General features: G+C 67.4%; 43 protein-coding genes. 18 read left to right on the forward strand and 25 right to left on the reverse strand.

Annotated elements, in window-relative coordinates:
- Positions 1 to 311: 311 nt before the first annotated feature.
- The 3 genes from AC07WJ_RS19625 to AC07WJ_RS19635 form a co-directional block, all read right to left on the reverse strand.
- On the reverse strand, positions 312 to 3,314 hold the full coding sequence (locus AC07WJ_RS19625; RefSeq protein ID WP_494936322.1) for an autotransporter outer membrane beta-barrel domain-containing protein: 3,003 nt from the start codon (positions 3,312 to 3,314) through the stop codon (positions 312 to 314).
- A gap of 310 nt (positions 3,315 to 3,624) precedes the next feature.
- A complete protein-coding gene (locus AC07WJ_RS19630; protein ID WP_494936818.1) occupies positions 3,625 to 4,737 on the reverse strand; it encodes a pyridoxal-phosphate dependent enzyme in 1,113 nt (370 codons plus the stop codon).
- A gap of 436 nt (positions 4,738 to 5,173) precedes the next feature.
- Positions 5,174 to 6,088 carry a LysR substrate-binding domain-containing protein gene (locus AC07WJ_RS19635; protein ID WP_494936323.1) on the reverse strand — a complete coding sequence of 305 codons (915 nt, stop codon included), beginning with the start codon at positions 6,086 to 6,088 and terminating at the stop codon, positions 5,174 to 5,176.
- Between the two features lie 147 nt (positions 6,089 to 6,235).
- Here AC07WJ_RS19635 and AC07WJ_RS19640 point away from each other — a divergent pair, with 147 nt between their 5' ends.
- The 3 genes from AC07WJ_RS19640 to AC07WJ_RS19650 all read left to right on the forward strand — a co-directional run bounded on the left by AC07WJ_RS19640 (position 6,236) and on the right by AC07WJ_RS19650 (position 9,915).
- Complete coding sequence (locus AC07WJ_RS19640; RefSeq protein WP_494936324.1) at positions 6,236 to 7,519, forward strand: dicarboxylate/amino acid:cation symporter; 1,284 nt, start codon at positions 6,236 to 6,238, stop codon at positions 7,517 to 7,519.
- A 73-nt stretch (positions 7,520 to 7,592) separates the two neighbouring features.
- A complete protein-coding gene (locus AC07WJ_RS19645) occupies positions 7,593 to 8,561 on the forward strand; it encodes an AraC family transcriptional regulator (protein ID WP_494936325.1) in 969 nt (322 codons plus the stop codon).
- A 379-nt stretch (positions 8,562 to 8,940) separates the two neighbouring features.
- Positions 8,941 to 9,915: a tripartite tricarboxylate transporter substrate binding protein gene (locus AC07WJ_RS19650; RefSeq protein ID WP_494936326.1), complete on the forward strand. Its 975-nt coding sequence runs from the start codon at positions 8,941 to 8,943 to the stop codon at positions 9,913 to 9,915.
- Between the two features lie 40 nt (positions 9,916 to 9,955).
- Here the strand turns inward: AC07WJ_RS19650 and AC07WJ_RS19655 are convergent, their stop codons facing one another.
- The gene (locus AC07WJ_RS19655) at positions 9,956 to 10,801 is read right to left on the reverse strand and encodes a helix-turn-helix transcriptional regulator (protein ID WP_494936327.1); all 846 of its coding nucleotides are present in this window, start codon (positions 10,799 to 10,801) and stop codon (positions 9,956 to 9,958) included.
- A gap of 172 nt (positions 10,802 to 10,973) precedes the next feature.
- Between AC07WJ_RS19655 and AC07WJ_RS19660 the strand changes: the two genes are divergently transcribed.
- The 10 genes from AC07WJ_RS19660 (at position 10,974) to AC07WJ_RS19705 (ending at position 19,939) form a co-directional block, all read left to right on the forward strand.
- Positions 10,974 to 11,270: a hypothetical protein gene (locus AC07WJ_RS19660; RefSeq protein WP_494936328.1), complete on the forward strand. Its 297-nt coding sequence runs from the start codon at positions 10,974 to 10,976 to the stop codon at positions 11,268 to 11,270.
- A 477-nt stretch (positions 11,271 to 11,747) separates the two neighbouring features.
- Positions 11,748 to 12,551, forward strand: coding sequence for an ABC transporter permease (locus AC07WJ_RS19665; protein WP_494936819.1), 804 nt, complete (start codon positions 11,748 to 11,750; stop codon positions 12,549 to 12,551).
- A gap of 17 nt (positions 12,552 to 12,568) precedes the next feature.
- On the forward strand, positions 12,569 to 13,657 hold the full coding sequence (locus AC07WJ_RS19670; protein WP_494936329.1) for an ABC transporter ATP-binding protein: 1,089 nt from the start codon (positions 12,569 to 12,571) through the stop codon (positions 13,655 to 13,657).
- A 2-nt stretch (positions 13,658 to 13,659) separates the two neighbouring features.
- On the forward strand, positions 13,660 to 14,697 hold the full coding sequence (locus AC07WJ_RS19675; protein WP_494936330.1) for an extracellular solute-binding protein: 1,038 nt from the start codon (positions 13,660 to 13,662) through the stop codon (positions 14,695 to 14,697).
- 154 nt (positions 14,698 to 14,851) lie between these two features.
- On the forward strand, positions 14,852 to 15,679 hold the full coding sequence (locus tag AC07WJ_RS19680; protein WP_494936331.1) for an ABC transporter permease: 828 nt from the start codon (positions 14,852 to 14,854) through the stop codon (positions 15,677 to 15,679).
- A 319-nt stretch (positions 15,680 to 15,998) separates the two neighbouring features.
- Complete coding sequence (locus AC07WJ_RS19685; protein ID WP_494936332.1) at positions 15,999 to 17,189, forward strand: M24 family metallopeptidase; 1,191 nt, start codon at positions 15,999 to 16,001, stop codon at positions 17,187 to 17,189.
- Between the two features lie 109 nt (positions 17,190 to 17,298).
- The gene (locus AC07WJ_RS19690) at positions 17,299 to 17,904 is read left to right on the forward strand and encodes a GAF domain-containing protein (protein WP_494936333.1); all 606 of its coding nucleotides are present in this window, start codon (positions 17,299 to 17,301) and stop codon (positions 17,902 to 17,904) included.
- 22 nt (positions 17,905 to 17,926) lie between these two features.
- Positions 17,927 to 18,700 carry a TetR/AcrR family transcriptional regulator gene (locus AC07WJ_RS19695; protein WP_494936334.1) on the forward strand — a complete coding sequence of 258 codons (774 nt, stop codon included), beginning with the start codon at positions 17,927 to 17,929 and terminating at the stop codon, positions 18,698 to 18,700.
- Between the two features lie 5 nt (positions 18,701 to 18,705).
- Positions 18,706 to 19,269, forward strand: a complete 564-nt coding sequence (locus AC07WJ_RS19700) for an AAA family ATPase (RefSeq protein ID WP_494936335.1) — start codon at positions 18,706 to 18,708, stop codon at positions 19,267 to 19,269.
- Between the two features lie 166 nt (positions 19,270 to 19,435).
- Positions 19,436 to 19,939: a hypothetical protein gene (locus AC07WJ_RS19705; protein WP_494936336.1), complete on the forward strand. Its 504-nt coding sequence runs from the start codon at positions 19,436 to 19,438 to the stop codon at positions 19,937 to 19,939.
- A gap of 24 nt (positions 19,940 to 19,963) precedes the next feature.
- Here AC07WJ_RS19705 and AC07WJ_RS19710 read toward each other — a convergent pair whose 3' ends face one another.
- The 9 genes from AC07WJ_RS19710 to AC07WJ_RS19750 all read right to left on the reverse strand — a co-directional run bounded on the left by AC07WJ_RS19710 (position 19,964) and on the right by AC07WJ_RS19750 (position 32,100).
- On the reverse strand, positions 19,964 to 22,384 hold the full coding sequence (locus AC07WJ_RS19710) for a bifunctional diguanylate cyclase/phosphodiesterase (RefSeq protein ID WP_494936337.1): 2,421 nt from the start codon (positions 22,382 to 22,384) through the stop codon (positions 19,964 to 19,966).
- A 205-nt stretch (positions 22,385 to 22,589) separates the two neighbouring features.
- Positions 22,590 to 24,191, reverse strand: a complete 1,602-nt coding sequence (locus AC07WJ_RS19715) for a copper resistance CopC/CopD family protein (RefSeq protein ID WP_494936338.1) — start codon at positions 24,189 to 24,191, stop codon at positions 22,590 to 22,592.
- Between the two features lie 32 nt (positions 24,192 to 24,223).
- A complete protein-coding gene (locus AC07WJ_RS19720; RefSeq protein WP_494936339.1) occupies positions 24,224 to 25,069 on the reverse strand; it encodes a DJ-1/PfpI family protein in 846 nt (281 codons plus the stop codon).
- Between the two features lie 134 nt (positions 25,070 to 25,203).
- Positions 25,204 to 25,662: a hypothetical protein gene (locus tag AC07WJ_RS19725; RefSeq protein ID WP_494936340.1), complete on the reverse strand. Its 459-nt coding sequence runs from the start codon at positions 25,660 to 25,662 to the stop codon at positions 25,204 to 25,206.
- Between the two features lie 42 nt (positions 25,663 to 25,704).
- On the reverse strand, positions 25,705 to 27,342 hold the full coding sequence (locus tag AC07WJ_RS19730; protein ID WP_494936341.1) for a class I adenylate-forming enzyme family protein: 1,638 nt from the start codon (positions 27,340 to 27,342) through the stop codon (positions 25,705 to 25,707).
- Positions 27,339 to 28,145, reverse strand: a complete 807-nt coding sequence (locus AC07WJ_RS19735) for an enoyl-CoA hydratase/isomerase family protein (RefSeq protein ID WP_494936342.1) — start codon at positions 28,143 to 28,145, stop codon at positions 27,339 to 27,341. The genes AC07WJ_RS19730 and AC07WJ_RS19735 overlap by 4 nt, the downstream gene beginning before the upstream one ends.
- Positions 28,146 to 28,147: 2 nt before the next feature.
- Positions 28,148 to 29,902, reverse strand: a complete 1,755-nt coding sequence (locus tag AC07WJ_RS19740; protein WP_494936343.1) for an ABC transporter permease subunit — start codon at positions 29,900 to 29,902, stop codon at positions 28,148 to 28,150.
- The gene (locus tag AC07WJ_RS19745) at positions 29,899 to 30,993 is read right to left on the reverse strand and encodes an ABC transporter ATP-binding protein (protein WP_494936344.1); all 1,095 of its coding nucleotides are present in this window, start codon (positions 30,991 to 30,993) and stop codon (positions 29,899 to 29,901) included. The genes AC07WJ_RS19740 and AC07WJ_RS19745 overlap by 4 nt, the downstream gene beginning before the upstream one ends.
- A 54-nt stretch (positions 30,994 to 31,047) precedes the next feature.
- Positions 31,048 to 32,100 (reverse strand): ABC transporter substrate-binding protein, encoded by a 1,053-nt coding sequence (locus AC07WJ_RS19750; protein WP_494936345.1) that lies wholly within the window; start codon positions 32,098 to 32,100, stop codon positions 31,048 to 31,050.
- 178 nt (positions 32,101 to 32,278) lie between these two features.
- Here AC07WJ_RS19750 and AC07WJ_RS19755 point away from each other — a divergent pair, with 178 nt between their 5' ends.
- The 3 genes from AC07WJ_RS19755 to AC07WJ_RS19765 all read left to right on the forward strand — a co-directional run bounded on the left by AC07WJ_RS19755 (position 32,279) and on the right by AC07WJ_RS19765 (position 34,435).
- A complete protein-coding gene (locus tag AC07WJ_RS19755) occupies positions 32,279 to 32,974 on the forward strand; it encodes a TetR/AcrR family transcriptional regulator (RefSeq protein WP_494936346.1) in 696 nt (231 codons plus the stop codon).
- Positions 32,975 to 33,077: 103 nt separating this feature from the next.
- The gene (locus AC07WJ_RS19760) at positions 33,078 to 33,458 is read left to right on the forward strand and encodes a hypothetical protein (RefSeq protein ID WP_494936347.1); all 381 of its coding nucleotides are present in this window, start codon (positions 33,078 to 33,080) and stop codon (positions 33,456 to 33,458) included.
- A 41-nt stretch (positions 33,459 to 33,499) separates the two neighbouring features.
- Positions 33,500 to 34,435 carry a hypothetical protein gene (locus AC07WJ_RS19765; protein ID WP_494936348.1) on the forward strand — a complete coding sequence of 312 codons (936 nt, stop codon included), beginning with the start codon at positions 33,500 to 33,502 and terminating at the stop codon, positions 34,433 to 34,435.
- Positions 34,436 to 34,462: 27 nt separating this feature from the next.
- Here AC07WJ_RS19765 and AC07WJ_RS19770 read toward each other — a convergent pair whose 3' ends face one another.
- From AC07WJ_RS19770 to AC07WJ_RS19800, 7 genes are all read right to left on the reverse strand, one after another.
- Complete coding sequence (locus tag AC07WJ_RS19770) at positions 34,463 to 36,349, reverse strand: bifunctional sugar phosphate isomerase/epimerase/4-hydroxyphenylpyruvate dioxygenase family protein (RefSeq protein ID WP_494936349.1); 1,887 nt, start codon at positions 36,347 to 36,349, stop codon at positions 34,463 to 34,465.
- 304 nt (positions 36,350 to 36,653) lie between these two features.
- Positions 36,654 to 37,391: an ABC transporter ATP-binding protein gene (locus AC07WJ_RS19775; protein ID WP_494936350.1), complete on the reverse strand. Its 738-nt coding sequence runs from the start codon at positions 37,389 to 37,391 to the stop codon at positions 36,654 to 36,656.
- A 1-nt stretch (position 37,392) separates the two neighbouring features.
- On the reverse strand, positions 37,393 to 38,136 hold the full coding sequence (locus tag AC07WJ_RS19780) for an ABC transporter ATP-binding protein (protein ID WP_494936351.1): 744 nt from the start codon (positions 38,134 to 38,136) through the stop codon (positions 37,393 to 37,395).
- On the reverse strand, positions 38,133 to 39,062 hold the full coding sequence (locus AC07WJ_RS19785) for a branched-chain amino acid ABC transporter permease (RefSeq protein WP_494936820.1): 930 nt from the start codon (positions 39,060 to 39,062) through the stop codon (positions 38,133 to 38,135). Before AC07WJ_RS19785 ends, AC07WJ_RS19780 begins: the two co-directional genes overlap by 4 nt.
- 62 nt (positions 39,063 to 39,124) lie before the next feature.
- Positions 39,125 to 40,003, reverse strand: a complete 879-nt coding sequence (locus tag AC07WJ_RS19790) for a branched-chain amino acid ABC transporter permease (protein ID WP_494936352.1) — start codon at positions 40,001 to 40,003, stop codon at positions 39,125 to 39,127.
- A gap of 366 nt (positions 40,004 to 40,369) precedes the next feature.
- Positions 40,370 to 41,536: an ABC transporter substrate-binding protein gene (locus AC07WJ_RS19795; protein WP_494936353.1), complete on the reverse strand. Its 1,167-nt coding sequence runs from the start codon at positions 41,534 to 41,536 to the stop codon at positions 40,370 to 40,372.
- Between the two features lie 63 nt (positions 41,537 to 41,599).
- Positions 41,600 to 42,523 (reverse strand): shikimate dehydrogenase, encoded by a 924-nt coding sequence (locus AC07WJ_RS19800; RefSeq protein WP_494936354.1) that lies wholly within the window; start codon positions 42,521 to 42,523, stop codon positions 41,600 to 41,602.
- 311 nt (positions 42,524 to 42,834) lie between these two features.
- Here AC07WJ_RS19800 and AC07WJ_RS19805 point away from each other — a divergent pair, with 311 nt between their 5' ends.
- Entirely contained in the window at positions 42,835 to 43,944 is a 1,110-nt protein-coding gene (locus AC07WJ_RS19805) for a Fic family protein (RefSeq protein WP_494936355.1), read from the forward strand.
- A 79-nt stretch (positions 43,945 to 44,023) separates the two neighbouring features.
- On the opposite strand, the gene AC07WJ_RS19810 is transcribed toward AC07WJ_RS19805, so the two are convergent.
- Genes AC07WJ_RS19810 through rutA form a run of 5 tightly spaced genes read right to left on the reverse strand, consistent with a single transcriptional unit; the run spans position 44,024 to position 47,699 of the window.
- Positions 44,024 to 44,629: a malonic semialdehyde reductase gene (locus AC07WJ_RS19810; protein ID WP_494936356.1), complete on the reverse strand. Its 606-nt coding sequence runs from the start codon at positions 44,627 to 44,629 to the stop codon at positions 44,024 to 44,026.
- The gene (gene rutD, locus AC07WJ_RS19815) at positions 44,626 to 45,411 is read right to left on the reverse strand and encodes a pyrimidine utilization protein D (protein ID WP_494936357.1); all 786 of its coding nucleotides are present in this window, start codon (positions 45,409 to 45,411) and stop codon (positions 44,626 to 44,628) included. The genes AC07WJ_RS19810 and rutD overlap by 4 nt, the downstream gene beginning before the upstream one ends.
- Before the next feature lie 2 nt (positions 45,412 to 45,413).
- A complete protein-coding gene (gene rutC, locus AC07WJ_RS19820) occupies positions 45,414 to 45,821 on the reverse strand; it encodes a pyrimidine utilization protein C (RefSeq protein WP_494936358.1) in 408 nt (135 codons plus the stop codon).
- A 49-nt stretch (positions 45,822 to 45,870) separates the two neighbouring features.
- Positions 45,871 to 46,611 (reverse strand): pyrimidine utilization protein B, encoded by a 741-nt coding sequence (gene rutB / locus AC07WJ_RS19825; RefSeq protein ID WP_494936359.1) that lies wholly within the window; start codon positions 46,609 to 46,611, stop codon positions 45,871 to 45,873.
- Positions 46,611 to 47,699, reverse strand: a complete 1,089-nt coding sequence (rutA, locus tag AC07WJ_RS19830; RefSeq protein ID WP_494936360.1) for a pyrimidine utilization protein A — start codon at positions 47,697 to 47,699, stop codon at positions 46,611 to 46,613. The genes rutB and rutA overlap by 1 nt, the downstream gene beginning before the upstream one ends.
- A 341-nt stretch (positions 47,700 to 48,040) precedes the next feature.
- Between rutA and rutR the strand changes: the two genes are divergently transcribed.
- On the forward strand, positions 48,041 to 48,751 hold the full coding sequence (gene rutR, locus AC07WJ_RS19835; protein WP_494936361.1) for an HTH-type transcriptional regulator RutR: 711 nt from the start codon (positions 48,041 to 48,043) through the stop codon (positions 48,749 to 48,751).
- The last annotated feature ends 68 nt before the right edge of the window (positions 48,752 to 48,819 follow it).

Below are 48,819 nucleotides of genomic sequence, written 5' to 3' on the forward strand. Positions count from 1 at the left end.
GAGTGGCGAATGGGGCATGATGCGAAACATGCAGCGCCCCGCCGCTCTCCGATGAGGCACTCGTAACCCCGCCGACGAAGCGCTCGTAACCCTCGCCCGCTTGCGGGAGAGGGTGGCGCCGTCAGGCGCCGGGCGAGGGTCTGCGGAGGGCTGGGCCATCAATTCGAGCGGGAATGAACCGATAGCGCCGGCGCAGCCGCCCTCACCCCGCCGCTGCCGCGGCCACCCTCTCCCACGTGGGCGTGGGCGAGGGTTCGCCCGATGCTTCTCGCATCACGCCCTATTCGCTATTCGCCACTCGCTATTCGCCCTTACCACTCGTACCGCAGCCCGGCATTGCCCCGGATCGCGTGGTGGCGCTCGCCGACCTCGCCCTCGATCGAGGTCGACAGCCTCATCCCTCCGGCGAGCCGGAGTTCAGCGCCGACCGAAGCGAGCGCGGTGTTCATCGACGGCCGGGCACCGAAGACGGTGAAGGCGGAATTGGCCAGCGTCTGGAACTGCGCGTCGATCGAGCGGTCGGTGCGCGCCTGATAGGCCCAGGCGAGCCGGCCATAGGTGATGAGATCCGCGGTCTCCGACACCCGGGTCTGGCCGTCCAGCCGGATGCCGAGTTCGCCGCGCAGCGAGGCCGTGCTCTTGCTCGCGAAAGTCAGCCCGAAGGCGCCGCCGGCCGGGCTCGACGTCTCGCTATAGCCCGGCGCCGAATAGCCGATCGCCTCGAGCGCGGCGTAGGGTGTCCAGCCGAAGCCGCGCTGGCCGAAGCGCCAGCCGGCTTCGAGCCGGCCGCCATAGGTCTGCGCGGTGACGCGCGACGAATAGACCTCGGGCCCGGCGATATTGACGTTACGCTTGATGTCGAAGCCGTTCCAGCCATAGGCGGCCGCGGCAGAGACATAGCCATTGCCGAAGCGGGTGGAGCCGTAGAGGCCGATCTGGAACAGGTCGCCTGTGCCGCCGCCCCGGCCGCCCAACCCGTAGGACGTGCCGCCGCCGGCGAGGGCGAAACCGACCAGCGTATCGGCCGACAGGCGCTTGTCGGCGCCGGCGGCCACGCCGTAGAGCCCGCCCGAGGTCGCCGCCGAACCGGTCGCCGCGTCGCCCTGGACCCGACCGGACTGGCCGAAGGCCTTGGTCCACAGGCTCCAGCCCTGCTCGACGCGCGCCGCCGGCGTCGCCCGGCCGGCATTGAGATCGGCCATCTGGATCAGCGACGGCCCGGCGCCCGAGGCCTGGGCCCCGCGCGCGCCGGCCATCGGATCGAGCATCAGGTTGAGGAACAGGCTCGCGGCATTCAGCGCCGCGCCCTGGGTGCCGGTGGCCGCCTCGCCCGACAGCGTATTAAAGCTCGCCACCATGCCGGCCGGCGATTGCAGATAGATCGGCAGGAAAGCCGAGACATTGGCGCCACCGGTCACAGCCCGGTCGAGCGCGCCGGCGACATTGGCCGGATTGGTGCCGCTGCCCGCCGGCAGCAGGGGCCGCAGCATATTGGGATCGAGCGTCAGGATCGCGTCGGTGCCGGTATAGCTCATGGTCGTCCGGATGCCCGGGCTCAAAGTGCCCGACACGGCGACCGTGCTGAACGTGCCGGTGAGGCTCGCCGCCGACACGATGGTGTACTGGGTGCCGAACGAGAAGCCGGAGCCGATGCCGACCAGGCTCAGGCCCCCGGCGAGATTGGCGGTGCCGCCGACATTGACACGGTCGGCGGTGGCGCTGGTCAGCTCGATGACCGTGGTGCTGCCGGCATTGAAGGCGGCATTGCCGGTCACCGTGAAGGTGCCGATGCCGGCATTGCCCGGCGCCAGCGTGCCGTTGAGCGCCAGGCTACCGACGGAACCCGTGCCGCCCATCGACGCGCCGGACTGCACGGTGGCGAGGCCGCCGATCGTGCCGTTGACGACCAGGCCGCCGGCTTCCACCGTCGCCGGCCCGGCGATGCTGCCGGTGGCGCCCAGGGTCATCGTGCCGGTGCCCTGCTTGACGAAGCTGCCGGTGCCGGTGATCTGGCCGTCGAACGTGGTCGAGCTGTTGTCGGCGCCGGCCTTCAGCGTCGCCGTGCCGAGCGTCACCTGGCCGGCGCCCGTGAGCGAGCCGATCACCTGGTTGAAGCCGCCGAGATCCAGCGTCGCGCCGGACGAAACCGTATAGGCGCTGGACGCCGAAAAGGCGTTGGTGACGCCGGCCTGCAGCGTGCCGGCCGTGACCAGGGTCGCTCCGGTATAGGTGCTGTGGCCGGTGAGCGTCAGCGTTCCCGCGCCTGACTTCGTCAGCGCCCCCGCCGGAGGCGGCAGATCGATGATGTCGCCCGCGATGGTCAGGTTGAAACCATTGGTGTCGATGGTGCCGCCGGCCGCGCCGATGACGATGAGATTGTTTGCCAGTGTGCCGCTGAGGCCTGCCTGCAGCGTGCCGCCGTTGATGGTCAGCTGGTTGGTGCCGAGCGCTCTTTCATTGTCGACCCGCACAATGCCGGCGCGGATCTCGCTCTGGCCGCCGAAGGTATTGGTGCCGCTGAGCACGAGCGTACCCGCACCGGTTTTGACCAGGCCGAAGGGATCGTCGACGTCGGCGATAACGCCCGAGACGGTGCCGGTGGCGCCGCCCGCGACATTGATGGTGAGCGGCCCCCACAAAAAGATGGAATTGCCGATGTTCACGCCGTTCTGGATATCCAGCGTGCTGCCGGACGACGCATAGAGCGGCCCGCTGCTCAGTGCATTGCTATTGCCGACGCTCAGGGTCGTGCTGGCATAGAGATAGGTCGTGCCGACATAAGTGTTGCTGCCATTGAGCGTGATCGTGCCACCGCCCTGCAGGGTCAGGTCGCCGGCGCCGGTAATCGTGCCGTCAACGACGAAATTCGAATTGGCGCCGACGGTGACGACCGTGCTCGCGTTCAGCTGCAGCGTCGCCGTGGACGTGAAATGCGGTGCGAAATTATTGCTGTTCGGGTCGAGATTGATGGCGGCCGAGCCGAAATTCGCCTCCAGGATCAAGGTGCCGTTGGCGAATGAATAGCCGCCATTGGTCTGCGCGCCGAGCAGGTTCAGCGTGCCGACGGTGTAGGACGCGCCGCCCAGGCCGATGCTGCCGGAACTGTTGGTATGGCTGATGTTGAAGGTCGCCACCGCATCCACCGCGTTGGGCACGGTGCCGCCGCTCCAGAACGCGGCATTGCTCCAGTCGGATCCGCCGGAACTGGTCCAGGTTTCCGCCCGTGCGGCCGCCGCAGACAGCGCCAGCGCGGAGACCGTGACGAACAGCAGGCCGTGGTGTGGCCGGCCGCCGGACCGTTTGGATGAAAACATGATTGGTCGCCCCCACCGGCAACCGGCGCAATGTCCGTCACGGGAATCCGTGAGCATTGCAACCGAATGCGGAAATCCAGGCGTAGCAAGGCCGCGCGCGCGCCGCAACCGCGAGGCCAGGGGTATTCACGTAGCGTCAGGAAGTGTGGCGCAGGGGCAACGGTCATGGGGCGAGTGGGGAATGGCGAAAGGGGATGCGTTCGCACTCGTTATGCGCAGCCACCGTCCCCCACGAAGTCGTGGGCGAGGGTTCGCGCAAAACTCTTCGCATCATGCCCTATCCGCTATTCACCACTCGCCACTCGCCCCTTCACATTTCCACGCCCATCAGCCCAGCCACCCTTTGGGTCGCCTTCAGCCCGGAACCGGTCAGCACCAGCACCGTGGTCTCGTCGCGCCGGATCGCGCCGGCCGCCAGCAATTGCCTGTAGGCGGCGAAGGTGCCGGCCGAGGTCGGTTCGACATAGAGCCCTGATCGCGCCGACTGCCAGAGCGCGGCCTCGATCGCCGCTTCCGAGACCGCAACGGTGGCCCCGCCCGAGCGGCGCAGCGCCGCGATCACCTCCCTCAGCCGCTCGGGCCTCGCGATCGCCGTGCCCTCGGCAATGGTCGGGCCGGTCTCGACCGGCACGGGCGTGTCGACGCCGGCAACGAAGCTTGCATGAATGGGCGCGCAGCGTTCCGGCTGGACGCCGAACAGCCTGGGCAGCCGGTCGATCCCGCCGGATCGTTTCAGCTCGCCAAAACCGATGTCACAGCCGAGCACATTGCTGCCGGCGCCGAGGGGAATGATCACATTGTCCGGCGCGCGAAAGCCCAGATCCTCCCAGAGCTCGTAGGCGAGCGTCTTGGTGCCCTGCAGGAAGAACGGCTGCCAGTTGTGGCTGGCGTAGAAGATCGTGTCGGACTGGCTGACGGCGGCGTCCGCTGTCGCCTGGCGCGGCCCCTCGATCAGCTCGACCGCGGCGCCATAGGCGCGCATCTGCACGGTCTTGCCGGGTTGGGTCGAGGCCGGCACCAGGATCCTGGCGACCATGCCGCCGGCCGCGGCATAACCGGCGATCGCCGCGCCGCCATTGCCGGAACTGTCCTCCAGCACGGCGAGAATGCCCTGCTGGCGCAGCACGGAGAGCATGACGGAGGCGCCGCGGTCCTTGAAACTGCCCGTCGGCATCACCCATTCGAGCTTGCACAGCACGGTGGCGCCGTCGACCTCGCGCTCGACCAGCGGCGTGCAGCCCTCGCCCAGGCTGATCGGATCGGCCACAGCGAGCGGCAGGCTCTTGGCGTAACGCCAGAGCGAGCGGCGGGAGGTCTCGATGTCGGCGCGGCCGATGCCGGCCAGCGGCGTGATCATCAAGGGCCGGCCGGACGCCGAACGCCAGACCGGCGTGTCGAGCGGCAGATGGGCGCCGGTGTCCATGTCGAGATAGGCCGGTGCGGTGGTGCGATCACCCTGGCTGGTCACGTCGAGAACTCCCTCATGCTGATGTGCCGGTGTTTACGGCGGGAAGGACCAGGAGGCCCATGACGATTTCGCTCAACGTTATGCGATTTTGGAATAGCAAGCGTGTAGGGATGAAGCAGAAGGGAGAGCGAGCTACCTATCCGGCCAGGGCGCCCAAAACCCTCTCCCAAAGGGAGAGGCTGGCAGCGTCAGCTGCCGGGTGAGGGGCGTAGGCGTAGAGAACTCGAGCCGGCGCTCGCGCCGCATGCTGCCCTCGCGGGAGATGGACGACCCCTCACCCGGCGCCTGACGGCGCCACCCTCTCCCTTTGGGAGAGGGTTGATTACGTTGCGCTTTTCGGCTGACGGCGACGCTCGGCACATCATGCCCTATTCGCCACTCGCCTGCCCGGCTATTCGCCCCTCGCCTCCGCCGCCTTCACATGGTTCCACAACGCCTCGGCGCGCGGGGTCATGGCGCGGCCGGAGCGGAACAGCCGGATCTGCATCGGAACCAGCCAGTCGGCGTCGCCGGCCAGGCACAGCCGGCCGCTCGCCAGTTCACCACCGATCATGCTGCGTGGCAGCCAGGCCAGCCCGTGGCCGTGCAGCGCCATGCTCTTCACCGCCTCCGTCAGCGGGCTTTCGAACACGGTGTCGAGCACCGGCGCCGGTTCGCGCTCGGCGATCAGCACGCGCACGGCGCTGCCCATCCAGGAGCCCTGTGCCAGCGACAGATAGGCGGTGGGCCTGGCCGCGCGGCCGGGCAGCGGATGGGCCGGACGGCCGGCGGAATCGGGCGCGGAAACCGGCACGGCATCGTCCGCCGCAAGCAGCACCGAGGCGAAACGCGCAGCCCCCAGCCCCTCCATCGGCCGCAGCGGCACGTGGCACATGACGAGCTCCACCTTGCCGTCATCCAGCGCCTCGAAGCAGCGGTCGGCCCGGTGGCAATCGAGTTTCAGGGGAAAGCGGCCGAGATCGCGCTCAACCCGCTGCAGCCAGCCGGGAAAGAATGAAAAGGCGACCGCATGGGTGGCGGCGAAGGCCAGCGCGGCCTGGATCCGGCCGGCGGCCTGGCGGGCGCGGTTGCGCGAGGTCACCAGCCGCTCGGTCACGTCCTGGACGCCCGGCTCGAAGGCGCGGCCGGCATCGGTCAGCCGGATCGGCAGCGCCGAGCGATCGAACAGCTCGGCATCGACCCATTGCTCCAGCGCGCGGATGCGTTTGCTCAGGGTCGACTGCGTGGTGTTCCGGTGCAGCGCCGCCTTGGAGAAGCTGCCCGAACGCGCCAGCGCCAGGAAGTCCAGCAGCCAAGCATGGTCCATACGGCGCCCCTATTCCATTCGCGAATAATGTGCCGCGCATTCGTCATGCCGTCGAGCCCCGTGCCAAGGCTAGGTTCGCGACCGCAATCCGGCCAACCGGAAGCCGGGGCGAACCGCGGCCCGGACATGCCGATCACGAGGGGAACCATGGCTCACGCATCGCAAGCACCCGTCCGCCGAAAACTCCTGCCCTTGCCCATCCAGATGGGGCTTGGCCTGATCGCCGGGCTCGCCGTCGGGCTGATCTGGCCGAAGCTCGGCGCGGCGCTGCAGCCGGCCGGCACCGCCTTCATCGAGGCGATCAAGATGGTCGTCATCCCGCTGGTCTTCTCGGCGGTGACGCTGGGCGTCGCCCGCATGGGCAGCGAGCTCCACCGCTTCGGCCGGGTCGCGGCGATCGCGCTCGCCTGGTTCTTTTTCGCGACCCTCGTCAGCATCGTCATCGGCCTGGCGCTGAACGGCCTGTTCCATCCCGGCGCCGGCGCGAGCCTTGCCGGCACCGGCCGGCTGCCGGCCAATCTGGCGGCCTCGGTCGACTGGACCAAATATTTCCTCGACCTGATCCCGTCCAACGTGCTGGCCGCCATGGCCGGCCAGAAGGTGCTGCCGACCATCGTCTTCGCCGTGCTGTTCGGCATGGCGCTGGCCGCCATCGGGCCGCGTGCCCGGCCGATCACGGAGGCGCTCGACGCCCTGCTCGACGCCATGTTCAGGCTGACCCAGTGGATCGTCGGCTTCGCGCCGATCGCGGTCTTCGCCATCATGGCCTGGCTGTTCGCCACCCAGGGCCTCGCCACCATCGCCGCGCTCGCGAAGCTGATCGGCGTCATGTATCTCGGCATCGCGCTCGCCATCCTGCTGTCCTGGCTGGCGCTCTGGCTGATCGGCGAAAACCCGCTCGGCGTCACCGCCAAGGTGATGGAACCCCTGATCCTCGGCTTCACCACCCGCTCCTCGGAGGTGACGCTGCCGGTGCACATGGAAAAGCTGAAGGCCATGGGCGCGCCCGACAAGGTGGTCTCGGTGGTGCTGCCGCTCGGCTACAGCTTCAATCTCGACGGTTCCAGCCTCTATATCGCGCTGGCCGTAACCTTCCTCGCCGAGGCCTATGGGCTGCACCTCGACTGGGCCGGGCTCGCCACCATCCTGCTCACCACGCTGATCGCCTCCAAGGGCATCGCCAACGTGCCGTCGGGCGGCCTCGTCGCGCTCGCCACCGTCACATCGGCCATCGGCCTGCCGGTGGAGGCGATCGCCATCATCGCCGGCGTCGACGCCTTCATGGACATGGGCCGCACTATGGTGAACGTCTACGGCAATACGGTCGCGGTGCTGCTGGTCAAGCGGCTCGGCGGGGCGGCGCTCCAGGAGACAGAGGAGGTCGAAACCGGGCGCGCGGCGATGCCGCATCCCGCCCCCGCAAACTCCTGATTGCATTCGGCCGGCATCGGGTATCATGGCAAGGGCTTGAGTCCGCTTCCCGTTTCTCCGTCGCGCTGCCCCGATGATCCACTGGTCGACCGACCGCTTCGCCGAAACAGAGCGCTTCGATGCCTGGCGCGAACTGCGCGCCCGGCATATTTTCGGCGTCACCGCCGAGCTCGCGCCGGCGGAGCGCGCCGGCTTCCGGGCCGAGCTGCAGGCGATCCCGCTCGGCGGCGCCATGCTGGTGGACATGCAGGCCTCCGCCTACCGGGTCGAGCGCGGGCCGGCCGATATCGCGCGCGCGCCGGTCGACAGCCTGTGCGTCTACCAGCAGCTCGGCGGCCGCGGCTGGTTCGGCATCGACGGCCAGGACGACTTCGTGATCGGCACAGGCGCGCTCGCCACCAGCTATTCCGACCTGCCCTACCGGACCATTCCGGCCGATGGCGGCTTCCATCTCAGGATCGTCAAGATCCCCTTCGCGCTGTGCCGGCCGCTGCTGCGGCAGGACGGGCGCGGGCTGCTCGCCGCCCGGCCGGTCGACGGCGAGCCCGGCTCGGCCATGCTGTTCTCGGCCTATTTCACCGCCTTCGTGGCGCAGGCGCCCTACCTGACCGGCGCCGCCGCGGAGGCCGCGGTGAAGGTGCTCGCCCAGCTCGCGCTCGCCGCGCGCGGCTTGGCGCCGGCGGCCGAAGAGCAGAACCGTACCGCGTTGCGCGAGGGGCGCCTGACGGTGGCGCGCGAGATCATCCTGCGCAACCTGCGCCATCCGGCGCTCGACGCCGGCAAGGTGGCCGGCCTGATGGGCATTTCGACACGCCAGCTGCACATGATCTTCGAGCCCTCGGGCGTCAGCGTCGCCCGCATGATCAGGACCGCCAGGCTGGCCGAGGCGTTCCGCCTGATCACCACCGAGCCCGGGCGGCCCCTGACCGAAATCGCCTTCGCCTGCGGCTTCGACAGCCTGCCGACCTTCTACCGCTCGTTCCGCGCCGCCTATGACGCGACGCCGGGCGAGCTGCGGGCGGCCAGGGCCGGGGAGAGGTGAAACGGCGAATAGCGAATAGCGAATAGCGAATAGCGAATAGCGAATAGCGAATAGCGAATAGGGCATGATGCGAAAGGCGCAGTGAAATCAACCCTCTCCCAAAGGGAGAGGGTGGCGCCGTCAGGCGCCGGGTGAGGGGCGTAGGCGCCGAGAACGGATGCCGGCGCTCGCGCCGCCTGCCGATCTATCCGGATATGGACGTCCCCTCACCCGGGTCCTCCGGACCCCCCTCTCCCTCTGGGAGAGGGTCGATTGAATGCCCGCCCGCCACCGCGCATTGACTTGTCGCGCTTGCGCCCCAGAGTATTCCTCCAAGAACCTGCTCAATTCATTCCAAGAGCAGGCGCCAATCATAAAAACGAATACGGAGGAATCTCGCATGCCGATCCCTCATATTCTTTTGGGGCTTTTCCTCGCCGCGACCGCCTTGCTCTGGCCGACACGGCCACAGGCGCAGGCCTATCCGAACCAGACCATCAAGATCATCGTGCCGGCAACGCCGGGTGGTGCGATCGACGTCATCGCGCGGCGGGTCGCCGACAAGCTGCAGGTCTCCATGGGCCAGGCCGTGGTGGTGGAAAACCGGCCGGGCGCCTCCAACAATCTCGGCACCGATGTGGTCGCCAAGAGCTCGGCCGACGGCTATACGCTGGTGATCGTTGCCTCCAGCCACGCCACCAACAAGCACCTGTTCCGACAGCTGCCCTATGATCCCATCGCCGATTTCGAGCCGGTCGTGTTCACCCATGTGGTGCCGCTGGTGCTGGCGGTGCATCCATCGGTGCCGGCGATCACGGTTCCCGAACTGATCGCCTGGATCAAGGCCAATCCGGCCACCGCCACCTATGCCTCGTCGGGCAAGGGCAGCTCGCTGCACATGGCAGCCGAGCTGTTCATGGCGATGACCGGGACCCGCATGCTGCACGTGCCCTATCGCGGCAGTACGGCGGCCCATGCCGACCTGCTGGTCGGCCGCACCCAGGTCATCTTCGATACGATCACCGCCATCCTGCCGCATGTCCAGTCGGGCGGCGTCCGGGCGCTGGCGGTGACCACCACCAGCCGCTCGCCCTCGCTGCCGGCCATTCCGACGCTCGCCGAGACCGGCCTTGCCGGCTACGACGCCAATACCTGGGGCGGCATCCTGGCGCCGGCAGGCACGCCGCGCGACATCGTGCTGAGGCTGAACCGCGAGATCAACGCCGCGCTCGAAGCGCCCGACGTGCGGGCGGCCCTGACGACCCTCGGTATCGAGATCCAGGGCGGGCCGCCCGAGCGCTTCGCCACCTATATCCGCCAGGAGGTGGAGAAATGGGGCCAGGTGGTGAGTGCCGCGGGCATCACACCGGACTGAGGCGAGCGTCAGCTCCGGACGGTGGCCATGCCTGTCGGCGTCAATGCGGGCCGACCGGCGCGGAAGCACTCATCAGCAGGCGCAGCAATTCGCTCTGCTTGGCGGTGCCGGTCTTCTCGAAGACGTGCTGGAGATGGGTCTTGGCGGTGGTTTCGCCAATGCCCAGCGCCGCGGCGACCTCCTTGAGACCAAGGCCCGGCGCCAAAGCCAGCAGCACCTTGAGTTCGGCGCCGGTCAGGCCGTAGAGCCGCGCCAGCGCCGCGCATGGCAGGAGCCGCGGCGCGCCCGGCTGCTGCACGAAGACCACGGCGGCGGCCTCCGTCGGCGCATGCCGGCCCGGCCCTTCGCCCCGCCCCAGCGGCAGCACGGTCGCCACCAGCCCACCGCCCTGCCCGTCCGGCAAGCCGATGGTCCGCACGGGCGGGGCCTCAGCCTCGATGCCGGCAATGGCGGCGGCCAGTGCGCCGGCCGCCACCGCATCGGCCGGCGCCACGCGATGCTCGGCCACGCGCAGGGCTGTCCCGGACTGGATCAAGGCCTCGGCCGCCCGGTTCATGTGGGCAATGCGGCCATCGGCGCCGACCAGGAAGACGCCGAGCGCCAGGGCATCGAGTGTCGCTTCCAGCGAATGCGAGGCGAGCACCTGGCGCTCCAGCACGCCGGTGATCGCGAAGGCCTTGACGATATGTGGCGCCAGCAGCCTGGCCATGCCGGGATCGCCCCGATCCGAAGCCGATCCGGCACGATCGGGCGGGGCGGCCGCGGCACCGATGCCCGCTATCAGGCGCAGCGTCTCGGGCCACTTGCCGGGCGTCAGCGCGCAGTCGTAGATGGCGGCGACCACCTCCGAGAACTGCTCCGTCCTGGCCGCTGCGGCGTCCGGCATCGCTGTTCTCCCGTCGCCTTGCCAAGGCCACCGAAGCAGCCCTCGCCTTGCGCCCCGGCAACGGCAAATCGCCGGGCCCTCCTCCCAACGTATGACGCGCAAACCTTCGGGGTGGCGCAGCATAGGAGCCGGCCTTTGCCACGGGCAAGGCCTGGAAACGATGGAGCACCCAATGAGAACCATGGAGTCGCTGCACCTCGACCGTGCCCATGCGTTGCCGATCGCCGAGGCGATCCTGGGCGCCGCGTTCCTCGGCCTGCTCGGCTACGTCGCCTTCGTCGCCGGCCCCGCCTACCGGGCCTCGACCGACCAGGCTCATCTCGCCGAAATGGCTCGCGAGAATATCGCGCATTGCACCAGGCTCGGCAGCCCCCCGCCGGGCGAAGCCTTCACGCTGTGCAGTCAGACCCTGGAACAGGTGCGCAACGGCCAGGCGCAGCGCACCCAGGCGATCATGAGCGGATTCTGAGGCTGGCATGGCGCGAGGCCGTGCGCGCAACCCTCGCCTACGACTTCGTGGGAGAGGGTGGCCGCGTCCGCCCGCGCCGCGCATTCCCGCCGTCATTGGTGGGACGGCCCTTCTCAGACCCTCACCTGGCGCCCGACGGCGCCCCCTCTGCCTCAAAACGGGCGAGGGCTTGCGCGCACGGCGCGATCGCCACTTGCCATTCGCCCCTCCCCACCCCTGAAATTTTCTTCTCCACCGCCTTCCGACCCCGCTTGACTCGCACTTACAAGCAGGTCAGTCTGAATGTATCAGCCAGTGACGGCGGCGCGCCGGCCATGGCAAATCCCGACATTTCGAAGCGAACTCGCGGCCCGCTCGCGAGGCAGGATGGGCCATCTCATGAGGGCATCCGACGACCCCTTGCGCCTCGCCGGAGCCGCCGCCGGCAGCGGTTTGGCCGCCGCCACGGGTGCGCTGCCCTCGGCCTCGCCGCCGTTGATGGCAGCGGCTGGGCGCATCGCCTTCCGGCTCGCCGTGATCGCAGCCTATCTGTTGATCTTCGCACCGGTCGTGCTGGTGGTCGTCACCTCGTTCTTCGCCGACGAGATCGTCTCCTTCCCGCCGAGCGGCCTGACCTTCCAGTGGTACATCAACGCCTGGTCGAAGCGTGAATTCGCTCGCGGCTTCGAGACCAGCCTGAAGGTGGCGCTGGCGGCAACCGTCATCGGCGTGCCGCTCGGCACCGCCGCGGCGCTCGCGCTGGTGCGCTCCAACCTGCGTGGCAAGGCCGCCATCAACAGCCTGCTGCTCGGGCCTTTGGCCATGCCCGGCGTGGTGGCCGGCGCGGCCCTCTACATGTTCTATCTCAAGCTCGAAAACGCGCTCGACCACGACGTCAACGCGACAATCGTCGGCCTGGTCGCCGCCCATGTGCTGCTGACCATTCCCTGGACGGTCCGGCTCGCCACGGCGAGCCTGCAGGGGCTCGACCGGGCGCCGGAGGAAGCCGCCGCCAATCTCGGCGCCGGCCCGCTCACCGTGTTCACCCGCATCACCTTGCCGATGCTGCGCCCGGGCATCGTCGCCGCCGCCATCTTCTCGTTCATCGCCAGTTTCGAGAATCTCGAGATCACCTTGCTGCTGGTCGGCCCGGGCCTGACCACCCTGCCGGTGGCCATGCTCAACTACCTGGAGTTCCGCATGGATCCGACGCTCGCGGCGGTCGCCACCGTGCAGATCGTACTGATCGGCGCGCTGATGCTGATCACCGACCGGTTCGTGAAGCTCTCCAGGGTTCTCTAGGTCCGAAGGACGAATAAGTGGGCAATCTCAGGCTCGAACAACTGTCCAAGCGCTATAACGAGGCCCTGGCGGTCGCCGGCGTCGACCTCGATGTCGCCGAGGGCGAACTGGTGGCGCTGCTCGGGCCGTCCGGCTGCGGCAAGACCACCACGCTGCGCATGGTCGCAGGCTTCATCAAGCCGACGCAGGGCAAGGTGATCATCGGCGGCGAAGACGTCACCGCCCGGCCGCCGCATGCCCGTGACACCGGCATGGTGTTCCAGTCCTATGCGCTGTTCCCGCATATGACGGTGGCGGAAAACGTCTCGTTCGGCCTGGAAATGCGCAAGGTCGGCAAGGCCGAACGCGACACCCGCATCGCCGAGGCGCTGCGCATGGTGCGGCTCGACCACCTGGCCGCGCGGTTACCGCGCGAGCTCTCCGGCGGCCAGCAGCAGCGCGTGGCGCTGGCGCGCGCGCTGGTCATCAATCCCGCCGTCTTCCTGCTCGACGAGCCCCTGTCCAATCTCGACGCCAAGCTGCGCGGCGAGGTGCGGCTCGAAATTCGCAACCTGCAGCAGCGGCTCGGGCTGACCACGCTGATCGTCACCCACGACCAGGAGGAGGCGCTGACCATGGCCGACCGGCTGGTGGTGATGGATCGCGGCCGGGTCCGCCAGATCGGCACCGCGGAAGACCTCTACGAGCGCCCGGCGGATGCCTTCGTCGCCGGCTTCGTCGGCCGCTGCAACCTGATCGAAGGCGCGATCGAGGCCGACGGCCGGTTCCGCGCCGGCTCCGGCGTGGTCATTCCCTGCGCCACCGACACGGCGAAGACCGCCAGCGGAACCATCGCGTTGCGGCCCGAGCGCATCCTGCTGAAGGCCGGAACGCAGTCGGGCTCCGAGCCCGGTGTGGCCGCGCGCCTTTCGGCGGTGACCTATCTCGGCGCCCAGACCGAATATCACCTCGACCTCGGCGGCCTCAGCCTGCTCGCCGTGCAGGCGACGCCGGCCGGCGACGATCCCTTGAAGGCCCTGCGCCCGGGCGAACCGGTGACGGTGAGCTGGGACCAGGCCGCCGCCCGCATATTGCCCCCGACCGACCTGATCCACCAAGGAGCCTGACGATGAGCCTCACCCGTCGCGATGCATTGCTGGGCGCCGGAGCGCTGGCCGCCTATACCGCCGGCCTGCCGGGCCTTGCCCGGGCGCAAGCCAATCAGGCGATCGTCGGCACCTGGGGCGGCGACTATGGCGAGCTGCTGCGCCAGATGATCGACACGCCGCTGATGAAGCCGCAGGGCGTCGAGATCCTGCAGGACCTGGCCAATGCCGACCCGCGCAAGACCAAGCTGATCGCCGAGCGGCAGAGCCGGCGCGGCGCCATGGACGTCGCCTGCCTGTCCGACAGCGACATGTACCTGATCGCCCAGCAGGGCGTGTTCGACGAGGTGCCGCTCGACAAGGTCAAGGGCGCGGGCGCGATCATCCCGGCGCTGCGCAAGAGCTACGCCATCCCGCACATCTATTCCTACCGGGTCATCCTCTACAATCCGAGCAAGGTGCCGGTTCCGCCGAAGTCCTATGCCGACCTGTTCGACCCGAAATGGCGCGGCCGCGTCGGCCTGTCGGACATCCTCTATCTCGCCAATACCGAATCCGCCGCGCTCGCCGGCGGCGGCAGCGTGTCCAATTACGAGCCCGCCCAGAAGAAGCTGATGGAATGGCGCTCGCTGGACGTGAAGCTCTATCCGTCCAACGAGGCCCTGGCCGCGGCGCTGAAGGCCGAGGAGGTCTGGCTCACCGTCATGTGGATGGCGCGCGGCTTCATGTGGCAGAAGGCCGGCATTCCCCTGAAGCACGTGGTGCCGGCGGAAGGCGCCACCACCATCGTGTTCGAGGCCGGCGTGCCCAAGAACGCCCGCAACAAGGACAATGCCTGGCGCTATCTCGACGCCATGCTGGACCCGAAGGCGCAGGCCGGCTTCGCCGACCGCATGGGCTACGTGCCCACCGTCACCACCGCCACCTTGCCGCCGGAACTCGCCCAGCAGCTGGCGCTTTCGGATGCCGAGCGCGCCCGGCTGCTGACGCCCGACTTCGCCTATGTGACGCGCAGCCAGAGCCAGATCCTGGAGTTCTGGAACAAGCAGTTCAAGGGCTGAAAGCGAATGGCTGATGGCGAATAGCGAATGGGGCAGTCCCCCATTCGAGGCGCGAGATGCAAGCACGGCCAATGACGAAAGACGACCGATCCATGTGCCGAACACACACCACTCGCCATTCGCTATCAGCTATTCGCCACGCGCCGGTGACCTGATGGCTCTTCTCGTCCTGCCCGCGGGTCTCTTGGTCCTGGCGCTGCTCGCCGCGCCCATGGCCATCCTGTTCCGCATCTCGCTCAACCGCTTCAGCCCGACCGAGCTGATGGTGGAGGCGCTGACGCTGGACAATTACACCCAGGCGTTCCGCGATCCCTATTACCAGAACGTGCTGAGCTCGACGCTTCTGATGGCGCTGGCCTGCACGCTGATCGCGCTCGCGGTCGGCTTTCCCGCGGCCTATTCGCTCGCCCGCATGCAGAGCCGGTGGAAGAGCATCGTCACCATTCTGACGCTGTTCCCGCTGTTCGTCGGCAATGTCATCCGCTCGGCCGGCTGGCTGGCGCTGCTCGGCACGGACGGGGCGATCAATGCGACGCTGAAGGGCACCGGCATCATCTCCTCCTCGTTCCAGATGATGTACACGACCGGCGCCGTGGTGGTCGGCATCGTCGCGGTGGTGCTGCCCTATATGATCCTGACGCTGGCGGCCGTCATCGAGGGCATCCCGCGCCAGACCGAGGAGGCGGCGGCCAATCTCGGCGCGCGGCCGATCACCGTGTTCCGCCGCGTGGTGCTGCCGCTCGCCATGCCGGGCGTGGCCGCCGGTTCCGTGCTTGTCTTCATCCTCTGCATGAACGCCTATGCGACACCGGTTCTGCTCGGCGGGCCGCAGTTCAAGATGATGGCGCCGGCGGTCTACGACCAGTTCGTCAAGAGCAATAACTGGCCGTTCGGCGCGGCGCTCGCCTTTCTGCTGCTGTTCGTGACGCTGACGCTGACCGCGATCGGCAGCACCGTGCTCGCCCGACGCTACAGGCGGTGAGAGATGGCGACGGGGCTCATGAAGGGCTCTGCCCCTATCAACCCTCTCCCAGAGAGAGGGTGGCGCCGCATAGTGAGATGCGAACGCATCTCACGTCCGTTCGATGCTTTTGCGCCGGGTGAGGGGCGTGCCCCGTCAGGCCGGCGGCCGCGCCATTCGCGTGTTATCGGCGCTGCCTTCTCGGGCAGCGGACGTCCCCTCACCCGGGTCCTCCGGACCCACCCTCTCCCTCTGGGAGAGGGTTCCGCGCAGCTTCTAGGTCTCTCCCCTCTTTCCCTCCTCGTTCCATCTGGACCACCACATTCCAAGGACCCAGCCCATGGCCTTTCTCGGCAACGCCGTCCGCGATTACCGCTATAGCCTGATGCGCGACATGATGGACCGCGAGGGCTATGACGCGCTCGCCTTCACCCAGGGCGACTTCTTCCAGTTCGTCACCAATTTCGCCACCGACGTGCAGCCCTGGGAGCGGCCGATCGTCTGCGTCGTGCCGCGCAATGGCGAGCCCTTCGCCATCCTGAACGAGCTGTCGACCAACCATTGGCGCTTCTCGCGCGAGGCAGGGCACCTGTGGGTGACCGACGCGCAGTTTTACGCCGAGCATCCGCGCGTCGGCCAGCGCCTGCCGCTCGCCAGCCAGTGGGCCGAGATCATCGCGGCCAAGCTGAAGGACGCGGGACTTGGCCGCGCGCGCATCGGAGTGGATGCCGGCGGCGGCGCCTTCGGCAAGGTCTCAGGGCTCCTGCCGCATCTGAAGATCGAGGCGGCGACCGCCGAATGCCGCCGGCTGCGCTGGGTCAAGCACCCTGAAGAGATCCAGCTGATGCGTGAGATCGCCGGGCTCACCGACTGGGTGCAGGACCGCTACCGCGAGAACATCCGCCCCGGCCGCCTGGTTCAGGAGCTCGACATGAGCATGGCGGCGCTGATGGCCGAGGAATCGGCCCGGCGCTTTCCCGGCGAGGCCCTGGAAATCCTGCGCTGCTGGACGCTGTCCGGGCCGGCGAGCTGCGCCCCCCACGGCGACGGCCGTTCGTCCGGCGCGCGCATCGAAACGGGCCACGGCCTGGTCAATATCGTCATTCCCCGGATGAACGGCCTGGTGGTGGAAAACGAGCGCACCTGGTTCTGCGGCAAGCCGTCGCCGCGCCAGGTCAAGCTCTACGAAGCCTCGCGCGCGGCCAACGAGGCGGCCTGCGAGGCCGCCGTCACCGGCCGGCCGGTCTGCGCCATCGATGCCGCCGCGCAGGCCGTGCTCGAGCGCGAGGGCGTCGCCGAGCTGATCCTGCACCGCACCGGCCACGGCATGGGTACGCTCGGTCATGAATTCCCCGAGGACATGGCCTTCAACACCCGCCCCTTGATCGCCAACGAGGTCTATTCGGCCGAACCCGGCCTCTACGAATGGGGCCTCGGTGGCTTCCGCCACGACGACACGGTGGTGGTCGGCGCGGCGCCGGAAGTCCTCACCAAGGCGCCGAAGGACATCGCGCGCCAGACGATCAACTGAGGAGGAGCACTGAAGGGGCACCGGGATGCTGCGGGCATCAACCCTCTCCCAGAGGGAGAGGGTTGATCGCACACAGCGGTTCACGCGACACAAGAACGAGGAAACGACCATGAACCAATCCATCATCAACCGCCGGACGCTCGCGCTGGGCGCGACGCTGGCCGGTGTCGGTGCGACATCTGCTCTGGCCCAGAACCAGCCCCCCGCCGCACCCGCCCGTGCCCCCGCCCTGCCCCATCTCATCGATGTCGCCACCGCCTCGCGGGCCGAGGGCCAGCCCAATGCCAGCCTTGCCGCGCTCGACAAGGCGCTGGCCGCCGCCATCGGCCACAAGCTGTTCACCGTGCTGGTGATCAACTGGGCGAAAAACGAGAACCAGCGCTTCTACACCAACCAGCCCGGCCCCTATCCGACCGGCGGCGCCAAGCCGCTGGTCAAGGAAGGCGAATTCTACCGCGAAGTGATCATGGCCGGCCGGCCGCGCATCTGCCGCGACTACGACGACGTCAAGCGTGCCTTCTTCGACCATGAGCTGATCCGCTCGCTTGGCTGCGAGAGCGCGGTGAACTATCCGGTGCGCTGGAATGGCCGGACCATCGGCTCGCTGAACCTCCTGCACCAGGCCGGATGGTATCGCGAGGACGACATGCCGGCGCTGTCCGCCTTTGCCCAGATGACGGTTCCCGCCTTGATGGAGATCGTCAGCCGGGCGTGACGCGGACCGAATCGAGACCGAGATGACCGAGCAGAAGCCGCCGAGACGCCTGAGGCGCACCCAGGCCGAACGAACCGCCGCCATGCGGCTGAGGCTCGCCGACGCGGTGCTGGAGACGCTCTGCGCGGTCGGCTACGATCGGCTGTCGACCGGGCTGGTGGCGGCGCAGGCGCGGGTGTCGCGCGGCGCCCTGTCGCATCATTTCCCGAGTAAGGCCGACATGCTGGTCGGTGGCTTCGAGCATCTCCTGAAACAATGGGAGGCCGGCCGCCTCGCCTTCGTCGGCCAATATGCGACGCCGATTCCGCTCGCCGACTACCTGCGCCACCTCTGGTACGACGTGTTCTCCCGGCCGACTTATGTCGCCGCCATCGAACTGATGATGGCCGCGCGCAGCGACGCCTTGCTGCAGGACCGGCTGCGCATCGTGCTGGCGGCGTGGGTGAAGAAGCGCGACGCGCTGTGGGCCCATGTCATCGGCTACGACGACCTGGGTTCGCTCGGCGCCGCCATTGGCCGGGAGAACTTCCTGCACCTCAATCTCAGCGTGCTGCGCGGCATGGCGATCCATGCCAGCTTCAACCTCGACGACACGGTCAATGACCGGTTGCTGGAAGCCTGGATCACGCTGGCCGCCACGAGCCTCGGAGCGACGGGCGACGGGAAGCCTCAGGTCACGCCTCTTCCCCTCGGCGAGAAACTGAAGGCGGCGTCCAGGTCACCCGCCACGCCGCTTCCCGTTGCAGATGGCGCCGCCGCCAGGCGCCGGATGAGAGGCGCGAGGACACAAAGCTAGCGCGTATGACCCACACCCCGACCCGCATCCTGCTCGTCACCGGCCCGGCCGGCATCGGCAAGTCCACGCTCGCATGGGAGCTCGGCAGCCGGCTCGCCGAGATGCGGATTCCGCATGCGGTGATCGAGACCGACGAACTCGACCGGGTCTTCCCGAAACCCTCGCCCGAGGAGCTGGAGAGGCTCTCGCCCGGGACGACCGATATCAGCGCGATCAATCTCGCCGCGCTCTGGTCGACCTACCGGGCGCTCGGGCATTCCCGCCTCATCATGTCGGGAGTGATGATGCATCTCGAATTCGACCGCCGCTGGATAGCGGCCGCCATACCCGACGCCGAGATCACCGTGCTGCGGCTGAAGGCTGACGATGCCACCCTGATCGCACGGCTCGACAAACGCGAGGTCGGGGCCGGCAAGGATGAGCAGATCCAGCGCACGCTCGGGCAAGCCGCGCGCATGGGCGCGAAGCCTGTCGACGGCGCCCTTGTGGTCGCGACCGACGGCCAGAGCCCCCAGGAGCTCGCCACGACGGTGCTGAACGCCGTGGGCTGGCTGACGGACGCGCCCTGACGAACGGCAGGCGCCGCGGCGTCCGTCATCTCCACGCCCGCCGTCGCGCCGTGCATGCCCGGACTGCGACGACGCCGGACCGCTGCCGCAGACACCGAGATGTGATGGCGCGACAGCGCGACGGCGGCCGGCCGAGCCGGATATTCATCGACAGTTCAGGTGGTTAATGAAACACTTAACCCATGGTGAGGCTTCTCATGATGGGAGTATCGTCATGACCTCCAAATCTCAGATCAAAACGATAATGGCGGCGGCCTTTGCGGCTGCGCTCGCGACCGCTGGTGCCTTGGCCTCGTCCACCCCTGCGGAGGCCCGCATGGGTGGCGGCGGGTTCCACGGCGGTGGCGGTGGTTTCCACGGCGGCATGGGTGGCGGATTCCGCGGCGGTTTCGCCGGACCCCGTTTCGCCCACTCGGGCTTCGCAGGTCCTGGCTTCGGGCGCCCCGGCTTCATCCGTCCCGGCTTCGTTCGTCCGGCATTCGCCGGCGGCCGGTTCCACCATCACCGGTTCTTCTTCGGCCCGGCCTTTGCCTTCGGCGCCCCATTCTATTTTGGCGCCCCGTATTATTACAGCAACTACTATGCCGATGACGGTTGTTATTATGTCCTGAGGCGCCACGTCGACCGCTGGGGCTATGTCGTCGCCCACCGCGCGCTGGTCTGCTACTGAGCCATCGGATCCGGCATCGGCCGGCTAGCCGGCCTTGAACGACACCACCCGGAGGTGCGGAGCCCAGGCCACCCTGGCGCCCTCGGCGTTCTGGTCGACCAGATATCTGAACTGGTCGATCGGCCCCGGGCGACCGAGAAAATAGCCCTGCGCCTCGTTACAGTCCTCGCGGCACAGGAACTTGAGTTCGCCTGATGTCTCCACGCCTTCGGCCAGCACAGGCAGATCCAGTCCCTTAGCCAGGCCCACGATGGCGCGCACGATGGTCGCCGATTGCGCGTTGGAATCGACTGCGCGGACGAAGGACTGGTCGATCTTGATCTTGTCGAAAGGAAAGGCCCGCAGGTTGGACAGGGAGGAATATCCCGTGCCGAAATCGTCCATGGCGAGTTTCACGCCGAGGGCCTTGATCTGCTGCAAGGTGGCAAGGGCCCGGTCGAAATCCTTGACCAGGGCTGTTTCGGTCACCTCCAGCTCAAGCCGCTGCGGCGCCAGCCCGGTCGAGGCGAGGATTTCCTTGATCAGTTGCGGTAGATTGCCGTTGTAGAGCTGCACCCGGGAGATGTTCACCGCGATGGCCAGTGGCTGGCGCCACGAGGCGGCCTCCGCGCAGGCGGCGCGCAGCACCCATTCGCCCAGTTGCAGGATGACGCCGCATTCCTCGGCGACCGGGATGAAGGTGGCCGGCGAGATGTCGCCGCGCGTGCCGTGGCGCCAGCGCAGCAGCACCTCGAAGCCCAGAACCTCCTCGGAATCGAGCCGGCTCTGTGGCTGGAAGGCAAGGCTCAGTTCGCCGCGCGGGATGGCCTGGCGAAGGTCGTGCTCGATCTGGCGCCGCTCCCGCAAGTGGCTGCCCATGGCTGCCTCGAAGAAGCGGAACACCCCACGCCCCTCGGCCTTCGCCTCATAAAGCGCGGCGTCGGCATAACTCAACAATGTGCTGCGGTCCTCGGCATCGCCGGGACAGATCGCGATGCCCATGCTGGTCCCGATGGTGACGCCGGCCGGCAGGCTGGCATCGGGCTCCCCGAGCGCGCAGAGGATTTTCTCGGCGATCCCGCCGGCTTCGGTGGGCGCGGCGAGATTGGGGGCGATGACGGCGAATTCGTCGCCGCCGAGCCGCGCCACCATCTGGTCGGCGCCGAGCACGCCCCTGACCCGGTCCGCAACGAATTGCAGCACGGCATCGCCGGCGAGGTGGCCGAACAGGTCGTTGATCTCCTTGAACCGGTCGAGATCGAGGAAGATGACGGCGAAACAGCGCCCCGACAGGCGGTGGGCGGCAAGTTCCAGCTCCAGCTTGCGGTTGAAGCTGGTGCGGTTCGGCAGCGCCGTCAACGCATCGTGATGCGCCAGGAAATGGATCTGCTGCTCGGCCTTCTTGCGGTCGCGCAGGTCGCGCACCGCGATCACCTGGTGGGGCCGGCCGGCATAGGTGACGATGTGCCGGATCAGTTCGACGGGAACAGTCTCGCCGCTGGTCGCCAGCATGGCGGCCTCCAGCGGGCGGCCCGCCATCGCGGCAAGGCGCCCGGCGATGCCGGGTTCCGGGAAGAAGGCTGCGAAGGGCCGGCCGATCGCGGTGTCGGCGTCCTCCCCGGCCAGTTCGCGAAAACTCCGGTTGGCCGCGACGATCGTTTCGTCATCACAGACGATCAGTCCCTCGACGGCCGCATCGGCCAGTTCGCGCATCCGGTTCGCCATTGCGAGTTCGCGGCGATTGCGCAGGTCGAAGGCAAGGCCGCCCAGGGCCAGCAGGATGATGGTCGCCGAGACGAGCGCGACACCGATCGACAGCCATTCCGCCGGCAATGCCAAGGGGGACACCAGGATCGTCGGGTCCGGGATGATCATGGCGGCACCCATGGCCGTGAAATGATGGCTGCAGATCGCCAGCGTCAGGACCGCGGCGCCGAGGATCTTGCGCCGGCGCGTATTGGCGTAAAGCCCGATCTCGAGGGCGGCCGCGCCGAGCAAGGCGCCGAGCGCGATCGACGCCGCCACCAGCGCCGGATCCCATTCGATGCGGCCGGCGACCTCGAAAGCCGCCATGCCCGTATAATGCATCGCGGCTATGCCGCCACCGACCACCGCCCCGCCGATCGCCCGGCCGTGGCCGATCCGCGATATGCCGATGGCCAGGCCCACGCCGGTGAGCACGATGGCCGCGACCAGCGACAGGAGCGTCAGCGCGATGTTGTAACCGCTCGGCAAGCCAGGCTGAAACGCCAGCATGGCAATGAAATGGGTCGCCCAAATGCCGAAACCGCTGGCGACCGCCGCCACCGGCAGCCAGAACCGGTGGTGCGACACCTGGTCTTCGCCCGCGCGGACGTGGTGGACCAGATTGACCGCCGTGTAGGAGGCCAAGGCACAGACCGCGGCTGCCAGTACCACCAGCCGCAGATCGTGTTGCGTGACAAAGCAGCCATAGACCTGCAACATCGCGAACCTCGCGTTCACGGCCCATGAGGACCGTTCACACGCAAGCGTTGCAAATAACCCTGAACAAAACTTGAATATTACTCTGAAAGTAGAATAACATTACCTTAGGTAATACACGACGGACCTGAAGCGGCGGAGCAATCGGGCCCAGGAAAGCGCGGCCGCCGGTGCGGGACGTCGCGGGCAAGATCGCTTCAGTGCCCCTTCACGGCCTCACCTCCAGCTCGCCGTCGAGCGTCACCAGCTGGAAATCGGTGACATAGGCATCGACCGTCACCTGCCAGCGCCCGGCAAAGGGCACCACGACATCGCGAACCGCCCAATTGCCGTCGGTGAGCCTGATCGCCCGGCGCGTGAAGGGCGCGATGCCACGGGCCGACTGGGCAAGCGTCAAGCGGACATCCCTGGGTTCGAGCGGGCCGAAATCGGCCGACAGGAATTGCAGGTCGAAGCGGTTCGGACCGGCCGCGCCCGGGCTGACGGTCATCTGCACCATGCCCTTGTCGGTGTGGATGTGCAGACCGACCGGCACCTGGGCGACCGCGGCAAGCACGCGCGGCGGCGGGGTGAAGCGCCAGCCGGCGACCAGCCCCAGGATGGCAAGGACCAGCAGGATCTCGGCGCCGACCGAACGGACCAGCGCGCGCGCGTCGGCAGGGGCGCGGGCAAGCGCCGGGGTCAGCCGGTAGCGGTTGAGCGCGGCGAGCCCGAGAAGCGCCGCGACCAGCGCCAGCTTGGCTGAAAGCAGGCGGCCATAGCTGGTTTCGATCAGGGCCGCCGGGCTCTCGACCTGGATGACGGCCAGGATCAGCCCGGTAAGCGCCAGTCCCGCGACAAGCGGCGTGGCGAGCCGGGAAAAGCGCCACAGCACGGCGACGAATTCCGGGCCGGGACGGCGGGCCATCAGAGCGAGCGGCAGCAGCGCCCCGGCCCAATAGGCAGCGCCGAGCCCGTGCAGGAATACCGCGGCGCGTGTCAGCACCTGCGGCGGGGCGTGGGCGGCATGGCCGGTCATGGCGAGTGACAGGCCGACGCCGATCATGGCCGAGCCGGCAAGGAGACGGGCCAGGCCCGATGGCCGGCAGGCAAGCGCGGCCAGCGCCGCCAGCATGGCAACGGCGGCGAGCCCGAGCGCCGGGCCGAGCGAGGTGGCGCTCGCCGCGCGCCACGGCGCCGGGGAGGCCAGATCGGCAAGACCAAGCCCCAGGAGATCGAGGCCCTGCAGACCGAGCGACAGCAGCGAGGCGGCGAGGCCAAGGCAGAGCAAGGTCGCAAGCGACCCGGTGCGCCCCCCCGATGGCGCCAGGACCGTGATGAAAAAGGCCCCGCCGACGCCGGCGAACAGGCCGAGATAGAGTCCCAAGCGGCCGAGCCAGATCGCCCAGCCGAGGCCGGCGCCGGGATCGGCGAACATGCCCGCATGGGCGCCGGCGCCGCCCGAGAAGCGTCCGATCGAGAATTGCACCGTGCCGCTGACCGGATGACCGTCGGACGAGATGATCCGGTAGCTGACCACCTGGGTGCCGTGCGGCAGATCGACCGGCAGGCCGATGCGCAACGTGTCGTCCACGGCCGCCACCGTGACATCGCTGCGCGGCCGGCCGTCGGCATCGATCAGCTGGATCAACGCCGGCGCCACCGCTTCGTTGAAGCTCAACACCAGCACTTTCGGCGCCACCGCCACCATGCTGCCGTCGGCGGGCTCAGCCCTGACCAGCGTGGCATGGGCAAGCGCGCCGCCCGACCCGAACAAAGCGAGCCCGGCGAGCGTCAGCAGGATCCGGCCTGCGCAGGCTATCGCTGTCATGATCCGATCACTCCACCGTCCGTCTCCGCCCGTCAACGCCGCCGGCCCGCGGCCGAGGCGACCGCCGTGGCGGCGTCGCGCCGGAAGTCGGCGAACATGGCGGCGAGCGGCGCGGTGATGTCGGGACCAGCCTCGGCCGGCGTGCCCGCCCGGAACGGCGGCTCGGGCGCGTATTCAGCGAGCAGTTGCACCGATTTGGCATAGGCCTCGTCGCGCATCATGGCGACCAGCTTCAGGCCGAAATCGAGGCCGGCGCTGACCCCGGCCCCGGTCACCCGGTTGCGGTCGATGACCACCCGGGCATCGACCGGCTCGGCGCCGCCGGCGACGAGCAGGTCGCGCGCCGCCCAGTGCGAGGTCGCCTTGTAGCCCTTGAGCAGGCCAGCGGCGGCCAGCACCAGCGATCCCGTGCAGACGCTGGTGACCCAGGTCGCCCGCGCGCCGCGATCGGCGACGAAGCCAAGCGTCGCCGCGTCGCCGATGGCGGCGAGCGTACCGGTGGTGCCGCCCGGCACGAAGAGTACGGCGGCATCGGCCGGCGCTTCGTCGAAGGTCATGGTCGGCAGGATGGCGAATTTGGTGTCGGTCATGACCGGGTCGCGCGTCTTGCCGACCAGATGCACCTTGGCGCCCAGCGTGCAGGCGAAGGCATATTGCGGCCCGACGAGGTCGAGCGCGGTCATCTCGGGATAGACCAGCATGAGGATCTGGTCGTTGCGTCTGGCCATGTCCTGCCAGCTCATGGGCTGTCGCGTGGTCATGTCGGGTGCGTGCTCTCCCGGGGCGGCCTGGGCCGGCAGCGTGCGGGATGGGGCGAGAAAGGCGGGGCCGGCCACAAGGGCCGCCGCCGCGAGACCGGTAAAGTCTCGACGATCCATGGAAATCTCCGTCAGGCGGAGCCGGCCGCGCCGGGCGCGGCCGATCAGGCCTTGCGGTTGGGGATAGGGCACCGGCAGGCGATCGCGCCGGGCGACCGGTGAGAACGGCGAGAGCCCGCCCGTTGGACGAGCGGTCAGGCCAGAAGCGGCGGCCCGCGCGAGCGCGGCCGGTCGACCGCCCGCGCGGCCACGGCGAGCGCCGGCCTGGCGACGGCGCGCCCGGTGGCGACGCCGGCCGGTACCGGCAGGCCGGCCGTTGCAGGCGGCAGGCCGATCGCCGCAGTCAGCAGGCAGGCATCGCAGAGCCCGCTGCCCCGGCCGGGCGCGTGGACGGGCGGCTGCCCCGGGTCGTTCAGGCACCATGCGTCGGGCGAGCCGTCCTGCAGCAGTACCTGCAGAATTCCCGCACTCCCTGGCGTCGCCACGACCGGCGGCCGATGCGCCAGGCCGAGCCACAGCATCGCCACCGCATAGAGCGCGGCGAGGACGGGGCGCAGGTCGGGATGGCGCAGGCGGTTCAGCACGATGGGATGATCAGCATCGAAGCGGGTTGAAAGGTCAATGGTGGCGGCGGCATGGGTGTGGCGCGTCAACCCTCGCCCGCTTGCGGAAGAGGGTTGATGCACGCGCTGCCCTCACCGCATCACCTGGTCCTCGTCGTCCCAGGCGCCGGCGCGCAGATCGGCCACCCCCGCGACCAGATTGCGCTTCTCGATCTTGTTCGACACCGTACGCGGAAACCCTCCGACGAAAGCGTAATAGCGCGGCACCTTGAAGGCGGCGAGGCCGCGGCGGCAATGGTCGCGCACACGCTGGAACGGCAGGTCGTCCGGACCGCTCCCCTCTTTCAGCTGGATATAGATCTTGACCTCTTCGCCGCGTCTGGCGTCCGGCACGGGCACGGCCGCGCAGTCCTCGACCTCCGGCAATTCGCGCACCACCGCCTCGACCTCGCGGGCGGAGATGTTTTCCTGGGAGCGGCGGATCATGTCCTTGATCCGGCCGACCAGCCAGAGGAAGCCGTTGGCATCGGCCTCGAAGACGTCACCGGTGCGGAACCAGCCGCCGTCGCGAAAGGCGTCGGCATTGGCCTCCGGCTTGTTCCAATAGCCCTTCAGGATGGAACGGCCGCGCACCCAGAGCTCGCCACGTTCGCCCGGCGGCACGGGAGCGCCAGCCTCGTCCCGAATGGAGGTCTCGCGGAACGGCCCGTCAATGCCGACGGAGGCTGAATCATACATCTCGTCGAGCTCGGGCGGCATCCAGGTGCCCAGGCCGATCTCGGTCATGCCGAAGCTCTCGCGGGCCATGACACCGAAGCGGCGTTTGAAGGCGCGGCAGGTCTCGCCGTCCCAACCGAAGGCCGCCACCTGCCTCAGCGCGGTGTCGCGATCGTCGGCCGCCACGGGCTGGCGGGTGGCGAGCAGCGGGAATTGGCACCAGTCGACCCTGAACTGCTTGACCCAGCCGATGTAACGCGAGGCCGAAAGCTGCGGCGCGACGAACAGCGTGGCGCCCAGGCGAAAGCTCTTCAACAGGTGCCATTGCGGATCCATGTAGAAGAACGGCTGGGCGGTGAGCAGCCGGGTCGCCCGCATATGGTCCCAATGCAGCGCGGTGAACGACAGGATCAGCCAATATTCGTGGCTGAGCATGCAGCCCTTCGGAAAACCCGTCGTGCCCGAGGTATATTGCAGGTTGGCGAGATCATCCGGTGTCACCGTCTCGTCGAGGCAGGAGGTCTCCGGGGCGGCCGCCGCCAGCGCCTCGAACGAGGCCATGCCTTGGGGAACGGCGCCATCGACCACCACGACGCGGGTGTCGTCCAGTCCCTCCGGACGCCTGTCCATGGCCTGGAAGGTGTCGAGAAATTGCCGGTCGATGACGATGGCGCGGGCGCCGGAATCGCTGGTCACATAGTCGATCTCGCGCGGCGTGTAGCGCGTGTTCACCGGCACGTGAACGGCGCCGATCTTGGCCAAAGCCAGCCAGGTCAAGGGGTAGGCGATGCGGTTCGGCAGCATGACCGCGACCCGGTCGCCCTTGGCGATGCCGAGCGCGCGCAGCCCATGGCCGATGCGGTTGGTGGCGCGCTCGACCTCGGCATAGGTCATCCGCTCCTGCCGGTCGAAGACCTCGATGGCGACGGCATCGCCGAGCTCGCGGCAGCGCCGGGTGACGAAGGCGCCGATGGTGGTCGCCTCGAATTCGGCCTCCAGCGCGCGGGTGCGCGCCTTGGCCGCGGCGACCTTGCCGGGATCGATCATGCTCATTCCGCGGCCTCATGCTTGGTGCCGAAAAAGCCGGTGCCGGCGCCGTAGCCCTGATAGGCGACGCGCTGGAAACGGAACAGGGTCGCGGCATAGTCGATGGCCTGGTCGCGGGTCATGTCGCGCGCCCGCTCGGTGACCTCCATTTCCAGCCGGACCGCCACCGGGGGATGGGCGGCGATGCGCTCTGCCATGGCGCGCGCCGCCGGAATCAGGCCGTCACGGGCGACCACCCGGTTGATCAGATGGGCCGAAAGCGCGCGATCGGCGGCGATCCGCTCGCCGAGCAGCAGCATTTCCATGGCCACCGCCTGGGGAATGAGCGCGGCGAGCCGGGTCAGGCCGCCGGCGCCGGCCATGCCATAGGCGATCTCGGGAAAGCCGAATTCGGCCTCCGGCGTCGCCAGCCGGATATCGGACAGGAGCAGCAGGTAGATCAGCCCCTGCCCCAGGCAATAGCCGTCGACCGCGCCGATGATCGGCTTCAGCCGCTTGAGCCGCATCACATCCTGCTCCCAGCCCGGCCGGGTCAGGCCGGTGCGCGCCTCATGGACATGCGGAAAGAAATGAGCCTCCAGCGCCTCGTGCGGGGTCAGCTCCGGCAGGGTCGTCTTGATGTCGTCGCCGGCGCAGAACGAGCGGCCGGCGGCCCCGGTCAGGATGCCGACGCGGATAGCGGGATCGGCCACGAAATCCGCGAGCGCATCGAAGAGCTCGCGGTGCATCTGAGGCGTGAAGACGTTCACCTTGCCGTTGTCGATGGTGAAGGTCGCGATGGCGCCGTCCTTGGCGTAGATCAGGGGCATGTTCAGGCTTCCGTTGATTGCGTGCGCAGACGCAGGGCGGCGATCACCAGGATGCTCATGACCACGAGCACCAGGGTGGAGACCGCGGCGAGCAGCGGGGAGAAGCGCAGCGTCGCCTCGTCCCACATCAGTTTCGGCAAGGTCGCGTTGAGCCCGCCGGAGGCGAACAGCGCGATGTTGAGCTCGTCGAGCGAGACGACGAAGGCGAAGAGCGCGGCCGAGACGAGGCCGGTGCCGACGAGCGGCAACGTCACGCGCCGTGCGGTGACCCAGGGCGAGGCGCCGAGCGAGGCGGCGGCCTGGTCGAGCCGCCGGTCATAGGTCTTCAGGACGGCGACGACGGCGATGAAAAAGAACGGCAGCGCGATGACGGTGTGGCCGATGACCAGGCCGAGTGTCGTGCCGACGAGCCCCAAGCGCGCATAGAGGTAGAACAGCGACACCGCCACCACCATGCGCGGCACGATCAGGGGCGAGACCATCAGCGCGAACAACGCGCCGGCGCTCCAGCCGGTCAGCCGCAGGAAGGCGAAGGCCGCCGGCACGGCCACCGCGAAGCAGAGCAAGGCGGTGAGGAAAGCGACCAGGAAGGACAGCCCGGCGGCGCCCATCCAGAGCGGGGATGCGAAGATTTCGGCATACCATTTGAAAGTGAGCCCGCGCGGCGGCCAGGCGACGAAGCTCTGCTCCGAGACCGAAACCGGGATCAGGAAGAGGAGCGGCGCCAGCAGGAAAACGATGACCGCAACAGCGGCCAGGCTGGTGCCGCGGCCGCGCGACGCCGGTCGGCCCTCCCCCAGCGTCCGGCCGGCGAGCCGCGCCAGGCCGTCGCCGGTCGCATCGATCAGGCGCTGGCCGGAACGCGCGGCGCGCGCCGCGAGCCCCGTTGTGCCGAGGCCACCAGCGCGGACCTCGCCGGCGAGGCTCGACAGCCCGACCAGCCGGTCATAGAGCCAGAAGATGGCGAAGGCGGCGATCAGCAGCATCAGGCAGAGCACCGCGGCGAAAGGCCAGTTGGTCAGTTCCAGGATCTGCTGGATGACCAGTTGGGCGATCATCGTCTGGCGCACCGAGCCGAGCAGCGCCGGGGCGATGAAGAAGCCGAGCGCGGTGATGAACACCATCAGCCCCGCCGCCGTGACGCCGGGCATGGAGAGCGGCAGGAAAACCCGGAAGAAGGCCTGGACCGGCCGGGCGCCGAGCGTCTCGGCGGCGCGCACGACGCGCCGGTCGATGCCCTCCATGACGCCGAGCATGGTGAGAATGGCGAAGGGAGCCAGCACATTGGTCATGCCGACGACCACGGCGAACCAGCTGTAGAGCAATTCCTGTGACCGCTCGCTCAGCCCGCTGCCGGTCAGCATGGCGTTGACCGGCCCGTTGCGGCCGAGAATGACGATCCAGGCGAAGGTGCGCACCAGAAAGCTCGACCAGAACGGCAGCAGCACGAACAGCGCCCAATAGGAACGCCGGCTCTTGTCGGTGGTCGCCAGGAGATAGGCGACGGGATAACCGATGACGATCGAGGCGAGCGTCACCCAGAAGGACAGCTTGATGCTGGTCCACATCACTTGGCCATAGGCGGCGCTGGCGAACAGGCGTTCGACATGGAGGCTGCTGAGCGCGCCCGCCTCGGTGGTCAGCCCGCGCGCCAGGAAGCTCAGCACCGGTTGCAGGAAGAACAAGCCGAGCAGCGCGAGGACCGGGGCGAGCAGGACCAGCGTGGAGGCCCGCCGGCGCAAGACCGCGGCGGTCATGACGGCGCCCCTTCATTCAACGGCACCACGTCGGCGGCGGTGACGGCGCAGCGGACCTGGTCACCGACCGTGAAGCCGGATGTGGCGCTGCCGAGTTCGACGGCGTTGAAGGCAAGGCCGTCCGGACTGCGCAATGCAAAGCGCCGGATGCCACCGAGATCGAGCACGGCCTCGACCTCGGCCGGGAAACCGGGCCCCGCCGGGGCGAGGCGGATGCGCTCGGGACGGATCAGCACCGGGACCGGCCCTACCGTGGCTGCCGCGGGCGCCGCGCAGGCAAGCCGCGGCCCGGCCTCCAGAGCCACGTGCCAGGCGCCATTGGCCTCATCCAGCACGCCCCGGGCAATATTGGACTCGCCGATGAACTCGGCGGCGAACCGCGAGCGCGGCCGGTTGTAGAGATCGGTCGGCGCATCGACCTGGGCGACCCGGGCATTGGCCATCAGGCAAATGCGGTCGGACAGGAGCATCGCTTCGTCCTGGTCGTGGGTGACATAAACGATGGTCGCGCCGAGCTCGCGGTGCAGCTTGCGCAATTCGAGTTTCAGCTCTTCGCGCAGCTTCTTGTCGAGCGCACCGAGCGGCTCGTCCATCAGCACCAAGGCCGGCTTGAACACGATGGCGCGGGCGAAGGCGACGCGCTGCTGCTGGCCGCCGGAGAGTTCACGCGGATAGCGCTGCCCAAGATGCGGCAGGCGCACCAGCTCGAGCGCCCCGGCCACGGCGCGCGCGATATCGGGGCGCGCCATGCGTCGCATTTCCAAGGGAAAAGCGACGTTCTCGGCGACGGTCAGATGCGGAAACAGCGCGTAGTTCTGAAACACCAGGCCGATATCGCGCCGATAGGCCGGACGCTCGGTGATGTCCTCGCCCTCCAGCAGGATGCGGCCGGCGGAGGGCTCGACCAGGCCCGCGATCATCATCAAAAGCGTGGTCTTGCCCGAACCGGAGGGCCCGAGCAGGGTCAGGAACTCGCCGCGGCGGACGTCGAGCGTGGTCGCTTCCAGCGCCGCGGTCGGGCCGTAGCGCTTGGCGATGCCTGAGATCGACAGCTTGGTGTCGGCGGCGGAGGGTGGATTGGGCATCAGCATGGGGGGCTTCCGGACAGGCGGACCGCGCCGGCGGGCGCGGCGTGGAGAGAGAGGTCAGCTGACGACCCAGCGATTGAACAGGTCGGCGGCGCGGTCGCGATTACCGGCCCAAAAGCCGACATCGATGAGCAAGGCGCTGCGGCTGTTGTCGGGATGGGTCGGCAGCGCCCGGGCCTTGGCGGCCGGCACGAAATCGATCGCCTTGGCGAGCGAGGGGCCGTAGCCGGTCGCCTCGGCGAACACCGCCTGGCGCGCCGGCTCCAGCGCGAAGGCGATGAACTCGCGGCACAGCGCGGCGTTGGGCGTGCCCTTCAGGATCGCCCAGCCCTCGGTCTGCCACAGCGCCTGCTCCCACATCAGCGCCACCGGCGCGCCGCCATTGATCGCGACCTGCGCCCGGCCGTTCCAGGTCGGGCAGTAGTCGACCTCGCCGGATTGCAGCAGCTGCGAGCTCTGCGCGCCCGAGGTCCACCAGACCGCGATGTCCTTCTTGATCCGGTCGAGGCTCGCGAAGGCCCTGCCGAAATCGCAGGGATAGAGCGATTTCGGATCGACGCCGTCGGCCAGCAGCGCCTGCTCGATGGTGTCGAAGGGAAATTTGCGCATGGCGCGCTGACCCGGACGGCCGCGCACATCCCAGAAATCGGCCCAGGATTTCGGCGGGCTCTTCACCTTGTCGGTGCGATAGGCCAGCACGGTGGCGACCACGTCATTGGCGGCGTAATGCGGCGCCTTGAACATGTCGGGCAAGGCCTGGAAGCCGGCCGCGGCCTCGATGCCGAGCGGTTCGAGATAGCCCGGGCCGTCCTGCGCCAACTGGTCGGCGGTGGCCCGGCTGACGATCGCCATGTCCCAGGTGAAGGTTTTGGTCTCGACCATTTGCTTGATCAGCCCGGCCGGCTCGTGCTGGGCGGTCACCGGCACCACCTTGATGCCAGTCGCCTGCTCGAAGGGCCTGGCATAGGCATCGGCAAACGAACTGCCGATGCCGAGGTCGCGCACCACGATGCGGCGGGCCTGGGCGCCGGCCGATGTGACGATGAAGGGGGCCGCGACAAGCCCTGCCCCGGCTTTCAAGGCGGATCGGCGGTCGAGATTCACGGTCATGACGTCACCTCCAAATTTCTGACGCTAGTGTCAGTTTTGCGAAAACGTGACACGTATGTCAGAAATATGCAAGAGCGATTCATGGGCCGGATGCGCCCGCCATTTTCGGACGGCCGGCGCCGAAGGGGACCGCGTTTTCATGCCGAGATCAGTGAAATCCGCTGCCCCGCCCGCGGCTATGCCCACCGCTCCAGGCGGCGAGGCCGGCCTGCCCGACGCGCCGCGTTTCGTCGACCTGTTGAAAGCAGAGGCCGATGCGCCGGACTTGAGAAAGGGCGAGCGGACCCGGCGGCTGGCGCGCTACGCCACGGCACGCTGCCTGGAACAGGTCACCTTCGCGCAATTGAGCATGGACCAGATCGCCGTCGAAGCTGGGGTGTCGCGCGCGGCGATCTACCAGTATTTCCGCTCCAAGGAGGACGCGGTCCGCGACGTGATGACCGATTTCCACGACCGGACCATCGCGTTTCCGCGCACCGCCACCCAGAGCCTGACGCCGTTCGACGCGATCTATCGCACCAACCGCTATTACATCGACTATTTCGCCCGCAACGCCGTGCTGATGGAACGGGTGCGCGAGCTGCGCGACGCGCTGCCGGAGCTCTTGCGCGAGCGCCAGCGGATCAACGCCTCCTGGGCCCGGCGCATTCTCGCCAATGTCATGCGCCAGGGCCCGCTCATCGCGTCGCAGGCGGCCATCGAACTGCGCATCGTCTGCCTGGAATGCATGGTCGACGACGTGCTGCGCGAGGCCTTCGTCATCGGCAATCCGGCGCTGGCGACCGCCCGCGACGACCCCGACGCCTTCGCCCGTGAGATCACCGCCATCTGGTACCGGGCGATCTATCCGACACGCGACAGCGAACAAGATTGAGGCCTCGCACCCTTTCCAAGCCCCGCCATGCGCCGGAGCACAGCGCCGCGCTTCGAAATTTGCTAGTCTCCCGACGGCTTGGCCCTGACCGGGGAGAACACGGATGACGCTTCAGTCGAGACTCCTGTCGGGCAACCAGCGGCTGAGGGATTGCGAGACCCGGGACGCCGCCCATGTCGTGCCGGGCGATCACGGCGCCCATGTCGGGCTGATCCAGCAGGCGCTGATCCAGCTCGAGGACGAGCCGATCGCCGTGACCGAACTGACGACGGAAACCTATGGCGCGACGACGGCTGCCGGTGTGCTGCGTTACAAGACCAAGCGGAAGATCATCAACAAGGCCTATCAGCAGCAGGCCGACAACATCACCGGCCGGATGACCATCAAGAGCCTCGATGACGAGATGGCGAAACTGGAGGCCGGCCCGGTGGCCGGGGACCTGCAGGTGGCCATGCTCCGGCCGATCCTGAAGCGACTGACCTGAACCGCAAGGCCCGCTTGCCGCCACCACGGGGGGACGTCGTCATGGTGCAATTCCTGGATGACAACACGAAGTTCGACATCCTGCCCAATGCTGTTCGCCAGACGCTGGAATTCGGCCCCACCCGCTTTTTCACCACCCTGACGCCAGGCCTGAACATCGCTCAGCTGGAGGCGAGCCTGAACGCCGGCAATGCGCTATTCGGCAATGCCCAGGTGGTGCACGCCATGCTGTTCAACGCCGAGGCCATCGTGGTGTCGGCCAAGGACGGCGCGCCGCGCTTTCCCGAGATCGACCTGCGCAGCCGCTTCGATTTCGGTTTCGTCCAGGGCATCAAGATGTCGGATTTCCGGGTAGAATTCTGGGGCCGGTTCAAGGGCCACGGGCGCACCATCACCCATATTTCCATGCCCAACAGCTTCGAGATCGACACCCACCCGCTGTCGCAGCCATTCACCCGGGTCGAAGCCGAACGCTTCGAGATCATCAACGTCACCCAGGCCGCCAGCAAGTTCAATTTCCTCAAGGTGCGGGTGGAGGGAGCAGATCACCCGCTGCTGTCGTTTTCCCACACCATCGACCATCCCACCCACGGCTCTTCGGCGCCGAACCTGGTGAGGCAGGTCAGTTTCAAGAACGAATTCCGGACTATCTTCTGCCTTCGCGAGAAAAAGACCGGCGACTTCACCCCGATCAGCTCCACCGGCTGGACCATCCAGTTCAATCACGTCGTCAGCTACACCCAAAACGGTGCAAACCAAGTGGTAGCCGACAACAGCCCGGGCGCGAGCATCCCGCGGAAAGGCAATCCGGCCAATATCGACGCGGTCGATCGCAGCATCCTCGGCATGGCCAAGGCCGGCGCGCCACTGCTGACGCCGGCGATCCTGGCGGCGCGTTTCGCCACCGGATCGTCGCGCCGGACGGTCACCCCGATCGCCGAGAACGAGGAATTGCCGGGCTCGAACTTCTTCACCTGACCGCGCGGCGAAAACCGCGAGGCCCGCTCAATGCCGCGGCATGGTCACCGTCGGCGCGAGCCGCGTCTGGGCGGCGAGCCGGATCGCGGCATTGGCCGCGCCGTAACCGGAATAGCCCTTGCGCTCGACAAGCTCGAAGAACAGGCCTCCCTCCAGCGTCTCGGTATAGGCGTGGAAGAATTCGCCGCCGATATCGCGGTCGTAAAGCACGTGGTCGGCCTTCAACCGGTCGATCGCGGCGGGCTCCAGGTCGGTACGCGCCTCCAGGTCGTCATAGTAGTTTTCCGGGATCGGCAGCAGCGCGATGCCATTGGCCTTGAGTCTCGCGATCGTCGCGTGGATGTCGTCGGTCCGAAACGCGATATGCTGGACGCCGGAACCGAAGAAGTCGTTGAGGAAGCGGGCCGACAGCGTGCGGTGACTCTGCGAGGCGTTGAGCACCAGGCGCAGCGTACCGGCCTGGTTCTCCACGATCTGGCTCTGCACGATGCCGCCGGGGTCGAGCACATCGAACACCGGGCCTTTGCCGACATCGAAAAGCGAGGTGTAGAACAGCACCCAGCTGAGCATTTCCTCGTAGAGCATCGACTGCGAGACGTGGTCGACGGTGACGAGGCCAGCGCCCTCGCCCGCGCCCGTCACCGGCTCGAAATCGACCTCCCACCATCGGCCGAGCCCAGAGGTCTCGTCGACGAAATAGAGCAGGCTGCCGCCGACGCCGCGCACCGCGGGAATGTCGAGTTCGCCCGGCCGCACCACTTGCGCGAAGGTCTGGTCGTGCAGGCCGAGCGCCCGTTCCATCGTGGCCTTGGCATCGGCTACCTTCAGCGCGAGGGCGCAGACGGAGGTGCCGTGGGTGATGTAATGGGCGTGGGCGAAACCGTCCTTGTCCCAGTTGAGCACGACATGGATGTCGCCCTGCCGCCACAGCACCACGTCCTTGGAGCGGTGCTGGCCGGCCTTGGCGAAGCCGAGGGCGGCGAGCACGGTCTCGAAGCTCTCGACCGCGTCTTCGCCAATGGCGAATTCGATAAAGGCGATGCCCGAACATTCCGCCGGGCCCGGCATGGCCGGTACGCCCGGCACCGGCTTACCCCTGGCGCGGGCGAGCCGGTCCATCATGTTGATCAGCGAGCGGTTGCCGTCGACCGCGATGCCGCGGGCGGAGCCGGCGCGGAACCGGTCGTTGAAGATCTCGAGCGACAACAGGCCGTCATAACCGGTGGCGTCGAGCGCCTGCATGAAGCTGTCGAGCGGAAGATCGCCCTGCCCCGGCATGCAGCGCCAGTGCCGGCTCCAGGACAACAGGTCCATGTCGAGCAGCGGCGCATCGGCAACCTGCACCAGCGGGATGCGATCGCGCGGGATGGCCCGCATGGCGGAAAGATCCGTGCCGCGCGCCAGAATGTGGAACGTGTCGAGAATGATGCCGACATGAGGGTGGTCGGCGCGGCGCACGATCTCCCAGGCATCGCGATAGTCATTGACATGGCGGCCCCAGGCGAGCGCCTCGTAGCCGATACGGAGGCCGCGCGCCTGAGCCCGCTGGCCGAGCTCGGCAAAATCGGCGGCCGCGCGGTCGATCCCCCCGAACGATTCCGGCGAGACGTTGGAACAAACCAGAAGCAGGTCGCAGCCGAGTTCGCCCATCAGGTCGAACTTGCGCTCGACGCGGTCGAAGACGCGGGCGCGTCTCGGCTCAGGCATGCCCTCGAAATCGCGGAACGGCTGGAAGGTGATGATGTCGAGGCCGAGATCGGCGGCGATCTTGCGGACATCCGCCGGCGAACCGGGGAAGGACAGGAGGTCGGCCTCGAAGATCTCGACGCCGCGAAAGCCGGCCAGCGCGATGGCCTCGAGCTTTTCGGTGAGCGTGCCGGCGAGCGAGACGGTGGCGATGGAGAGGATGGTCATGGGTCAGGTGGCCTCTCGTTGGAATGGCAGGTTCATAGGGATGCACGGCGCACCTGCGCTCCGCGCCAAGAAGAAGCGGCGAAACGACCCTCTCCCGAAGGGAGAGGGTGGCAGCGTCAGCTGCCGGGTGAGGGGTCGTCCATCTCCGGCTGGGGCAGCGTACGAAACGAGCATTCGTGCCCAGTTCGTAACGCCCACGCCCCTCACCCGGGTCCTGACGGACCCACCCTCTCCCTATGGGAGAGGGTTGATTCCGGCGCCCTCACGCGGCCCCTCCTATGGGAGAGAGGTAATTCCCGTGTCTTCACGCCACCTCGACATGGCCGCCGAGGAACAGTTGGCCGACCCGCGGGTCCGCCAAGATCGCCTGCGCCGTGTCGTGCATTCTGGTCTGCCCCTGTTCCAGCACGATCGCCTCGTCCGAGATCGACAGCGCGCTCTTGGCGTTCTGCTCGATCAACAGGATGGTGGTGCCGCGCGAACGCAGGTCCTTCAGGATCTGGAACACCTCCTGCACCATCAAGGGTGACAGGCCGATGGAGGGTTCGTCGATCAGCACGAGCTTCGGTTCGAGCAGCAGGCCGCGGGCGACCTCGAGGATCTTCTGCTGGCCGCCCGACAGCGTCGAGGCCTGGGCGTCGGCCTTGTCACGCAGCATCGGGAAACGGTCCATGGCACGCGCGATGCGGCCGTCGAGATCGGTGACGCCGGGAATGGCCACCGCGCCGAGCTCGAGATTGTGCCTGACGGAGATCTCGGGGAAGACGTTGCGGCCCTGCGGCACATAGGTGATGCCGCGCGCGATCAGGTCGCGCGGGGTGCGGCCGGTCACGTCCTTGCCGTCGAAATGGATCCGGCCGGACTGCACCTTGAGGAGCCCGAAGACGGTCTTGAACACGGTGGATTTGCCGGCACCGTTGGGACCGATCACCGTGGTGATGGTGCCGCGCTTCACCGCGAAGCTGGTGCCATTGAGAATGGTGATGGAGCCATAACCCGCGACCACCTGGTCGAGCGTCAGCACGGCGTTCGAAGGGTCCATGTCAGCCTCCCAGATAGGCGTCGATGACGGCCTGGTTTCGCCGGACCTCTTCCGGGGCGCCTTGCGCGATGATGCGCCCCTCGGCGAGCACGATGACCCGGGTGCAGAGGCTCATGACGAAGTCCATATTGTGCTCGATGACGACGAAGGTGGTGCCGACCTCGCGGTTATAGGCGGCGAGCCGTTCCTTCAGGCCCTCCAGCATGGTCGGATTGACGCCACCGGCCGGTTCGTCGAGCAGCACGAGGCGCGGGCCGGCCATGAAGGCCATGGCGGCGTCGAGCAGTTTCTGCTGGCCGTAGGAGAGTCGGCCGGCCTTCTCATTGGTGAGATGGCCGAGCCGGAAGAAGCCGATCATGGTCTCGGCCTTGGCGCTCAAGCCCGCGTCACGCGGGCCGACGAGCCTGGAGAAGAGCGAGCCGACATGTTCCTGGCCCGCCAGGATCAGGTTTTCCTTCACCGTCAGGTCCGGGAAGACCTGGAGGAGCTGGAAGGTGCGGCCGACGCCGCGCCGGTTCATCTCGGAGGGCCGGAGACCCGTGATGGTCTTGCCATCGAGCGCCACCTCGCCCTCGCTCGGCAGGATCTGGCCGAGAATGCAGTTGAACAGGGTCGACTTGCCCGAGCCGTTCGGCCCGATCAGGCCGAGCACTTCGCCCGGCTGAACGTCGAAGGAGACATTCGACACCGCGGTGATGCCGCCGAACCGGCGGGTGACGTTGCGAACCGAAAGAACCGGGTTCATGAGCGCCGCCTGAGAGCGCGAAGGGCCCGTTCGCCGAGGCCCAGGATGCCGCCGGGGCACAGGATCAGCAGCACCAGCACGGAAGCCGCGAAGATCAGGAGATAGAGCCCGCCGGTGAAGCGCAGCCATTCCGGCAAGGCCACCGCCAGCAGCGCGCCGATGAACGGGCCGATCATGAAGCCGGCGCCGCCGCAGATCACCATCAGCACCAGGAAGAACGAGGCCGACAGCGAAAAGGGCGAGGGGTCGATGAACTCGACCAGCGGCGCATAAAGGCTGCCTGCAAAACCGCCATAGGCCGAGCCGATGGCGAAGGCCATCAGCGTATAGAGCCGGGTGTCGATGCCGAGGCTCGACGCGCGCACCGGGTTCTCGCGCAGCGCCAGAAAGGCGCGGCCCCAGGGGCTTTTCACCAGCCACCAGAGCGCCAGGGCCAGCACCAGGGTGACGCCGACGACGAAGCGGTGGAAGGCGAGCGCGCCATCGGTCGGAAAGCCGAAGACGGACGGCCGCGGGATATTGGCGAGGCCGAATGTGCCGCCCGTCAGCCATTGCTCGTTGCGCATGATCAGCCAGGCGACGGTGGCGAAGGCGAGCGTGACGAAACCGAGATAGTGGGCCCGCACCCGCAGCGCCGGAAAGCCGATGACGATGCCGACCACGAAGCAGGCCAGGCCGGACAGGCCGAAGGCGGCGATCCATGGCACACCCGCCTTGGTCAGCAGCGCCGTGGTATAGGCGCCGATGCCGAGAAAGGCCGCCTGGCACAGCGCCTTCAACCCGGCATAGCCGAGGATCAGGTTGAGCCCCATGGCGGCGATCGACGTGACCAGCCAGAGCGAGAGCACATAGGTGCCGTAGCGGCCCATATTGACCGGCACGAACCACAGGACGGCCGCGCCGACGAACAGGGTGACCAGCGCCATGTCGGTGGCAGCGAAAAGCGAAGCGAGCCGGGAGGCGGGCTTGCCCGAGGTATCGACGGCGCTCATACCCGGCGCTCCTCTTTCGAGCCGAACAGGCCTTCGGGCTTGACCAGGATGACGATGACCAGCAGCACCAGCGGCACGGCCATGCGGTAGCTGGTCGAGACATAGGAGGCGGCGAGCGCGTCGACGACGCCGAGCAGGAGGCCGCCCCAGAGCGCGCCGCGCACCTGGTTGAAGCCGCCGACGATCGCCGCGATGAAGGCCGAGAGACCGATGACGTCGCCATTGGAGAATTTGGCGAGATAGATCGGCGAGACCAGGAAGCTCGCCATGGCGGCAAGGCCGGCATTGATCAGGAAGGTGTAGAGGATCATCCGGTCGACGGGGATGCCGAGCAGCAGCGCCACATAGGGGTTCTGCGCGGTCGCCTGCATCTGCCGCCCGGTGCGGGTGCGGGTGACGAACCATTGCAGCAGGCCGATGGCGGCGAAGGCGACCGCGATCACCAGGATGTTCTGCCAGGAAATGGCGGCGCCGAGCAGGTCGAGATTGCCGGCCGGTGCGAGCGAGGGAAACACCTGGGCCTCGGCCGAGAAGAAGTCCTTGGCGCTCTCCTTCATCAGGATCGACAGTGCCATGGTGGCGAAGGCCAGCGGCAGCACGCCCTGGCTGATCATCTGGTCGACCAGCAGGCGCTTGAAGCCGAAACCGAACAGCAGGACGAAGGCGGCGGTGCCCAGGATCAGCGCCAGCCAGACCGGCAGGCCGAAGGTGAGCGTTCCGACCAGCACGAAGATCGCCGGCAGCATGACGAATTCGCCCTGGGCGAAATTGATCGTCTGCGAGGTCTGCCAGACCAGCGTGAAACCGATCGCCGCGAGGGCGTAGATGGCGCCGGTGGCAAGGCCGGCAATGAGGATCTGGACAAGTTCGGCCATGACCGGACAGCCTTGGTTGGCGAGGCGCTGCAGGGGCGGCCTCTGGGTCGAAAATGGGTCTGCGGATGATCCTGTCGAAGGCGCTCAGCCTGGATCGAACTCACACCTGAACCACCGCCCCCACCTCTCCCCGTCGGGGAGAGGTCGCCGCGAAGCGGCGGGAGAGGGGGCGAGGCGCCGGCCGATCAAGGGCCATGCGAAAGCGATATCGCCTGTTCCGAGAGGTCTATTCCCCCTCTCCCGGGCTTCGCCCGACCTCTCCCCGCCGGGGAGAGGTGATGGGGCGCCTTCCCGGAGAGGCCAAGAAAGTGCCTCCCGGAGAGACGAGTGCAGCACCTTGCCGGAGAGGACGCCCCTCCCCGCGTCTCAACCGCCGGGACGGCCCGTCGGGTTGATCATCGGCAAGGTGACGTTGATCACCTGGCGGCCGTTGATCACCTCGCCGAGAAAGCTTTCGCGATCGAGATCGCCGTTCTGTTCGATCCGCGTCGTCATCAGGATGCCCGGCTCCATCGCCGGCGTGATGGTGGCGCCGCGCAGCGTATCGGCGAGGCCCTTCTTGTCGAAGCGGCCCATCTTCTCGGTCGCCCATTTGATCATGAACACCGCCATATAGCCCTTGATGCCATTATGGTCGGGGGTCGAATTGAACCGCTCGCGATAGAGCCGGCCGAATTCCTGGAAGGCCGGTACCGGCGCATCGACGGAGAGGCCGACATGGCCGCGTGCGCCGTTGGCGGCGTCGCCCGCGAGTTCGATCACCTTCTGGCCGAGCAGCGTGGTCTCGCCGACCAGCGGCGCCGAAATGCCCTGCTGGCGGGCGGCGCGCAGGAAGCGGGCGCTCTCGTCCTCGTTCAGATAGACGAAGACCGCGTCGGCGCCGGAATTCTTGATGCGGATGGCGTCCGCCGCGAAATCGGTCTGGCCCGGCTCGGACGAGATATCGGCGATCACGGTCATCCCGCGGCTGGTCAGCTCCGGAATGATGGCGTCACGGCCACCCTTGCCGAAATCGTTATTGACGAAGATCACCGCCACCTTGGTCGCCTTGACCACGTCCTTCAGATAGGTGGCGATCTTCGGCATGGCCGCCGCCTGGCTGAGCGAGGTGCGGAAGATATAGGGATTGCCCTGGCGGGTGAGGCCGGCCGCCTCGCCGCCGACGAACTGGGCAACCTCGGCGCGCTGGGCGATCTGCATGGAGGCGCCGATCGGGCCGGAGAAGACCGGGCCGAGCACGGCATAGGTGTCCTCGTCGATGGCGCGCTGGACGGCGGCGCGCGAGGCGCCCGGATTGGTCTGGGTGTCGTAATGGACGATCTGGATCTGCCGGCCGAGAATGCCGCCGCGGGCATTGATATGGGCCACCGCGAGATCGATGCCGTTGCGCCAATTGGTGCCGGCGGTGGCGCCGGCGCCCGACAATTCGGCGACGTCGATCAGCTTGACGGTCTGCTGGGCGGAAGCCGGCAGCACCAGGGCAGCGGCCATGGCCAGGCCGGCAGCCCAGGATTTCAGGTTCAGTCGTATCATGGTCTTCGGTCCTCCCTTTGATCGTTTCAGTCCGTTGGCCGGACTTGCTTCCCTCTTATGAACTCAGCCGGCTTTTGTCTCGGCATGAATGCTCGCCGTCAACGGCGAGATGCCGCGCGCCGCCATAACCCGGTCGAAGGCGCCGTTCATGGCGCTTTCCGAGCCTTCGAGCCCGGTGAACAGCCGGAAACCGTCGAGCGCCTGGTGAATGACCAGGTCGCGACCGGTCATGATGCGCGCGCCACGCCGGTGCGCTTCGGTCAGGAGCGGCGTGAACAAAGGCGAATAGACGACGTCGATGACCACATGGGCCGCCGAGATGAGTTCAGGCGACACCGGACTCCTGACATCCGGCGCCATGCCGAGCGGTGTGGCGTTGACGATGCCGCCGACGCCCTCCAGCGCCTCCTCCACCGAACCGGCGACGACGAGGCCCGTGCCGGCATCGAGCCGGGCCGCCAGATCCTCGGCCTTGGCGCGGTCCTGGTCGAACAGGCGCAGCTTGGGCCCGCCGGGATAATGCAAGGCGAAGACGATGGCCCGGCCGACGCCGCCGGCGCCGATCACCGCAACCGTTGCCGGCGCGGCCTTGGGCGCCGAAGCCGACGCGAAGCGCTGAAAGGCGGTGCGGAAACCGGTCATGTCGGTGTTGTGGCCGACCAGCCTGCCGTCGCGCACCACCACCGTATTGACCGCGCCCATGGCGGCGGCGGCCGGCGCGACCTCGTCGAGCAGGCCGACGATGGCTTCCTTGTAGGGAAAGGTGACGTTGATGCCGGCAAAACCAACCGCGCGGACGCCGTCAAGGATGGTGCGCAGCCGCGCCTTGTCGGCGCCGGCGACTTCGATCAGATGGTAATAGGCCTCGATACCGGCGGCGCGCGCCGCCGCCTCATGCAGGGCTGGCGAAGCCGAGCTTGCGATCGGCGCGCCGAGCAGGCCGATCAGCACCCGTCTGGTCCCGGTCTGAGGTCCGGCCTTGGCCACGCGCTTTCCCCTGATCTTCGGCCCCGCCTTGCTTTGCGGGATTTGCCTGATGCTGCCATGGTACTGGCCATAACGCGATGACCAACATGGAAGGGATACCTAACATGATGTTCATTTCTGGGGATGATGCGAGCAGCGTGCGGCCCATGCCCCCTCACGATCCGGCGTGCATCGCGCAGGCAGCTCGACCCGTTGGCTCATGCGCCCAAAACGGTCTGTTTTCCGCGTCTGCGCGCGCATGAGCGATAGAAAACACTTCTATAAATCAAAATTCAAACTATCGTGAGCTATAGAAAGGTTCGCTATCACTCATGGCCTGGAACTGGCAGCAGACGGCTTGGCCTCAATTCACCTATGATCCAAAGGCCCTGGAGCCGCTGGAAAGGCAATTCCTGCTTCACGGCGGAGAGTTCATAGGGGCTTTCAAGCATGTCGGACCAGAAGATCGGGACATGCTCCGGATCGAGCTGATCAGCGACGAAGCGCTGAAGAGTTCGGCCATCGAGGGCGAAACTCTCGATCGGGAGAGTGTGCAATCCTCGCTTCGCCAGCAATTCGGGCTCGGTGGCGGGGCTTCACGCATCCCACCCGCCGAACGTGGCATCGCCGAAATGATGGTCGACCTCTATCGCGGTTTCGCCAATGAGTTGACCCATCAAACCTTGTTCGCCTGGCACAGGATGCTGATGAGCGGGCAGCGCGGCCTTCAGGTCATTGGCGGCTACCGCACGCATGCCGATGCCATGCGGGTGGTCTCGGGTGCTCATCATGAACCCGTCGTGCATTTCGAAGCACCGCCATCGGACCGGATGAAAGCGGAGATGGATCGTTTCGTCGCCTGGTTCAACGACACGGCGCCGGGCGGAAAAACTCCGCTGCCGGCATTGGCCCGCGCCGGCATCGCTCATTTGTATTTCGTCAGCGTGCATCCGTTCGAGGACGGCAACGGCCGCATCGGGCGTGCGCTTTCGGAAAAATCGCTGGCGCAGAATCTCGGCCAGCCCAGCCTCATCGCGCTGGCCTACACGATCGAGCGCAGCCGCCGAGCCTATTACGTGGCACTTGAGCGCAATAACAAGACAACGGAAATCACCGACTGGCTCGTCTATTTTGCCGAGACGGTGGTCGACGCCCAGGGCACGACGATCAGGCGCATCGATTTCCACGTCGCCAAGGCCAAATTTTTCCAAAGGCTGCACGGCGCGTTGAACGGCCGACAGGGAAAGGTGATCGCCCGGATGTTTCGCGAGGGCATCGACGGTTTCAAGGGCGGCCTGAGCGCCGAGAATTACATCGCCATCACCAAGACGTCGCGCGCGACCGCCACACGAGACCTGCAGGATATGGTTGCCAAGGGGGCACTGACGCGCACCGGCGAATTGCGTCACACCCGCTATCATTTGAACCTCGCAGACGCCTGACGACGGTTGCAGGGCGCGAAGCGAACCCACCTGGGTCGCGACCGGGCCGGCGGGATCAGGGACGCGCCGACGCCCCGCCTCAGACGAGGCGACAGGCCTCGTCGAAATCGAGGCGCGGCAGCCGCTCCCGCAACTGGGCGGCGTCGCCATGGCCGAGATTGATCAGCATGTCGGACTTCCAGGGACTGCCCTGGAGAAAGGCGGCGTCGACCATCGGCCGGTCGAAACCGGACATCGGGCCGGTGTCGAGGCCGAGCGCGCGGGCGCTGAGGATCAGGTAGGCCGCCTGCAGCGCGCCGTTGCGCAGGGCGGTCTCGGCGGCGAATTCCGGGCTGATGGTGAACCAGGGCTTGGCATTGGCATGGGGAAACAGCCGGGGTAGCGCGTCGAAATAGGCGGCATCGTGAGCGACGATGACGGTGACCGGAGCGGCCATGGTCTTGGCGAGATTGCCCTTGCTGAGCGCCGGCGCGAGCTTCTGCTTGGCTTCGGGCGAGCGGACGAAGATGAAACGCGCAGGCGAGCAATTGGCCGAGGTCGGGCCCATTTTTGCGAGCTCGTAGACGTCCTTCAGCAAGGCATCGCTCACCGGCAGGTCGCGCCAGCCATTATGGGTGCGTGCCTCGGTGAACAGGATGGCGAGCGCCGCCGGATCGAGCGGCCGATGGACAGAGCCTCGGGTCATGGCATCGGCTCCCTCAGGAAGTCGAGAACCAGGGCATTGAAGACCTCCGGCTCGGTCACGGTAAAGCCATGGCCGCCCTCCGGCACCAGCGACAGGCGTGCCGCCGGCATGGCCTCGGCCAAAGCCTGCGAGCAGGTCCAAGGCACCAGCAGGTCGTCGCGCGAGGCCGCGACCAGGGTCGGCACATGGATGTCGCCGAGCCGGCCGGCCATATCGAAGGCGCTGAGCGCGCCGATCCGCCGGAGCAAGGTATCGACCCCTTGAAAATGTCTGACGCCCTCGGCGGTCTCGGCCGCCGCGCGGCCGGCATGGCGCGACAGCCAGGGCGCGGGGAACAGAAAGATCGGCTGGGCGCGGACATAGGCCTCGACGCCCGAATTCATGAGCAGGTCCTTGCGCATGGCGAAGCAGTTCAAGGTATGCGGATCGGCCTTGGCCCAGGCATTGACCAGGATGAGCTTCCGCAGCCGGTGCGGCTGCCGCTGCGCCAGTTCGAGCCCGACCAAGCCACCGAGCGCATGGCCCATGACATGGCAGCGGCCGATGCCGAGTTGGTCGATGATCCCGATGACATCGTCGGCCATGGCCGAGATCCGATAGCCTTCAGGCAATTCGGCGCGGTTCCGGCCGGTGCCGCGCTGGTCATAGGTGACGACGCGATAGTGCTCGCCTAGCGCGGCGATCTGGGGCTTCCAGAAGGCACCGAGCCCGCCGAGGCCGGCCGACAGCAGGACAGTCTCGGCATCCGGCTCGCTGCGTCCGTGAAGCTCGAACTGCATCATCCTCAGCCCGGTTTTCCGACAATGATTTGGCCGATATGGGCAATGGTGGCGATCTCGACGAGCGCATCCGGTTTCACCAGGCCGCACTGGATGCAATAGCGCGCCGGCTTGTCGCCCGGGAAATACTCGGCATAGACCGCGTTGACCGCGCCGTAATTGGCCCAGTCGGTGACGAAGATATGGTTCATGGTGACGTCGGCCATGGTGCCGCCGGCCGCCTCGATCACCGTCTTGATGGTCTCCAGCACGTGGCGGGTCTGGGCCGCGGCATCGCCGACATGAACGACGTTGTTGTCCTTGTCGAAAGGCAGCGTGCCCGAGACATAGACGACACCGTCGGCCATGGCGCCGGGCGAATAGGGCGCCAGCGGCTTGCCGGAGCCGGGCGGGATGATCGCGGTCATGGGCATGGAAGCTCTCCGGTTTTCGGGATCATGATGGACGCCGGTGGAAGCGGGTTCAGTCGGCAGGCTGCTGCGAGATCGTGCCGCAGAAATCGGCGACCGTGGTGACCCAGCCGAAAAAGGTTTCGATGTTGAACAGCGCGGCCCTCTGGGCAAAATCCGGCCCCGCCTGATGGGTCGCATCCTCCAGCACCACGCCGAAATATTCGAGGTGGAAAGCATCGCGCAGCGAGGATTCGACGCAGACATTGGTGGCGATGCCAGTGAAGACCAGATTGCGGATGCCGCGGGCGCGCAGGACGCTGTCGATATTGGTATTGAAGAAGCCGCTGTAACGGCTCTTCGGGATGACGATATCCCCGGGTTCGGGCTTCAGGGCATCGACGAGAGCATAGTCCCAGCCGCCCTTGGCGAGCAGTTGGCCGGCAAGCTCAGGGCGCCTGCGCATGGTCTTCAAGGCATTGGACTTGTACCAGTTGGGCGATCCGGGCCCGCCCGCTTCGGCATAGTCCTTGTCCCAGCCGTTCTGGAAGAAGATCACGGGAATGCCGGCGGCACGTGCCGCCTCCACCGTGGTCCGGATCTTGTCGATCGCCGCAGCCGCGCCGGAAATGTCGAAACCGGCGAGATCGAGATAGCCGCCGGGCGAGGCATAGGCGTTCTGCATGTCGACGACGATGACCGCCGTCTCCTTGAGGTTGATCCGGAGCGGCTCCGGCCGCGCCGGCAAGGTCACGGCCGCGCCCGGCGGACCGATCGGGGCGAAGCCCGCGGCAACCGTCTCGGAGCCGGCCATCACGCGACCTCCGCGAGCGTCGCGACATGCCGGCGCGAGGTCATCAGCGGCTGGATGCGCTGACCGAAATCATCCATGCCCTTGATGAAATCGTCGAAGGTCAGCAGCACGCCGCCAGTGCCGGGCACGGTGGCGACCTCGTCGAGCATGCGCGCGACGTTTTCATAGGAGCCGACCAGGGTGCCCATGTTGAGATTGACGGCGGAGGTCGGATCGGCGAGCTGGCGGACATTGGTATCGGCGCCCGACTTGGTGTCGGCCGCGCCCTGCACGGTGAGCCAGGCCAGCGCCTCGGTATCGGCGCCGGCCTTGTAGCGCTCCCACTTGGCCATGGCCGCTTCATCGGTCTCGTCGGCGATGATCATCATCAGCACGTAGCAGGAGACGTCGCGGCCGGTCTTGTCGGTGGCGGCGCGCAGCCGATCGGTGACCGGAGCAAAGGCGGTCGGCGTGTTGAGGCCCTTGCCGAGGCAGAAATTATAGTCGGCATGTTGGGCGGTGAAGGCCATGCCCGCCTCGCTCTGGCCGGCGCAGATGATCTTCATCTCGCCCTGGGGTTTCGGGCTGACGCGGCAATCCTCCATCTGGAAGAATTCGCTCTTGCGGTCGGAGCGGCCGGTGGCCCAGAGATCCCGGAGGATCTGGACATATTCGGCGAGATATTCGTAGCGGCGGCTGAAATAGTCGTCGCCCGGCCAGAGCCCCATTTGCGAATATTCCGGCTTCTGCCAGCCGGTGATGACGTTCAGGCCGAAGCGGCCGTTGGAAATGGAATCGATGGTGGAAGCCATACGCGCGACGATCGCCGGCGGCATGGTCAAGGTGGCGGCGGTGGCGAACAGCTGGATCCGGCTGGTGACCGCGGCAAGGCCCGCCATCAGCGTGAAGGATTCGAGATTGTGGTCCCAGAACGCGGTCTTGCCGCCGAAGCCGCGCAGCTTGATCATCGAGAGCGCGAAGTCGAGGCCGTAGTGCTCGGCTTTCAGCACGATCTCCTTGTTGAGATCGAATGTCGGCATGTATTGCGGGGCGGTCTCGGAGATCAGCCAACCATTGTTGCCGATCGGTATGAACACGCCGACATTCATCGCTTGCTCCTCGGGCTTAGCGGAGCGCGGTTTCCGGGCGGATGGTCCGCCGTGGCCGCCTCCAGGGGCTCGTCCAACCAAAATGCACGCGCCGTGCCAGGCCACGGATCCTTGATTTTACAAAGGCTTGGAAAGTCCCTCTGGATGAATTCGGACCAAGTGGTCCGAAAAAGATTAGATAGTCCGCATCGTCTTCGCAAGCCTGCCTAACTCTTGGTCAACAGGGCTTGGTGCCTGCGCAACGCTTGCGAGCCGGTGGCAGCCCGTGCCAAGTGGCTGCCATGCCCCCGCCGGCCAAACCCGCCAGCCCGACATCGCCCGCCGCCAAGGCGCGGCGCACCATGCCACGACGTGCCACGGCCGACACGCCGGCAAAGGCGTCCGACGCGGCGGTCGAGGCGCCCGACCACCTAGCCGAGGCCGTGCCGCAGCGCCGCAGCCGCAAGATCGCAGCCAAGCGCACCGCGATCCTGGGCGCGGGGCTGAAGCTGTTCTCGCGCTATGGCCTGCACGGCGCGACCATCGAAGAGATCGCCAGGGCGGCCCATGTTTCCAAGACCAATCTCTTCTATTATTTCGCCTCCAAGGAAGAGATCTATGTCGCGATCCTGCGCCAGCTGCTGGAAAGCTGGTTCGCGCCGCTCGACGGCCTCAGGCCTGAGGCCGATCCGGTCGCCGCGATCGGCGCCTATATCCGGCAAAAGGTGATCTTCTCGCGCGACAATCCGGACGCCTCACGGCTGTTCTGCCTGGAAATCGTGCAGGGCGCGCCGCTGCTCGGACCTGAATTGCGTGGTGTCCTGAAAGCGGTCGTCGATGCCAAGGCCGGCGTCATCCGCGCCTGGGTCGCCGCGGGCAAGCTCGCGGCCGTCGATCCCCATCACCTGCTCTTTTCGATCTGGGCAACCACCCAGCACTATGCCGATTTCGCCGCGCAGATCGATGCCGTCATCGGCCGCGACCTGACCGACGAGGCCTATCTCGAAGAGACCATCGCCAATATCCAGCACATCGTGGTCGACGGCGTCAGGCCAAGGGGCGCGGGAGTGTAGTAGCTGCGGCCGTCGCCCCACGCGTCAGAGAAGCCCATGAAAATGACCCTCTCCCAGAGGGAGAGGGT

It is taken from the genome of Phreatobacter sp. GW821-FHT04C01 (genome assembly GCF_059420385.1).

What these genes read in the sequence shown, in the direction of transcription:
- AC07WJ_RS19690 (WP_494936333.1), top strand. Translation starts at nt 17,299, where the DNA reads ATGAACCAATCCATCATCAACCGCCGGACGCTCGCGCTGGGCGCGACG.
- AC07WJ_RS19730 (WP_494936341.1), bottom strand. Translation starts at nt 27,342, where the DNA reads ATGAGCATGATCGATCCCGGCAAGGTCGCCGCGGCCAAGGCGCGCACC.
- AC07WJ_RS19645 (WP_494936325.1), top strand. Translation starts at nt 7,593, where the DNA reads ATGATCCACTGGTCGACCGACCGCTTCGCCGAAACAGAGCGCTTCGAT.
- AC07WJ_RS19650 (WP_494936326.1), top strand. Translation starts at nt 8,941, where the DNA reads ATGCCGATCCCTCATATTCTTTTGGGGCTTTTCCTCGCCGCGACCGCC.
- AC07WJ_RS19740 (WP_494936343.1), bottom strand. Translation starts at nt 29,902, where the DNA reads ATGACCGCCGCGGTCTTGCGCCGGCGGGCCTCCACGCTGGTCCTGCTC.
- rutC (WP_494936358.1), bottom strand. Translation starts at nt 45,821, where the DNA reads ATGCCCATGACCGCGATCATCCCGCCCGGCTCCGGCAAGCCGCTGGCG.
- AC07WJ_RS19705 (WP_494936336.1), top strand. Translation starts at nt 19,436, where the DNA reads ATGAAACACTTAACCCATGGTGAGGCTTCTCATGATGGGAGTATCGTC.
- AC07WJ_RS19680 (WP_494936331.1), top strand. Translation starts at nt 14,852, where the DNA reads ATGGCTCTTCTCGTCCTGCCCGCGGGTCTCTTGGTCCTGGCGCTGCTC.
- AC07WJ_RS19770 (WP_494936349.1), bottom strand. Translation starts at nt 36,349, where the DNA reads ATGACCATCCTCTCCATCGCCACCGTCTCGCTCGCCGGCACGCTCACC.
- AC07WJ_RS19745 (WP_494936344.1), bottom strand. Translation starts at nt 30,993, where the DNA reads ATGCTGATGCCCAATCCACCCTCCGCCGCCGACACCAAGCTGTCGATC.
- AC07WJ_RS19660 (WP_494936328.1), top strand. Translation starts at nt 10,974, where the DNA reads ATGAGAACCATGGAGTCGCTGCACCTCGACCGTGCCCATGCGTTGCCG.
- AC07WJ_RS19795 (WP_494936353.1), bottom strand. Translation starts at nt 41,536, where the DNA reads ATGATACGACTGAACCTGAAATCCTGGGCTGCCGGCCTGGCCATGGCC.
- AC07WJ_RS19715 (WP_494936338.1), bottom strand. Translation starts at nt 24,191, where the DNA reads ATGACAGCGATAGCCTGCGCAGGCCGGATCCTGCTGACGCTCGCCGGG.
- AC07WJ_RS19665 (WP_494936819.1), top strand. Translation starts at nt 11,748, where the DNA reads ATGGCAGCGGCTGGGCGCATCGCCTTCCGGCTCGCCGTGATCGCAGCC.
- AC07WJ_RS19760 (WP_494936347.1), top strand. Translation starts at nt 33,078, where the DNA reads ATGACGCTTCAGTCGAGACTCCTGTCGGGCAACCAGCGGCTGAGGGAT.
- AC07WJ_RS19720 (WP_494936339.1), bottom strand. Translation starts at nt 25,069, where the DNA reads ATGGATCGTCGAGACTTTACCGGTCTCGCGGCGGCGGCCCTTGTGGCC.
- AC07WJ_RS19765 (WP_494936348.1), top strand. Translation starts at nt 33,500, where the DNA reads ATGGTGCAATTCCTGGATGACAACACGAAGTTCGACATCCTGCCCAAT.
- rutB (WP_494936359.1), bottom strand. Translation starts at nt 46,611, where the DNA reads ATGGCCGGCTCCGAGACGGTTGCCGCGGGCTTCGCCCCGATCGGTCCG.
- AC07WJ_RS19640 (WP_494936324.1), top strand. Translation starts at nt 6,236, where the DNA reads ATGGCTCACGCATCGCAAGCACCCGTCCGCCGAAAACTCCTGCCCTTG.
- AC07WJ_RS19780 (WP_494936351.1), bottom strand. Translation starts at nt 38,136, where the DNA reads ATGAACCCGGTTCTTTCGGTTCGCAACGTCACCCGCCGGTTCGGCGGC.
- AC07WJ_RS19655 (WP_494936327.1), bottom strand. Translation starts at nt 10,801, where the DNA reads ATGCCGGACGCCGCAGCGGCCAGGACGGAGCAGTTCTCGGAGGTGGTC.
- AC07WJ_RS19695 (WP_494936334.1), top strand. Translation starts at nt 17,927, where the DNA reads ATGACCGAGCAGAAGCCGCCGAGACGCCTGAGGCGCACCCAGGCCGAA.
- AC07WJ_RS19735 (WP_494936342.1), bottom strand. Translation starts at nt 28,145, where the DNA reads ATGCCCCTGATCTACGCCAAGGACGGCGCCATCGCGACCTTCACCATC.
- AC07WJ_RS19675 (WP_494936330.1), top strand. Translation starts at nt 13,660, where the DNA reads ATGAGCCTCACCCGTCGCGATGCATTGCTGGGCGCCGGAGCGCTGGCC.
- AC07WJ_RS19630 (WP_494936818.1), bottom strand. Translation starts at nt 4,737, where the DNA reads ATGGACACCGGCGCCCATCTGCCGCTCGACACGCCGGTCTGGCGTTCG.
- AC07WJ_RS19750 (WP_494936345.1), bottom strand. Translation starts at nt 32,100, where the DNA reads ATGACCGTGAATCTCGACCGCCGATCCGCCTTGAAAGCCGGGGCAGGG.
- AC07WJ_RS19755 (WP_494936346.1), top strand. Translation starts at nt 32,279, where the DNA reads ATGCCCACCGCTCCAGGCGGCGAGGCCGGCCTGCCCGACGCGCCGCGT.
- rutA (WP_494936360.1), bottom strand. Translation starts at nt 47,699, where the DNA reads ATGAATGTCGGCGTGTTCATACCGATCGGCAACAATGGTTGGCTGATC.
- AC07WJ_RS19635 (WP_494936323.1), bottom strand. Translation starts at nt 6,088, where the DNA reads ATGGACCATGCTTGGCTGCTGGACTTCCTGGCGCTGGCGCGTTCGGGC.
- AC07WJ_RS19685 (WP_494936332.1), top strand. Translation starts at nt 15,999, where the DNA reads ATGGCCTTTCTCGGCAACGCCGTCCGCGATTACCGCTATAGCCTGATG.
- AC07WJ_RS19710 (WP_494936337.1), bottom strand. Translation starts at nt 22,384, where the DNA reads ATGTTGCAGGTCTATGGCTGCTTTGTCACGCAACACGATCTGCGGCTG.
- AC07WJ_RS19625 (WP_494936322.1), bottom strand. Translation starts at nt 3,314, where the DNA reads ATGTTTTCATCCAAACGGTCCGGCGGCCGGCCACACCACGGCCTGCTG.
- rutR (WP_494936361.1), top strand. Translation starts at nt 48,041, where the DNA reads ATGCCACGACGTGCCACGGCCGACACGCCGGCAAAGGCGTCCGACGCG.
- AC07WJ_RS19785 (WP_494936820.1), bottom strand. Translation starts at nt 39,062, where the DNA reads ATGGCGCTGGTCACCCTGTTCGTCGGCGCGGCCGTCCTGTGGTTCGTG.
- rutD (WP_494936357.1), bottom strand. Translation starts at nt 45,411, where the DNA reads ATGATGCAGTTCGAGCTTCACGGACGCAGCGAGCCGGATGCCGAGACT.
- AC07WJ_RS19775 (WP_494936350.1), bottom strand. Translation starts at nt 37,391, where the DNA reads ATGGACCCTTCGAACGCCGTGCTGACGCTCGACCAGGTGGTCGCGGGT.
- AC07WJ_RS19810 (WP_494936356.1), bottom strand. Translation starts at nt 44,629, where the DNA reads ATGACCCGAGGCTCTGTCCATCGGCCGCTCGATCCGGCGGCGCTCGCC.
- AC07WJ_RS19700 (WP_494936335.1), top strand. Translation starts at nt 18,706, where the DNA reads ATGACCCACACCCCGACCCGCATCCTGCTCGTCACCGGCCCGGCCGGC.
- AC07WJ_RS19790 (WP_494936352.1), bottom strand. Translation starts at nt 40,003, where the DNA reads ATGGCCGAACTTGTCCAGATCCTCATTGCCGGCCTTGCCACCGGCGCC.
- AC07WJ_RS19805 (WP_494936355.1), top strand. Translation starts at nt 42,835, where the DNA reads ATGGCCTGGAACTGGCAGCAGACGGCTTGGCCTCAATTCACCTATGAT.